Genomic DNA, 57,671 nt, shown 5'->3' with positions numbered 1-57,671 from the left:
CGCTGCAAAGGCTGGGACTATGGAAGAGTTTTTAGATGAGGTGTTTTGAAGGAAACACCTCTCTTGAAACTTTCGAAGACTAGCTTGCGAATGTAACTGGCAGTCTTTGAGTCAATATAAGCCTTTGATTCCTAACGTTATAGGTGATATGTTAAAGGGGACAGCAACTATAATTAAAAATAAAAGAGGGGCTTTTAGTAAGATAGGAATAGGCACGTTGGGGGACAACTTGTCATAAAGAAAAGGTTGGATAATGCTTCCTGAGTTTGCAAATAACAATGGGGGAGATGGCAAATAAGAATCTTTATGAGGGGAGAATGCCCTGCATTAGTAAGATGAAGCGGCTTATCTCTTCCCCACCGCTTTAACTTTTTTTTATTACCACATACTAGTTATATCATTAAAAAACACTAACTTTGTGCGAATTTAATCAGTAAGCTGTGACTAAAGACATAGTCAAAAAAAGAGTTCGAGATATTCTGGATGAGTACCTCGAAGCGAATAATCATCGCAAGACATCAGAGCGGTATGCTATTCTTGATGCCGTGTATGACATGAAAGGACACTTCTCTTTAGACGAATTGGGCGTAGAGCTTGAAACAAGGAACTTCCGTGTATCTCGTGCAACGCTGTATAATACAATGCGTCTATTCATAGAGTTGCGCCTTATCGTTAGGCATCGTTTCATCGGACAAACCATGTATGAGGCTTGTTACGATAATGAAGATCATATCCACCAGATATGCACTGTATGTGGAACAGTGACCGAGGTTGAGTCTCAGGAGATCACTGAAGCGATTAAAAACACTAAGTTTTATCGGTTCCGCAGAGATGGTTTCTCATTATATATATATGGTATATGCTCTCGCTGTCAGGCTGTTCTATCACGTCAGAAGAGCAAGTTCTTAACCCAAAAGCAAGGTAAAAACTCACATAAAAGCAAATGAACACAGGTAAAGTTGATGTCCTGTTGGGTCTCCAATGGGGTGATGAAGGTAAGGGAAAGGTCGTAGATGTACTCACACCACGTTATGATGTTGTGGCTCGATTTCAGGGTGGTCCTAATGCAGGACACACGCTTGAATTCGAGGGAGAGAAGTATGTTTTACGTTCCATCCCATCGGGTATCTTCCAGGGAGGAAAGGTCAATATCATAGGTAATGGAGTGGTCTTGGCACCTGATCTCTTTATGGGAGAAGCAAAGGTGTTAGAGAAGAGTGGGCACCCACTTAAGCAACGTTTGCGTATCTCAAAGAAGGCTCATCTCATCATGCCAACCCATCGCATCCTTGATAGAGCATACGAGGCTGCTAAGGGAAAGAATAGAGTTGGCACAACAGGTAAGGGCATTGGTCCTACCTACACAGATAAGATTAGCCGTAATGGATTGCGTGTAGGAGATATCTTATGTGACTTCGATCGTAAGTATGCAGAGCACAAGGAACGCCACATGAAGATGTTAGCTGCATTGGGGTGGACTGACTTTGAAGGTTTTGAAGATACTGAGAAACTATGGATGGAAGGCATTGAGTACATGAAAGAGTTTGAGTTTGTTGACTCTGAGCATGTCATCAATCATCTATTACGTGACGGCAAGAACATCCTCTGTGAAGGTGCTCAAGGAACAATGCTTGACGTCGACTTTGGTTCTTATCCATTTGTTACTTCATCCAATACTATATGTGCTGGAGCTTGTACAGGACTAGGTATTGGACCTAATAAAGTGGGCAATGTCTATGGTATCATGAAGGCATATTGCACACGAGTTGGTGCTGGTCCATTCCCAACCGAGTTGTTTGATGAGACTGGAAAGAGGATTCGTGACCTTGGTCATGAGTATGGTGCTGTAACAGGAAGAGAACGTCGTTGCGGTTGGATAGACCTTGTTCAACTTCGTTACTCAGTAATGGTTGATGGTGTTACAGAGCTCATTATGATGAAGAGTGACGTACTTGACACCTTCGAAACCATAAAGGCTTGCGTTGCATACGAGCTTCCTGATGGTACACAAACACAGGATTTCCCATACGAGATTGATGATGTGAAACCAATCTATAAGGAGTTCCGTGGTTGGAAGAAGGATATGACTCACTGTCGTTCTGCAGCAGAGTTCCCACAGGAGTTCTGCGAGTATGTTGCTTTCTTGGAGGAGTATCTTGAGACCAAGATTGGCATTATCTCTATCGGTCCTGACCGTGAGCAGACAATCGTTCTATAATCAATATAGGAACAAAAGAATTTTAAATAGTTAAGAGAATAAGGTTGTTAGGGAAGTAAAAGAACAAGGTTATAAGGTCATTAGATGGTTCTCTCCTCTATAACTGACAATATCGTTTCTTTCACTTCTCTATCTCCTTCGACGCTCTTAACTGCTTTTTTATATTAAGAAGAATAACTATAACAGACAATGGCAAATAAACCTTCCATCCCAAAGGGCACCCGTGACTTCGGACCAGAGGAGATGGCAAAACGTAACTACATATTTGATACAATCAAAAGTGTCTATGCTTTGTATGGATTTCAGCAGATTGAGACACCTGCCATGGAGACTTTACACACCTTAATGGGCAAGTATGGCGATGAAGGAGACAAACTCCTCTTCAAAGTGTTGAACTCTGGTGACTATCTGAAGTCGGTTAGTGACGATGAACTCAAGGAGCGTAACACGTTGAAGATGCAAACGAAACTATGCGAGAAGGGACTTCGTTACGATCTTACTGTCCCCTTCGCACGTTACGTAGTCATGCATCGTGAGGAACTGCAGTTGCCTTTCAAGCGTTATCAAATACAACCGGTATGGCGTGCCGACCGCCCTCAAAAGGGTCGTTATCGTGAGTTTTACCAGTGTGATGCCGATGTTGTAGGTTCTGACTCACTATTAAATGAGGTGGAACTAATGCAGATTGTGGACACAGTCTTCACCAAGTTAGGGGTGAGAGTACAGATAAAGATCAACAATAGAAAGATTCTCACGGGTATTGCCGAGGTGATTGGTGAGAAGGATAAGATTGTTGATATCACTGTTGCCATTGATAAGCTCGATAAGATAGGACTTGAGAATGTAAACGAGGAGTTGCGTGCTGATGGTATATCAGAGGATGCGATTGCTAAGTTGCAACCTATCATTAAGTTGGAAGGAACCAACGAAGAGAAGCTAGCAGTGATTGCGGAAGCCTTGAAGGAGAGTGAGACTGGACTAAAGGGAGTTGAGGAAACACGCTTTATCCTTGATATGTTGAAGACGTCCGGACTAAAGAATGAGATACAACTCGACCTTACCTTGGCACGAGGACTTAACTACTACACTGGCGCCATATTTGAGGTTAAGGCGTTAGATGTGCAGATTGGCTCTATTACTGGTGGTGGTCGATATGACAATCTCACGGGTATCTTCGGTATGCCAGGGCTCTCTGGCGTTGGTATCAGCTTTGGTGCTGACCGCATATATGACGTTTTGAACACCCTAGACCTTTATCCAAAAGAGAGCGTGCAAGGCACTCAATTACTCTTTATCAACTTCGGTGAGCAGGAGACAGCATACTGTCTTCCTATCGTAGCAGCCGCTCGTCGTGCGGGTATTCGCACCGAGATGTTCCCCGATAAGGCAAAGATGAAGAAGCAGATGAGCTATGCGAACGCAAAGAACATTGGTTTCGTGGCTCTTGCTGGAGAGTCGGAAATGGAAGAAGGAAAGGTTACTTTAAAGAATATGACTACTGGTGAACAAACGCTTGTAACGCCAGAAGAGTTGATAGCGAAGATAAAGTAATAAAGAGAAGATGCCTCACCCCCAACCCCTCTCCGAATGGAGAGGGGAGTGATGACTGCTATTAGCTTGCAAGTTAATGCTAAACAGGAATAGAGATAATAATATTCTAGAATTAACGAAACGCCCTTCTCCATTAGAGAAGGGCGTTTCCTTATGTCGAAAAGAGCCTCTCTTCACACCGAAGAAACGCCCCCTTTATTTGCAATCAGCAGTATTCACGCCCCTCTCCATTTGGAGAGGGGACGGGGGTGAGGCTTCTTCTTTTCCTTTCGGAGGGGTTGGGGGAGGCTTATGTCCTCGTCTTATACCTGATAATCCTTCGCTAATCCACCCTCACTCGTCTCTTTGTACAATGACGGAATATCGTGTCCTGTCTGCTTCATCACCTCTACAACCCTGTCAAAGGATACACGGTGACTGCCATCACTAAACGATGCGTAGAGTTGAGCATCTAGTGCTCTACAAGCTGCAAAGGCATTACGTTCAATACAAGGTATCTGTACCAAACCACAAACTGGGTCGCAGGTCATACCGAGATGGTGCTCAAGTCCCATCTCTGCAGCATATTCTATCTGTGACGGACTACCACCAAACAACTGGCAAGAGGCGGCTGATGCCATTGCACAAGCAACCCCCACCTCACCTTGACAACCAACTTCCGCACCTGATATAGACGCATTGTACTTCACAATGTTACCAAAGAGTCCTGCCGTTGCAAGGGCATGTAAGATCTTAGTCTCTGTAAAGTCATGACCCTTGGAGAGGTGATAAAGCACCGCAGGAACTACTCCACAAGCTCCACAAGTAGGGGCTGTTACAATCGTACCATTCGATGCGTTCTCTTCACTTACCGCTAGAGCGTAGGCATAAACCATACCTCTACTTTGCAAAGAAGGCTTATAACCGCGTGCTTTGATATAATAAGTTGGAGCCTTACGAGCCAAATTCAGTGGACCAGGTAATGCCCCTTCGCTATCCAATCCACGCTCAACAGCTGCCTGCATAGTATGCCAAACCTCACGTAGATAGTCCCAGAAATCATCATCCTCACACTGCTTTACATATTCCCAGTAGCCCCTTCCGTGATGTTCGCACCATCCTTGAATATCCTTCAAAGTATGCAAATCATACACTTCCTGGTGTTTGAAGTAATCGCCCGTAGCCTTTCCTTCCGATAGCGCACCCCCTCCGACACTGTAAACAATCCATTCCTCGAGTTGCTCACCAGCCTCGTTATAAGCTCGAAACTCCATTCCGTTAGGGTGATAAGGTAAGAAGATGCTAGGTTGCCAGATGATATCAACAGGTGCAATAGGCTTTAATACGTCGATAATAGCCTTATCCGTCATGTGTCCCTTGCCTGTTGCTGCCAAGCTACCATACAATGTTACCTCGAAACGTGACGCCTCCGAGTGACGTTCTGCAAAGATGATTGCAGCTCGTTGTGGGCCCATGGTATGACTACTAGAAGGCCCTTTTCCTATTCTAAAGATTTCTTTGAGTGACTCCATTAACTATTATCCTCAATCTTCCAAACTATGTTTTTAAAGCTACAAAGATACGAAAAAAAAGACAATGAGGTATCTCCTTGACTCCAAAAATATGATGACTTCGTGTCAACTCGTTTACTCGTCAACTTGAAGTAATCGCAACTTTGAATTACAAATTGTGCTTTTTGAAATCAAAAATGTGTATCTTTGCATTTAATGAAATACGCAATCATCGCCGCTGGAGACGGCTCCCGACTGGCACAAGAAGGTGTTACTGATTCCAAGCCATTGGTTAAGGTGAATGGAGAACGGCTTATTGACCGCTTGATAAGAGTGTTTGTTGCGAATGAAGCAACCGATATTCTTGTTATCTGCAATGAGCACATGACGGATGTTGCAAGGCACCTTGTGGAGGTGGAGGAACAGGGATTGAATGGGCATCATGTCCCTTTGCAGTTCCTGATTAAGTCAACTCCTAGTTCCATGCACAGCCTTTATGAACTGCGAAAATACCTGCTTGACGAACCCTTCATACTGACAACTGTTGATACAATCTTCGATGAGCAAGCATTTAGTTCGTATGTTTCTACCTTCCGAGAAAGGCTACATCAGGGGGTGGATGCACTGATGGGTGTGACCGACTATATCGATGATGAGAAACCGCTCTACGTGTCAACTGATCCGCAACTACACGTTACGGGTTATTATGATAATGCACAATCTGATACGCAATACGTATCTGCGGGCATTTATGGACTAGCCCCTTCAACGCTCTCCATATTGAATGATTGCATTGCAAAAGGGCTACATCGAATGCGTAACTTTCAGCGTGCTTTGGTGGCAGGAGGGCTTCGTGTTGAGGCTTATCCATTGTCGAAAGTCTTTGACATCGACCATGCTTCTGATATAAAAAAGGCTGAAGAATATCTGAATAAAAGGCTCTAACCATGTTACTCATACAACGGGCAAGGCGTTATTCGCCCCATTCTGAAGAGAAAGATTGGGCTATCTTGACAGAAGTCGGTAGACTATTGGGTGCGGAAGAGGTGGTGAGTGAAGATTCGTTTGATACTTCCCTACATTCAATCCAATTACTGAATACGAGTCTATCAAAGGGCAATCTTTCAATCGATAAACCCCTCATTCTCTCCATGGGGCGTGCTCCGCAGACCTTAGATTATCTATCCACATTGGAGGAAAAAGGCGTTTGTGTGCTCAATCCCACAGCTGGTGTGCGAGCCTGCCAACGTCGTAATATAGAACGAGTAATGCGTGAGAATCATCTTCCGTTGCCACCATCAGAAGGCGAAAAAGGCTATTGGCTGAAGCGTGGCGATCAAAGTGCAGAGACCCAAGAGGACGTTTGCTATTGTGCGAATCGGGCTGAACTGAATCTTGCCAAAGAGCGTTTCCAGCGGCGAGGAATCGTCGATTTCATAGTACAAGCGCATGTGGAAGGCGATTTAATCAAGTTTTATGGTGTCGAAGGAACGAATTTCTTTCGTTGTTTCTATCCTTGTGACGATGGTGAAACGAAGTTTGGTGCAGAGCTGCAGAATGGTATTTCTCATCATTTCAGCTACTCCAAAGAGCAGTTGCAACACGATGCAGAACAGTTGTCGAGGCTTTTGCAAACCCCCATCTATGGTGGCGATGCTATCATCCGAGCCGATGGAACTTATGTCATCATCGACTTCAATGATTGGCCGAGTTACTCCCGTTGTCGTCAAGAGGCAGCTCAAGCGATTGTTGAAAGAGTGCGTCAGTTGTGAAAGGCATACTCTTTTGACAATTAACAAACGATAATGAAAGTCTTGAAAGATACATGATAATAAGAGAGAAAATAGATAAATTCCGAACATTACTACGTGCTTCTATGAAGTCGGAAGACACCGAAGAGTGGCTAGATGTGCATTTCACACGTCCCATCGGACTTGCTTTTGCCTTGTTCTGGCACCGCTTTGGCGTCACTCCTAACAGCATTACAATCCTCTCCATATTCCTTGGTGTGGCGGCAGGAGTGATGTTCTCTTTCACAGACACATTATATAATGTAGTGGGCGTAGTGCTTTTGATGCTTGCAAACTTTTGTGATTCCACCGACGGACAACTAGCTCGTCTCACCAACCAGCGGTCTATGAAGGGGCGTTGTTTGGATGGTTTTGCTGGTGATACATGGTTTTTTACAATCTATCTAGCCCTTGTCTTGCGCCTTTGGAACGAACCTATACCCCTTACAACAGTGCCTTGGGGCATTGGAGGATTGGTCTTGGCAGCCGTTGCAGGTCTATTGTCTCACTCGCCACAAAGCTCCTTGAGCGACTATTATCGTCAGATACATCTTTATTTCCTGATGGGTAAGAAAGGGTCAGAATTAGGCTCTTATGCGCAGGAACATGCGATTGTTGAATCGCTGAAAGGCAAGCCGAATGTTTTTTGGGAGCGTGCCTTCCACGCTAATTATCAGTATTATTGCAGGAGTCAGGAGCGTCGCACACCTGCTTTTCAGCGTTTCCACAAAGCGTTGATGGCGCAGTATGGCAGTATAGAGCTGGTTCCGCAAGAACTGAAAGAGCGTTTTTTGAAAGGGAGTCGACCGCTCATGCCCTTCACAAACTTGCTTACTTTTAACAGTAGAGCCATCCTCCTTTACATCACCTGCTTACTGAATTGCCCTTGGATCTACCTCCTTTTTGAAGTCACGATATACAACCTCATGTACATATATATGCACAAGAAACACGAGAAATTGTGTGCGTCTTTGATGCAGTACATCGGTGAGGAGAGACAGATAAAGCCGTTGGTTATCCTCTTCGACTTCGGTGGAACGCTCGATACACAAGGCTGTCACTGGGGTAAAATGCTTTGGCATGGATATGAAGCGATGGGTGTTTCTGTGACAGAAGAGCAGTTTCGGGAAGCCTATGTGTATGCTGAACGTAAGTTAGGGAGCGAACCTTTGATTTCTGTCAGCGACACTTTCCGTAGGATGTTATCGGTGAAACTCAGCTTAGAGTTCGATTACCTCTTAGAGAAAGGATGGCTGACTATTGATGAGAAAAGTGCGAGGAAGATGCAAACCAGGCTCGAAGACCACTTATATAATAAGGTGGAAACGACAATCGGAAGCAGTAAGAACGTTCTTGAACAGCTTCGGAAGCGATACAGATTGGGCTTAGTAACCAACTTCTATGGCAATATGTCTGTTGTACTCAATGAGTTCCATCTGTCTAATCTCTTTGAAGTTGTGACCGAGAGTGCCGTTGTAGGCGTTCGTAAACCATCTTCAGAGATATTCAGAAAAGCCGTTGCCGCTATGCAGGTAGAGCCTCGCAAGGTGTTAGTAGTTGGTGATAGCTATACGAAGGACATCCTGCCTGCCCACGAGATAGGCTGTCGAACCTGTTGGCTCAAGGGTGAGGGATGGGACAAACAAGAGCCAGAAGCACCCGTTGCCGACCTTATCATTCATGAATTAAAGTCGCTTTTAGCGTACAAATGAGTGTAATTAAGTGCGTAAACAAGCTGAATAAGAGAGAGAAAAAAGCAATAAAAATAAAATAAGAACGTTTAGTTTATAATATATAAAACGTATGAAACAAATGGATGTAAAGCCTGCAGAAGGTAGACTCGGTGTGTTGGTCGTTGGATGTGGAGCTGTTGCAACAACATTCATGACGGGTGTGTTGATGGCACGTAAGGGACTAGCAAAGCCCATTGGGTCGATGACACAATATGACAAGATACGTGTTGGGCATGGAGCCGATAAGCAGTATCTACACTATAAGGACATCATTCCGATGGCAGACTTGCGTGATCTTGTCTTCGGAACATGGGATGTCTATCCTCAAAACGCATATCAAGCTGCTGTCTATGCAGAGGTCTTGAAGGCGAAAGACATTGAGCCTGTTCGGGATGAGCTGATGGCTATTAAGCCTATGAAAGCAGCCTTCGACAAGAATTACGCCAAGCGTCTTGATGGCGACAATGTTAAGGATTGCAAGACGAGATGGGACATGGTTGAGGCGTTAAGAGCTGATATCCGCGACTTTAAAGAGCGTGAGCAATGCGATAGAGTAGTGGTTATCTGGGCTGCATCTACTGAGATATATGTACCTTACGATGCGGCTTATCATAAGACACTCGACCAACTGCAAGCTGCGATGAAGGCTGACGACAGAGAGCACATAGCTCCTTCCATGTGTTATGCTTACGCTGCTTTGGAGGAGAGATGCCCGTTTATCATGGGTGCTCCTAACACTACTGTGGACATTCCCGCGATGTGGGAATTAGCAGAGAAGACGCACATGCCAATTGCAGGAAAGGACTTCAAAACAGGGCAAACACTGGTTAAATCAGGCTTTGCACCTATCATTAAGACCCGTAATTTGGGCTTGGCAGGATGGTTCTCAACCAATATCCTCGGTAATAGGGATGGGCTTGTTCTGGACGAGCCAGCCAATTTCCACACCAAAGAAGTTAGTAAGCTGTCCACCTTGGAGACCATTTGTAAACCAGAGGAGCAGCCCGATTTATATGGAAACATCTATCACAAGGTGCGTATCAACTACTATCCTCCACGCAACGATGACAAAGAAGGATGGGATAACATTGATATCTTTGGATGGATGGGATACCCAATGCAGATCAAGATAAACTTCCTTTGCCGTGATTCTATCCTTGCCGCACCCTTGTTACTAGACCTTGTTTTATTGTCAGATGTGGCTGCTAGGGCTGGAAGATATGGTATTCAACGCTTCTTGAGCTTCTTCCTAAAGAGCCCAATGCACGACTTCACGCAAGGTGAAGAGCCTGTCAATAACCTCTTCGAACAATACACAATACTCAAGAATGCTATTCGTGAGATGGGTGGATACGCTGCCGACGAAGAAATCGACTAGTGTTTCTGTATCCGATATAGTCGTTCGGAAGGGCTTAAAAGTGATTTAAAAAGATGGTATTAGATAGAGTAAGAAAACATCAAAAGTCAGTGTTCTCTGTGCTTCGAGACCGACTGAATATAATGCTGTTGATGTGCCTTTTCATTGTAGTGGGCACGTCAATAGCTCATGCGCAACAACCTCTTCCTTCAGTCTTAAAGGTAGACTCCCTACCAGTTAAGGCTGATTCATTGTTATTAGGCACTGATTCTATGGCACTTGCTACCGACTCGCTTATTCAGATGATGGACTCTCTTGCAAAGGAGGTAAGCAAGCCTGCCCCTATAGTCGATAGTACTTTGCTGCAATGTTATGTGGTTGACTCACAGACAGGAGACAGTATTCCTTATGCCAATGCCATCTATCGAACACTCAAGGTAGGGGCTTCGAGCGATGCAGACGGGCATTTCACCATAGAGAAGAAAGCTGGTGAACAACTCACCGTGACGGCAGTTGGCTATAAACCTCGTCGAATCAAAGTGACGGATGACACGCCTAATACGTTACATATAACGCTTATTGCCGATTCAAAGCAACTGCAAGGTGTGGTGGTAAAAGCCAAACGCAGGCATCGTTATTCACGCAAGGATAACCCTGCAGTAGAGCTTATGAAACGAGTAATAGCAGCCAAGAAGGAGTCGTTACTATCGAACCACAGCTACTATCAATATGATAAGTATCAGAAGGTAACGATGGCTATTAACAACCTAACTCCCGATGACATCGAGGGCAAGATGTTCAAGAAAGCACCTTGGTTACTCGATCAGGTGGAGGTGTGCCCATATAACAACAAGCTCATACTTCCTATCTCCGTCGATGAAACACTCACGCAACACATCTATCGTAAAGACCCTCGAGACGAGAAGGATATAGTGTTAGGTCAGACGACAAAGGGTATCTCTAAACTCATTCAAACAGGTGAGGCGTTGAACACAATAGTAAAGGATCTCTTCAAAGACATCAACCTCTATGATGATCAAATCGACCTTCTGCAAAAGAGATTCCCCTCTCCAATAGGCTCAACTGCCATCTCCTTCTATCATTTCTATATAGATGATACGGTCTATGTAAACCAAGATCAATGTATCAGACTGCAGTTTATGCCAGCTAACCAACAGGACTTTGGCTTCCGTGGGGAGCTCTATGTGCTGAACGATAGTACGTTGCATGTGAAGAAATGTGATATGCAGTTGCCTGCAAACACAGGTGTTAACTTTGTCGATGCGATGAAGTTTGAACAGGAGTTTACTAAGTTGGACAATGGCGAATGGGCGTTGACAACGGATAACATGGTGGCTGAGTTGAAACTTACTGACCTTCTTCAGCGTGCCATTGTGATACGAACAACGGGTATGAATAACTATGCTTTCACTCCTATTGACGACAAACTCTTTAAGGGGAAGGCAAAGGTTACGTATGATGCAAACGCTAAAATGCGTGATAATGACTTCTGGGCAGCACACAGAACGACCCAACTAACCAAGAGCGAAGCCAGTATGGACTCGTTCGTGAAGCGCATGTCTAAGACCAAGCACTTCAAGTGGCTGCTGTTTACAACGAAGGCTCTTGTGGAGAACTTCATCGAAACTGGCAATGAAGATAAGCCTAGTAAGGTTGATCTCGGACCGGTTAACACCTTCATTTCAAAGAACTTTGTCGATGGTATCCGATTGCGTGCTTCTGCTCGAACAACGGCTAAGTTTAATCCTCATTGGTTCTTCGAAGGCTATTACGCATATGGTACGAAGTCGCATCAAAACTACTATGATGCGAAGGTGACATACTCTTTCAACAAGCCAGAATATCAACCGATAGAGTTCCCGATACGCACCATCTCCATCGAATCAAATAGAGATGTTGAATCGCCATCAGATAAGTATTTGAAGCATAACAAGGATAACATCTTCATGACCTTCCGCCCTGTAAAGGTGGAGAAACTCTATTTCTACAATCGTCAGAGGATAAAGTTTGAGTGGGAAACAAACTATGGTTTGGCAACAAGCATTGGTCTTAGCACAGAGAGCAATCGCCCTACTGGTAAGTTGATATACGAGAAGATGGATGGCTCGTTGGTTGATCGTATTCGTTTGACGGAGCTTTCTTTGAGCTTAGACTATCGTCCTGGGCAGAGCTATGTGAACTCAAAACAGAGACGAATGGAGGTGAATCTCGATGCTCCAGAGTTCAAGTTGAAGCACACAATGGGCTTAAAAAACTTCTTAGGAGGTCACTTTAATACGAATCTCACCGAACTCGCAATCTATAAACGATTCTGGTTAGGGAGCTGGGGACACGTTGATACACGTGTAGAAGGAGGTGCACAATGGAATAAAGTACCATTCCCCTTCCTCATCACACCACCTGTCAACACCTCATACTTTGAACACCTAGGTACGTTCAACCTCATGCAACCACTTGAGTTCCTTAATGATAGGTATGCTAAATTCAACCTTGCTTGGGACTTGGAAGGCAAAGTTTTCAATCGAGTTCCATTGTTGAAGAAGTTGAAGTGGCGTGAGTATGTAGCCTTCAAGGGCATGTGGGGGCACCTAACAGATAAGAACAATCCCTTCTTACCACAGAACTCTAACGATACAGACTTATATAAGTTTCCTGATGGAACAGGCGTTATGACGAATGATCCTTATCTAGAGTTTGTGGTCGGAGTACACAATATCTTCAAGTGTCTGGAGGTCGATTATGTGCGCAGACTGACCTATACTCATGCGCCAGGAATCTCAAAGAATGGTATAAGATTTGGTTTTAATCTTGTGTTCTAGAGCCTCCCCAAGTCCCTCCGAAGGAGGGGATGTGCTTTAGGGGGGTGTTAGGATGTGAGTAGGAAACGCCTTCTTCATATTAAAGGAGGCGTTTCTTCATAATGAAGAGACGCTCTCTTTGTATGAACGGAAGCGTCCCTTAACTAACTACTATTAGATACTCCTCCCCCTTGGGGGAGGTTGAGTGGGGTTTTACTTATGGTTTTAGCGATTAGATATAAGTATCGATTATGTGGAAAGATATTATTTTAGTAGGTATTGGAAGTTTCGTTGGTGGTAGTCTTCGAATGGTTATCTCGAAGTATGTTCAGCTTGCTATCGCCGGTTCCTTCCCCTTAGGAACACTCGTTGTGAACGTTTTGGGATGTTTTCTAATTGGTATATTCTCCTCATTACCGGGTGAGAATGGAGGTATTAGTACGTCCACTCGCCTTTTACTAACTACTGGTTTCTGTGGTGGATTCACGACTTTCTCCACCTTTATGAATGAGAATGTCGGCTTAATGAAAGGTGGTGATGGATTCGTCGTATCCGTTCTTTACATCCTAGCCTCCCTCGCTTTGGGCTTTATTGCAGTGCTGGCTGGTAGGGTAGTGGTGGTGCATTAAGGAGTACCAAAGGCTCTTCTTCAAGACAAGAGACGCCCTTTTGCATTGCAAAAGGGCGTCTCTTTGTACCTTACTAAGGCTCTTCTTCAATCGAACTTGTATCTACTTGATAATCAGAAGGGCTACAAGAAGAATTTAAAAGTAGGTCGGAAGAGCCATAAAGCGGCTCTTCCTTTGGGTTAACCTTCGCGTCTCATCTGTTCGATAAGCTCCTTTTGATGATCCGTTAGATGGTCAGGAAGTTTCACGTTATAGGTGATGATGAGGTCACCAAAGGTACCATCCCCCCTATCGTAACCCTTTCCACGTAGACGAACCTTCGTTCCGCCTTGTGTTAAAGGCTTTACTTTCAGTTTTACCTTGTTGCCTCCAGAGAGTTGGATAACCACTTCGCCACCCAATAGGGCAGTGTAGAGATCAATGCCAACAGTGGCTTCCATCTGTCCAGGATTAGGCTGTCCGTAAGCTCTTCCAGTACTTCCTGCCGATGAGCGACGCCTTCCTGCACCTCCAAATAGGTCTTGGAAGAAGCTGCTGAAGCCGCCTCCGCCATTGCCAAAGCTGCTGAAATCGAATCCTCCAAACGAGTTTGCATCCCCTTGACTACCATTAAAACCACCGAAGCCACCCGCTTGCTCGTAGGCATCAGCATTCCTCCATTGCTCGCCATACTTGTCATATTTAGCGCGTTTATCAGGGTCTCCAATGACTTCAAACGCCTCGCTCAAAGCTTGGAACTTAGCTTTTGCCTTCGGATCGTTAGGATGTAAGTCTGGATGAAACTGCTTTGCACGTTTCCTATAGGCTGCCCGCACATCCTTCTGAGGGATGTTTCGATCCACACCTAGAATCTTATAATAATCTATAAATGCCATATCTTTGCCTCCTTATAATAGTTAATTTCATACTTAAAGATAGTAGCAAAGAGCGTGCCATCAGTCCATTCGATCCCGATAATCTTCATAGGTAAACTCTCGCAAGACCTCTAGTTCGTTGTCAGGATGGAGTAGGGCGATAGCCGGATGACTGATTCCATTGAACATATTAGTCTTCACTGTCGTGTAATGAAGCATATCTTCAAAGATGATATTCTCGCCTATCTGCAACGGATGGTCAAACCTCCATGACCCCATCCAGTCGCCACTCAAGCAGCTGTTAGCACCTAGTCGGTACGTATTTTCGCCCTCGGCAGATCCGTCCTCATCAACTAATTCCGCATTGCGAACGGCAGGATGGTAAGGCATCTCTAGACAGTCAGGCATGTGACAGGTGAAACTTACGTTCAAGATAGCCGTTTTTATGCCATGATCCTCCACCACATCGAGCACTTGAGCGACTAGTGATCCCGTTTGCCAAGCGAAGGCACTACCAGGTTCGAGTATCACCTTCAACCAAGGATAGCGTTTCTTAAACTCTTTCAAGGCGTGAATAAGACGTGAAACATCGTAGTCTTTGCGGGTCATTAGGTGTCCGCCGCCAAAGTTAATCCACTTTAGTTGTGGGAACCAGTTGGCGAACTTCGCCTCAATATGCTCCAATGTGCGTTCGAAAACATCGCTGCCACTCTCGCAATGGCAATGAATATGGAAGCCATCAACGCCCTCTGGCAGTGTAGCAGGGAGTTTTGAAGATGCGATACCGAACCTAGTTCCAGGTGCGCAAGGGTTATATATGAGTGTTTCTACCTCTGAATACTCTGGATTCACACGTAGTCCACAACTCAAGCGAGCGTTTGCTAGCTTTGCCCTAACGTGGTATCGCTCAAATTGAGACAATGAGTTGAATACGAGATGAGACGAGCATCGTGCAATATCATCAATCTCATAATCCGTATAACCAGGTGAGAACGTGTGCGTGGGAGCACCAAACTCTTCAAAGCCTAGGCGTGCCTCATACAGAGAGGACGCCGTTGTGGCATGGATATACTCACGGAAAATGGGGAAGGTACGCCATAAAGCGTATGCTTTAAAGGCTAGAATAATCTCAACATCAGCCTCCTTAGCAACACTGGCGATCAATTGGAGGTTCTTTCGTAAACGCTCTTCTTCCAATATGTACATCGGTCGGGAGAGTTCGTTGTAAGTCTTTGGATTTACTTTCATGGTGCAAATATAAGGAAAAATTTGCGGTTTTCAGAAATAATATCTACCTTTGCAATACAAATAAAGTATGAGCATGAAGCTGGTTATTATGACTAAGTCCACCTTCTTTGCAGAGGAGGATAAGATAATAAGTATGCTCTTCGAGGAAGGACTTGACTGCCTACACATCTCGAAGGTTGACCCGTCTCCACTTTATTTAGAGCGCCTTTTGGCTCTTATCCCATCTCATTATCATAGCAAAATAGTTGTACATCAGCACTTTCAGATGAAGAGTGAGTATGGTCTAGGTGGTATCCACTTGGATAACCCCAACCTTGCTGCACCTCACGGATATAGAGGGCACATCAGTCGGAGCTGTGACGATGTGATGAAACTAAAGGCAATTAAGAAACAATCAGACTATGTCTTTCTGAAAAACATCCATCAGCCTCGTGAGAATACGGCTGCTACTGAACATATCTTGTCGGATATTGAATTGGAAGAAGCACGTAAACAAGGGCTCTTAGGAAAGCATGTTTATGCAATGGGAGGCATTACGATAGATGATTTCCCACGTTTGCACGACCTCGACTTTGGTGGAGTTGTGGTTCGAAACGACCTTTGGGATCAGTTTTGTATCCATAGTGAGCAGAACTTCAACCCTATTATTAAATACTTCCGTAAGCTTCGCACGATTTGTTAGGGGCTTTCGGTAGATAACAGTTGATTTATACCTTATAAATATAAACAATATAAAGAAATGAGTGAAAACAACTCTTTTTTGGTCTTCTCAGGTACTAAGACAAGATATCTTGCTGAGAAAATCTGTGCTAGTTTAGGCTGTCCTCTTGGCAACTTAGTGATGACTCGCTTTTCTGATGGTGAGTTTGTTGTTTCTTATGAGCAGAGTATTCGTGGCAAGGATGTCTATCTTGTACAGAGCACCTTCCCTAATTCTGATAACCTCATGGAGCTTCTCTTGATGATTGATGCAGCCAAGCGTGCTTCTGCACGACAGATTATTGCTGTTATGCCTTACTTTGGTTGGGCTCGTCAAGACCGTAAGGATAAACCTCGTGTCAGCATTGGTGCAAAGTTAATAGCTGACTTGTTGAGTGTAGCAGGTATCGATCGTTTGATGACCATGGACCTTCATGCAGATCAGATTCAAGGTTTCTTCAATGTTCCTGTTGACCACCTCTATGCTAGCGGTGTTCTTCTTCCTTATGTGCAGAGCCTTCACTTGAAGGATTTAGTTATAGCTAGTCCTGATGTTGGTGGCTCTAAACGTGCCAACACATACGCTAAGTATCTTGGTTGTCCACTCGTTCTTTGCAATAAGACACGTGCTCGTGCAAATGTTGTAGATACAATGCAGATCATTGGTGATGTAAAGGATAAGAACGTAATCATCGTTGATGATATGGTTGATACAGCTGGTACCATTACGAAAGCAGCAGACATTATGAAGGAGGCAGGGGCAAAGAGTGTTCGTGCAATTGCTTCTCATTGCGTCATGAGTGGTCCTGCAACAGAGCGTGTAGAGGCTTCTGCGTTGGAAGAGATGGTCTTCACAGATTCTATTCCATACACTGCTCGCTGTTCAAAGGTTAAGCAGATCTCTGTTGCTGATATGTTTGCTGAGACGATTAAGCGTGTTTTGAATAATGAAAGTATCTCAAGTCAATACCTTATCTAATTGATTAATTAAATAGGTAAAAACTTGTGATTAAACATATAAAAAGGGGTAGAACGAAGAGTTCTACCCCTTTTTTAGACTTTTAGAGTCGTTTCCTTTGATATAAGTCAATAAATGATGTGTGATGCAAAAAATAGTCTGCTAAAGTTTTGATGTGTGCGAAAACAGTCTTACCTTTGCATTGTCAAAAGACAAATAGATTGTTTAGGTTAGTAGTAATAGATTTAGGTTTTTAGTTATTTAGTTTAAGGTAGAACAAAAGAGATTGTTCAGGTTTCAATAAAATAGGTTTAGTTTAGGTAATAAATAAGATTGATTAAGGGATAACAATGACGCAAGATGATTGGGTATACGCCGTGAGGCGGTAACCCAAAAGTCAAGCTCAATCGTTCACAGAGATGTGAATTGACAAAGGGTACAGCACTTGATGCTGTACCCTTTGTCATTTCTATAGTCTTAATTAATTGTTATCAGATAGAGAGAGGTAAGCTCAAACTCTTCGTGATGATGATGAATATTGGTGGAGTTAATGCTCCGCACCACTGCTAATACATTCTCTGACTGAGGTTGAAAGGCAAGAGGCTATACAAACGATATCTAGAGGTGGATCGGAGGGAGAATAGTTTTGCAGTCATTGCTATCATTATTTGGTAGGTTCTAAGTTGTTTTTAATTAGCGAGTTAATCAAATTGTTCAAAATGACAGCAACTTGTTCTTTAAATGAACTATGGTTTAAGAGACTTTTTAGTAAGCCAAAGTAGTGTTTGTTAAGGTAATAAGTAAAAACTTTCCTTATGCGTTTTTTCTATCGAGTTAATCGTCTAATCATGAAGTTTTATAGCTCTAAATTTGCTAATGTGGGATATAATATATACTTTTGCACATAAGATTTGCAACGTGCAAATCAGTGATTAGAGGAATAACGAACGAATGTCAATATCAAAAACTAGGCAGAAGCTTGTTGATGTAGCACGCCAACTCTTTGCAAAGAATGGCATTGCTAATACAACGATGAACGACATTGCGAAATCATCTGGTAAAGGAAGACGGACGCTCTACACCTATTTTAAGAGTAAAGATGATGTATATTATGCAGTGATAGAGTCAGAGTTGGAACGTCTATCGGATAAGTTAGATGAGGTGGCAGCAAAGCGTATTAAACCTCAAGATAAGATTATCGAACTGATTTACACCCACCTAAGTATGATAAAGGAAACGGTTATGCGTAATGGAAACTTGCGTGCAGAGTTCTTTAGAAATATATGGATGGTTGAGAAAGTACGCAAGAACTTTGATGAAGACGAGATTGAACTCTTTCGCAAGGTATACGCTGAAGCGAAAGAAGATGGCGAGTTTGATATTGACAATGTAGAGCTAGTTGCAGACATCACACATTATTGTATTAAAGGGTTAGAGGTACCATTTATCTATGGTCGATTAGGTCATGGATTAACTGAAGAGTCATCTCGTCCGTTAGTAGCAAAGGTGGTTTATGGTGCACTGGGTAAGGGTATTATAAAGTAATAACTAACAATATAAACTAAAACAATATGAAATTATTGGAAGGTAAGACAGCCCTCATCACAGGAGCTGCACGTGGTATTGGTAAAGCTATAGCATTGAAATTTGCAGAGGAAGGCGCTAACATCGCATTCACTGACCTTGTTATTGATGAAAATGGTAAGGCTACTGAAGCAGAGATAGCTGCTAAGGGCGTTAAAGCTAAGGGTTACGCTAGTAACGCAGCAGACTTTGCACAAACTGCAGAGGTCGTTGCTAAGGTTAAAGAAGAGTTTGGTTCTATTGATATCCTAGTTAACAATGCAGGTATAACAAAGGATGGTCTTATGCTCCGAATGACCGAACAGCAGTGGGATGCTGTTATAGCTGTTAACTTGAAGAGTGCCTTCAACTTCATCCATGCGTGCGTACCTGTCATGATGCGTCAGCGTGGTGGTAGCATTATCAACATGGCTAGTGTTGTTGGTGTACATGGTAACGCAGGTCAGTCTAACTATGCTGCTTCAAAGGCAGGACTTATTGCTTTAGCAAAGAGTGTGGCTCAGGAAATGGGTCCAAAGGGTATCCGTGCTAATGCAATTGCACCTGGTTTCATTGATACAGCGATGACTCAAGCCCTTTCACCAGAGATTCGCAAGGAGTGGACAGATAAGATTCCTCTTCGTCGTGGTGGTACAGTTGAGGATATTGCAAACACTGCAGTTTATCTTGGTTCAGACCTTTCTAGCTATGTATCTGGTCAGGTTATCCAGGTAGATGGTGGTATGAATATGTAATTAAAAGCCTCCCTATTCCCCAACAAGGGGAAGGGAGGCATTCTTGCTAAGGCTTCAAACTTGCGTTAGCAATACTCTTGAAAATCATAAATCACTAAAAGGAAATATACACCGAACCACAAGCTCTCTTTTAAATGAGGCTTGGAAAAACTATATACTATGCAAGTACTTTATGAAGATAACCATGTCATAATTGTCTATAAAGAGGCTGGTGAGATTGTGCAAGGCGATAAGTCGGGCGATATACCATTGTCAGAGATTGTCAAACAATGGTTAAAAGAAAAATATCAAAAGCCTGGTAATGTCTTTCTAGGGGTTGTTCACAGACTTGACAGACCTGTTTCTGGTTTAGTTATCTTTGCTAAGACATCCAAAGCACTTACTCGATTGAATAACATGTTCCGCAATGGTGAGGTGCATAAGACCTATTGGGCAATCGTTACTCGACCTCCTTTTGAATCTGAAGCGACGTTAACTGATTGGCTTGTGCGTAATGAGAAGCAGAATAAGAGTTACGCTTATAATCATCAAGTACCTACTTCCAAGAAGTCAATCTTACATTATAAGGTTATCAATCAGACAGACCATTACACGCTTTTAGAGGTTAATTTGATGACAGGAAGGCATCATCAAATACGTTGCCAGTTGTCTAATATGGATTGTCCTATTAAGGGTGACTTAAAGTATGGGGCTCCTCGTTCTAATCCAGATGGCGGTATCTGTTTGTTAAGCCATCGTGTGGAATTTATCCACCCAGTATCTAAGGAACTCATAAAAGTAGAGTCTCCTCTACCTAATGATAACCTTTGGCAAGCGATTGGAAGGTTCTAGTATTGTTTAACCCTCCAATCACCTTATTTATTATTAGCGTCCTTCATCAACAATAGGGTAGAGTTCGATGAACTCACCTTGATGTCTCTTACCATCGTTAATGACTGCTGCTATCTTCTCACTAACAACATCCACAGAGTGAGAACCAGGTCCTGTATAATGGTTATTCAGGTCAGTTGTGGTTGCACCAGGGTGTATGTCGAAGATATCAATAGGTAGATTGTTCTTATCAAACTCCATTGCTATGATACTAGTCATCGCATTTTGTGCCGCTTTACTAGCCACATAAGCCATCGGATGCCAGTAGGGACTCACCTCAGAAGGCACAGTTATATTGACAATTCGCCCCTTATTCACTTCCAACAAAGGGATAAGTGCCTTCGTCAAAGCAAATGTTCCAACATAATTTACCTGTATTGTTTCCAGTACGTCACGCATCTCTGACTTGTAACTAGGCACCTCCATGTCACCAGGTATCCCCGCATTGTTTACAAGCAAAGCCAAATCAGGATACTTCTCCTTAATCTCTTTTGCAGTAACCAGCAGTGAGTCGTTATTGCAAAGGTCAACGTGTTGCCAACCAATAACGTCTACTCCCTCCTGTCTTAATGCTTTGATAGCAGCTTCGGCGCGCTCTTTATTTCTTGCACCGACAATCACTTGCCATCCACTCAAGCCCAAATATTTGCAAATGCCATAGCCTATACCCTTATTTGCACCTGTTACTAATACTTTTGCCATATCCTTGTTTTGATTAATCAGTAAGTTATTTCTTATCCACAAAGGTACGGTTTTTTACCAAATGAGCAATCTCTATCTTTGTAATATACATCTTTTTCCCTACCTTTGTCATATCATTAAGTTATTAAGTACACATTATTAATAGTTAAAGATGAGATTGATAAGACCTTTACTCCTCACCATGACGGCAGGAGTTGTGCTCTCTTCTTGTATTAAAGAAGAGGCTTTAAATGCAGAAGCAGATATTACCAATATCACAGTCAAGGGTACGGAACTAATCCGTAAACCGGTTATAACGAATAATACTATCCAACTCTATGTCAATGGATGGGCTGATGTTACGCATCTTGCACCCGTATTTAACTTGACAGAAGGTGCAACGATTGAACCAAAGGATAGCACTGTTCGTGACTTCACTCAGCCCCAGCAATATGTTGTCACATCGCAGGATGGACAGTGGAAGAAGGCTTACACCGTCTCTTTCATTGCTAACAATGACATCGCAACAGCCTATCATTTCGAAACATTAAAGGTTGATAACACTGTTAGTTACGACACCTTCGTTGATAAAACACCTGATGGTGGCACCTTTGAGTGGGCGAGTGGCAATAGTGGAGTATCGTTTATTCTATCGGGAAAAGGGGCTAAGGACTATCCAACAAGCCAAGCAGACGATGGCTATAAGGGCAAGTGTCTGAAGTTGACAACCATCAGTACGGGAGCTGTGGGGGCTTTATTCGGTTCTCCAATAGCTGCTGGTAACCTGTTTACAGGCTCCTTTGAACTTGATTTTGGCGATACTGGCAAGTCAACTCACTTTGGTGTTCCCTTCCGACAGACGCCTTTAGCACTCGTTGGATACTATAAGTATAAAGTTGGTGATAAGTTTACTGATAAGAATCAAACGGAGATTAAGGATAGAAAAGACGACTTCGCACTCTATGCCGTATTGTTTGAAACAGGTGATGGAGTAGAGTATCTCGATGGTCATAATTCGCTGACTAGTGATCGGATAGTGCTTAAAGCAATGCTAGAAGATCGTAAGGAAACAAACGAATGGACACGTTTCAGCATTCCTTTCAAGGCTATTGACGGAAGGACAATAGATGCTGAAAAGTTGAAAGAAGGCAAATATAGTCTGGCTATCATTATGTCATCTAGTAAGGACGGAGCCAATTTTGAAGGCGCAGTGGGGAGTACACTCTATGTTGATGAACTAGAGTTATTCACTAAATAAGCTGTCATTTAAATACTTACAAAGTAATACTAAAGAATAAACTTAATAGTGTTTTGCATTAAAATGAATATACGAGTTATAGTACTTGCAGTCGTTAGCTTGAGTTGTTCCATGAGTCTCTTCGCACAAACCGACCGCACAGAAGCATTAGAATCAGCCGATCAGAACGGGTGGGAATATGAGTTGAAAGCAGGTGTAAACATCGGTGGTTCGTCTCCACTTCCTATCCCTGTTGAGATAAGAAAGATAACTAGTTATAACCCACGATTCAATGGAACGATTGAAGGAACAGCCACGAAGTGGTTGGGAGAAGACCGCCAATGGGGTGTCTCGGTAGGTTTGAAGTTGGAAGAAAAGGGCATGATTACTGGTGCAAGAGTAAAGAATTACAGGACAGAGATTGTTGATGAGGGTAGTCATATAGCCGGTTATTGGACAGGCGATGTGCAGACTGACTATCATTCAACGCTCCTCACCATCCCAGTTATGGGCAATTACCGCATCAATGACAGGTGGAAAGTGCGTGCCGGGGTCTATTCTTCTATCAAACTAGATGGTAATTTCTCTGGACATGTTAGTAACGGATACCTCAGAGAAGGTACTCCAGTGGGGCAGAAACTGACCTTTAATGATGGACAAACAGCCTTTTACGATTTCTCTTCATCACTTCGCTCCCTTCATTGGGGTGCTCAAGCAGGCGCAACGTGGCGTGCCTTTAACCATTTTACCATCAATGCCGATATGACATGGGCAGCAAATGGTATCTTCAAGAAAGACTTTAAGACGATTAGTTTCAAGCTATATCCAATCTATCTAAACATCGGTTTTGGCTATCGTTTCTAGGTGTGCTTAGGAGAGAACAACATAAGACATAATATTCAATGAGGGCGTTTCTTCCTATCGAAGAAACGCCCTCTTCATAGCAAGGAAACGCCCTTCTCAAATGGAGAAAGGCGTTTCCTTGTTTTCGTTCCTGCTGCTCCTACTAATGAAGCATAGCCTCGTTACACTCCGCCCCTCCCTCTCTTCCACTTATCCTAACTAGCTTCCGTTAGGTTCTCCTCCCTTTTCAGGGAGGCAGGGTGGGGCTATCTTTTCCCTAAAGTGGCTTTGCCAATGTTAGCATTAACAGCCAATCGGTCTCTTGGATGTTGTATAGATTCAGAATCTCTGCGTCACTCTTAAACTCATCCAATAGTTGGTCGCGATTCTTATTACCCTTAGTTATCCAATTACTAAACAATTCGGCAGCACGTTGAGCGTCCCCTTTAGCCCATTGACAATAGCCTGCATTGAGGTAATCCTCCGTCGTTGGTAATGTATTCAGGAGTGTCTCATAAAGCTGAGTGGCCTTGTCAAGACTCTTTTCCATGAGCATTGCCCATGCAAACACACGCTTCACATTCATGTCGTCAGGGTTCTGATAATCTAAGCGGAATAACTCTTCACGTACTTCAGATGATTTCCCTAATTTCAATAGAGCGATACAACGATTCAAAGCATAGTCCTTATTCTCTGCATCCAGTTGTAATAACTGTTCATAGGTGTGCTCTGCTGTCTCGTAATCTTCGCAATCTAGCGCAGCACGAGCTTGTCCTTTTAGTGCCCACTCATTGTTGGGTTCCTTCTCTAAAGCCTTTAAGAAGAAGTCATACGCACTATCAGGTCTACCGATATGGATGTTTGTGTAACCCATAAGAATGCAGTATCTCGGGTCGTCACTATAGAATGTACTGAGCAGTTCTATCAGTTTCTTGTATTGGTGTCGCTTATATAAATGCAGTGCTAAACGCAACTTCATGTCATCAAGTCCAGTGTTCATAAACGACTTATAGATAAAGAAGAAGATGTCTGCAACGAAGTCTCCTTTGCCATTATCTTCGAATGGGTTAATGAAATCCTGTGCTGTTCTATAGAGTCGGAAGAAGCGATATAAATCCTGAATGTACGCTCGACGGATATTTGCAACACCTTCTTTCTCATCGAAAGAACCGAGTGGGCCGAAGGCAGAGTCAGTCCCTATCATCTCTTTAATGTTACTTGGCAACTGGTTGATTACTTGCTCCATAGCAATCGCAAGGGAGTACTTATCCGAGTCACAAAGTGCCCCTCTCTCTACGAGAACATTGAGAAACTTCGAATCTCCTAGCGCCTTTAAGGTGGGTCGAAGAGCAGGGTTTTCGATATAGAATGGTGTGAACCAATTCACTACATCACTAAAGAATGGGAAGCGTTTCATCTGTCGGAACCCACCGAAATAGATGTCCGAACCTTGCTTCTGCATATCCATCATCTTCTTAACCTGTTCCTCCATCTGCTCCATGCGTTTGTCTTCTGCATCTTGATGGAGTATGTTTTCAAGTTGATCCTCCTCCTTTTCAACAATGCCGATACGCCCAACAGTGAGGTTGGAATTGCGCATGATGTCTGGCATAATATCCCTTTGAATCTTGTCGTTGTCCTTTTCTGTGTCTAAACTATAGAAGAGTTGGATTTGTAAAGAGAGCAATTCACGTGTCACACTAGCATCAGCACAAAGTTCTTTGATGATAGAATCTTGTTCAGGAAATATATCCATTCCCTCAAAGACAGATAGCACCCAACCCACGAGAGCACGCTGGCGAACATGGATGTCGGTTGTTTTCTGATAGATAGAAGTGAGTGTTTTGAACTTATAAATATCGAATTGGTTCATTGCACTCAACGTGATTGCACTGACGAGAATCTGCTGGTCATTGGATATGACAGTAGGTGATGTCAATAGTTGGGAATAGAATTGATAATCCTCTTCTGTCCATTGGCAAGATGTAAACAAGGCGTTGAACAGACGATTAATGAACAACTGATGACGATCGTAGAGTTCGCTTTCTTTCTCCTTTTGGGCGGTCTCTTGTTGTAGAGATAACATAGCTAAATCAGTGACAAAAGACTCTAAGACGGTGCGAACAAAGTCATGGCTGGTGTTGAGATGGTCGCTTATTTTAAAGGCATCAATGTATGCTGGTACATGTTTGCAACGCCAACTAATCTCTAAGTTGGCGGTTACACGATAAAGACGTTGTAGCAATGAGGCATAAAGAGAGGCGCGTTGCTGATCGATAAGCCCCCTCCCCATGTAGTCAACCATCAGTTGATAATCACGCTTGACAGCCTCAAATTCATCGTTACCCATCAGTGAAGGACGTTGTAAGAAGAGCTGATTTAATACTTCAATAGCATTGTCCAATCGCTTATCCATCAGTTCGCTTATAGTCTTACTAAGTATGTCTTCTACGTTCACTGTGCTATTCTTTAAAGTTACTAATTATGTATCTATCTCACTTATTGTGGTTAAGAAAATCCCTAGCCATTATTAGGTCGGCCTTACGAGGTGCCCCCACCTTTGTGTATTTGATGTCAGGTAAAGCTCGAACTGTGGCATCATCTGCCTGCATATACTTCTTTATCAAAGCCGCGTAATACTTAACACCATGTTTATTAATCAAGTCGACAGCCTTGTCGTAAGCCTTTGCAAACTCCTCATCTTCCGATGGTCTGCGGTGCTTATCCATAATTGCTACGACCCCTAGATGTACACCTGCATCCACCGAATTAAATAGAGAGTTGTTGTCACCTTGCAGTGCCTTCGTGGTCTGTGGCTCGGTAAACCAATAGGCATCTATCTCATGGTTCTGTAGCATCTTGAGCCTAACTAATACGTCATTGACCTGCACTTGGAACACTTGATACTTCGGTTTTGCCTTCTTAACGACCATGTTACTTAATAAGTCAGTGCCTGAGAAGCGTGTTTTGGCTATAATCTTATCACTTAAATCGGATAGTTTCTTTAGTTTAGAGGACCTATCGGCTATGAGCTGCCAGTTGAGGTTTGTGTCCGTTAGATAGTGCATTAACACTTTCTGTCTGTGCTTTAAACGCTCAGTCCGAACCAAATCGCTGAAGGCTGCCTGTACGCTTCCTCCAGCCATAGCAGTGTCACAATCCATCTGAGCATTGTATTGTTTTAGTCGGATATCTACTTTAGTTGTATCGTATAATACGCTATCTTTCAATAGATAAGCAGGTAGACAATCAAGCGTTGGCATTACTGCAACCTTGTAAGCTCGCTGATATCTCTCTTTCTCCGCCTGCTCTTGTGCCTTCTTTTCGACCTGTAGTTCCTTCGCAGACTTCCCACAACCAACGATCAAGAATATCGATAGGATGAATATGTAATAAGTACGTTTCATGTTGTGCAAAATTAATAATTAATTTTGTAACTAGGCAAATTCTTAGTACTTTTGTCCCACTATGTCAAAGGATAAAATAGCTTATGTCTGCAGTAACTGTGGGCAGGAAAGTGCAAAGTGGATAGGTAAGTGTCCTAATTGCGGGCAGTGGAATACATTCAAGGAGATACGTATTGCCGCTGATACTGGTACACATGCTGCACGCCAAGCAGCAACTTCTTTGCGTCATACGAATGCTGGTGAAGCTGTCTCGGGATTGGCTAACAAGCCTCAAAGACTGCGTGATGTCTCTGCGAAGGATGAGCCTCGTATGGATATGCACGACGGTGAGTTGAATCGTGTGTTGGGTGGTGGTCTGGTGCCAGGGAGCATTGTTTTGTTAGGAGGAGAGCCTGGTATCGGTAAGAGTACATTGACCTTGCAGACTATTCTACACCTATCTCAACGCATCTTATATGTTAGTGGTGAAGAGAGTCCACATCAGATTCGTATGCGTGCGGAACGCATTACTAAGGATATACCAGAGAATATCATCATCTTATCGGAGACCTCTCTTGAACACATATTTGAGCACATCAAGGATGTAAAACCCGAACTCGTTGTGGTCGATTCGATACAGACTATATCCACAGAGGACGTTGACAGCAGTCCTGGAAGCGTCAGTCAAGTGCGTGAATGCGCCTCTGCTCTATTGCGATTTGCGAAGACTAGCGGTGTACCAGTGGTTCTTATCGGTCATATAAACAAGGAGGGAAGCATCGCCGGACCGAAGATTCTAGAGCACATAGTCGATACTGTGATTCAATTTGAGGGTGATCAACATTATATGTATCGCATTCTTCGAAGCATAAAGAACCGCTTTGGCTCCACATCAGAGCTGGGTATCTATGAGATGGAACAGCAAGGTCTGCGGCAGGTAAGCAATCCTTCGGAGTTACTACTTACTGAAGACCATGACGGACTATCAGGAGTTGCGATCTCAAGTACCATCGAAGGCGTTCGACCCTTCCTCGTTGAGACACAAGCACTGGTATCTTCTGCAGCCTACGGAACGCCTCAACGTTCAGCAACAGGCTTTGATCAGCGTCGTTTAAACATGTTACTTGCAGTGTTGGAGAAGCGTGTTGGCTTTAAACTCATGCAGAAGGACGTGTTCTTGAACATAGCTGGTGGACTGCGAGTAACCGATATGGCGATGGACTTGAGTGTGATTGCTGCAGTGTTATCATCCAATGTTGACACCCCAATCGAGGCTGGTTGGTGCATGTGTGGAGAGGTTGGCTTGAGCGGTGAAGTGCGTCCCGTCAGTCGTATCGAACAACGTATTGCAGAAGCAGAGAAGCTCGGCTTCAGTCATATTATCATCCCGAAGTATAATATGTCAGGGCTTACTGGCAAGTATGCAATACAACTTCATCCTGTAAGGAAGGTTGAAGAGGCTTTGAGGATATTGTTTGGATAACCCATCCTTATATATGAATATTGGCAGAAACAAGCGTTCTTATTGTTTCTGCCAATATTCTTTTTATATACAAAATGCAGTATATTAGGTAATTATAAAATATCTCTAAAGTTAAAGATAATGCCTAATTAGCTTTCAATTAAAGCTTTACTTATAGATATAAGGGCGTATAATCTTTGCCCAAACATCATACCCTTTCTCGGTTAAGTGCAATCCGTCACGACAATATTCAGCCTTCATTGTTTGCGGTTTAGCACCAAGAAGCGGCGTGTAAAGGTCGATGTAAGTGAGAGCGTGGCTCGCACAATACTGCTTCAGTTTATTGTTTAGTTGGATAATCAGGTCATCCTTCCCTTTAAGATACTTCCACGTACCCACTTCCTCATTAAGTGGTAGAAGGCTCTGAACGTATAGTTCCGTCTTAGGACACTGCTTTCTTATTGTTGTCAACACGTTAGTAATTCCTTGGAAGACCCGTTCAACACTCCAGCCATGGCTCAGATCATTCGCACCACACTCGAAGAAGATCTTTTTGGGATGGTAAGGAAGCACCAAGTCAAGCCTGTTGTACATCCCCTTGCTATCGTCTCCAATGATTCCCCGATTGATAATCTTGCCTGCACCAGGGAAGTGTCTGTTCCAATCGCCACCATATTCTGAATGGCTATCACCATACATTACGATGACATTGGAGGGCAGTTTGCCCTCTTCTTTGAACTGTTTCACCTTTATACTATAGTGTTTTGACCCATGATAAACAGGGTGTTGAGTTTGCGCAGAGAGGCTCCCTAGCGAAAGAAGAAATAGTGAAGTAAGGAAGGATCTCCTTATGTTTAATAGTCTATTATGTACCATTTTGATGTGTTAAACCACCTACAAAAGTAAGGAAAAAGATGGAGAATAAAGAGAAAAAGTCTGGTTATCTGTCCTAGAGGGAGTAGATAACCAGACTTTTTAAAAAGGGATTTCTTAAATCTTCTGTATGCCTGTTAGCGCATGAGTTTCAATACTCTTGTAAGGTACTTTTGGGTCTTTGCCACATCATACTTTATACCACCACTCCATAAGCGGATGGCTTTCTCGATGTTATTAAGCGGATTGTGGAAGGATTGGATGATAACAAACATCTCCTTAGACTTCGTTGCGTTAAATCGATCAGATAGTGTGTAACGCTTTGAACTGCCTCTACTTTTAAGGATGTTATTACATTCCTTGACTAGAATAGGGGATATTTGAAGAACTCCAACATACGACCCATTAACCGCTAAAGCATTCCCCTTGCTTTCAAGTTGGATGATTGCGGCCATTACAGGACCCCAGTTAAACTTGCTACTTTGAGCATTTGCTTCAACAGATGAAGCCAAAATCATTAAGAAACTAACAATTACTACTTTAAAAAATCTCATCATTTAAAACTTTCCGGAACCTTAGATAAGTTGCTCAAGAGAGTTACCTTCTATGGTGCGTTCCTATGTGAGAATGAGTTACCACCGCACCTTAGTTCCATATTAACGCTTGCAAAGATACAAAAAATATTGCTGATAACCAAATAATTAGCATTTATTTCAAATAGAGTTACTCGAATGGGAGGGGGCGAGATAAAGCCTCACTCTGCCCTTCCGAAGGGGGAGGAGTACCTCACGGGATGGGTATTTGTTTGGCTGTTGGAGGTTGGTTGGTGCGTTGTGAGGCTGTGCCTCATTAGCTGGAGTAGCAGGACTAAAAACAAGGGAACGCCTTTCTCCATTTAAAGAGGGTGTTTCCTTGCTATGAAGAAGGCGTTTCCTTGTATCAAGGAAGTGCCTTCGTCAATTAGAAAGGATTATCTCAAAGTAGTGTCAGACAAGGGGGCTATCCCTACTTTGAGGCACTCTAATCAATGGAGCAAATAACTTGTCCACTTGTAACTCGTATACTCGTCAACTCTACCTAACCACAATTTGTGACATTCAAAAAGATTAATTACCTTTGTGCATATATTCTTTTTGAATTGTTATAGGGCATTTAATCTAATTATATTCTTGGTTTATTCTTAGCATGGTAAGACGTAGAAGGAGGCGCAGTAAGCGTAAAAACAATAATAGGAAACTATGGATATGGGGCTGTGTGGCTCTGTTTACACTTGCTGTTATCCTTGTGGTCGACCTTAAACCATGGCGTCGCAAGCATGCAACTGTTAGTGATGAATGGCCTTACCATGACCTAACAAAGGGAGAATATACCAAAGATTTCGATGGTTTAGACCTATCTCGTCATCAAGGAAAGATACACTGGGACGTGCTAGTTGATGAGAACCCGCAACTCAAGTTCGTGTATCTTAAGGCTACGGAAGGCAGTTCTGTGGTTGATCCCTATTATCAGAAGAACCTCAAAGAGGCTAAGAAACGAAACCTACTAGTAGGTTCGTATCATTTTCTCACACGTCGTACTTCAATGGAAAGGCAGGTTGAGAACTTCCTTTCTAACATCGACCTACAGCAACAGGACTTGCTTCTTCTGGTCGATATAGAGGATGATGGAACAAGAGGATGGGATAGTCAGTTAATAAAGAAGAACTTATCACGGTTCATTCAATTAGTTAAAGAGCGCACAGGACACGCCCCAATGATCTATACCAATGAGTCTTATTACCATTTACATCTCTATCCGGACTTCAATCATTATCGCTTGTTTATCGCTAATTATAACCTCCCTCCAGTCTTAGGAACAGCCAAGTATGATATTTGGCAATCGAGTAAAAAGGGCAGAGTAAAGGGTATTTGGACCCATGTGGACATAGATCAATTACGTGAAGGAGTCAGTGTTGACGACTTTAAAATGCCGAAGTAAAGCTAACAGAACGGCCTTTATTGGCAGTCACCAGCAATCTTATTCATAATGCGAATAGACTCATCTGCCTTATAAACATCCTTTCCCAGTTGGCTAAAGTCTATGATGCTTCGATAGACACTAGTAAAGGCTACGAGCTTCTTACCCCTTACGAACAAGAGAGTACACATGTTATCATACATGGTGTTATCGATGATAACATCTCTATCTCCACCATATCCCATGTCGATACTCTCGTTAGTTGCAGTGATACTATTGTATGGTTTGACCACAACCATCATGTCCCAGTCTTTGTCCTTATAGAGTGAATGAACCGAGATACAGGTATTTTGCTTTTGTATCGTTTGTAGGTTATCAGTGATATTGACCTCTTTGTAAGGGATTCTAATACACAGAATGATAGCCACGAAGAGGATGATTGTTGAAATAGTTAGTAGTATAGTCTTCCGTTTCATATTGTTTTTTCATTGTAAAGGTTAGTGTTGTAAACGTATAATTGGTGTTGCTTGCAAGTGCTGTTAACACTTACCTCGGTAAGAGCCTTTCGATAGATCACCTATCTAATAAGTCTCTTGCAAGCAACACACAATAATCAAGTGGGACAGAGCTTAGGCTAGTCCTTCTATCTGCCCACGCACAATATCAATCTTCTCTGCCTGTGGAACCTTTGGTAAACCAGGCATTCTCATCATGTCACCAGCGATAGCAACAATCATTTCAGAGCCACCATTGATAACAAAGTCACGAATAGTAATATCGAAGTTCTTCGCTACTCCCACCTGTTTAGGGTCTTCGCTGAATGAGAATTGGGTCTTAGCAATACAGATAGGGAAGTGTCCCATGCCCCATGCTTGTACACGTTGCATCTTCTTCAAAGCGATTGGTTTGAAGATAACAGATCGTGCACCATAAACATTCTTAGCCACCTTTTCAACCTTTACTTCTATACTATCTTCATCAGAGTAGGTCATGTTGATAGCCTTTGCACCTTGCTTATCTATCGTCTCAACAACGAGCTTTGCCAAGTCTTCTGCACCTTCTCCGCCTTTCATAAACACGTTATTTTCAGCGAAGCCAACACCTACTTGCTTACAATGATCAGCCAACAACGCTACTTCCTCATCGCTATCATCACCATATCTATTTAGTGTTACGATGACTGGTTGACCAAAGTTTTGCATGTTCTGAACGTGCTTGTCAAGATTAGCAAAACCTTCGATAAGTGCTTGTCTACCCTGTTCTTGAGTACTGCCATCCGTGAGTCCGCCATGTAACTTCAAGCCTCGTAAGGTTGCAACAAGCACAGTGACGCGTGGATGAATCTCTCCCTTGCGGCATTTGATATTGAGGAACTTCTCTGCACCAAGGTCTGCTCCGAACCCTGCCTCGGTAACTGCATAATCACTCAAGGACATTGCCATCTTCGTTGCTAACAAACTATTGCAACCATGAGCGATGTTTGCAAAGGGTCCACCATGCACCAATGCAGGTGTAGCCTCAAGTGTTTGGACAAGGTTCGGTTTGATTGCATCCATCAACAAAACGGTTATTGCACCTGCAATACCTAGGTCTTTCACTTTGAAAGGTTTGTCATCAAAGGTGATACCAAGCACCATGTTCTCAATACGACGGCGTAGATCGCTTTCATTAGAGGCTAAACATAGAGCCGCCATGATCTCACTTGCAGGTGTAATATCAAACCCCGATTGGGTCGGGAGACCATCAGTTGTTGCTCCCAAACCCGTTACGATGTTGCGAAGACTGCGGTCGTTCACATCAAGAACACGCCTCCATAGAATCTGCTTGAGCGTGAATCCCTGGTTACGGTGCTGATAGATGTAGTTATCCAATAGTGCTGCAATCATGTTGTGTGCGCTTGTTATGGCATGAAAGTCGCCTGTGAAGTGCAGATTTATCTTCTCCATCGGTACCACTTGGGCGTATCCACCACCGGCAGCACCACCTTTCATTCCGAAACAAGGGCCTAAACTCGGCTCTCGCAAAGCCAATACAGAACGTTTCCCCATGCGATTAAGAGCCATTGAAAGCCCTATGCTCACGGTCGTTTTACCAATACCTGCACGGGTAGGGGATATCGAACTAACAAGGATTAAACGGTTTTTAGCAACGCGTTCTTCGTCTATTAAGGTGAGAGGAACCTTAGCCATATACTTCCCATAGTGCTCTAACTCGTCTGCAGGAATACCTATTGTAGCTGCAACTTCTTCTATTCGCTTCATCTTACATGAGCGTGCGATCTCAATATCCGATTTCATAGTTTCAATATTTAAAATTTAGTTATGTAGGCAAAGATAGGAATATTTTCTGAATCTACTAGCCTATTCGTAATAAAGTTTTAACCTATCGTTACGTTTTTACGAATAGATGTCTTATCAGCTAAAAAACATGATTTACTATTCAAGGTTATGGTCGCTTTGAGTGCTGTAAAGTTCCACTTTTGAAACAAAGGATAATCTCCTAATTCGCTTCTGTTAGGCACTCTTCTCCTAAGGAAATGTTGAGTTGGTTTTAAAGAGAGCCTTTCTTCGATTTGAGAAGAGCCTCTCTTTACAATGAAGAAACGCCTTCTTCGATGTGAAGAAGGCGTTTCCTTTTATGCGTTTGCTTGTTGGTTGCTAATGAGGCTATGCTACATAAGACTAAACCTCACCCTTTTCTGTGCGACTAGCTAGCCTTTATTGGTTATTTTCAGAGGCTTTACATGAACAGATTTGCCCCCCAGATGAGCAAGGCGTAACGTATCACTTTACCCAAGGTAATGCTGAATACTGACAAAGGAAGGTTCGCACGTGTAAGTCCAAGAACCACAGTTATGGCACTACCCAGTATCGGGAGGAAGGCAAAAAAGCCCATCCATGCCCCATGCCCACCCATGAATTTATAGGCACGATCTATGGAGCTCTGTTTGAGATGGAAGTATTTTTTAAGCCATTCGAGCTTTCCCAATCGTCCTAACCCATAGTTGACCATACCGCCCATGACGTTTCCTATGCTGCCATAGATGAGTAGTGGCACAGGGTCAACGCCTGCTGCAAGAAGTCCAAGCATAACAGCTTCGCTACTAAAAGGCAACACACTACCAGCAAGGAAGGCAGAGAGAAACATGCCCCAATAGCCGTAGTCGATTAGAAAGTGGGTGATAGCGTCCATAAGTTGATGATAGTTATGATGAGTGCAGCAGCCGACAAGAGGATAAACACCCAGTTAGTTATACGTGTGTGAGTTAATGCAAAGAAGTGAGCAATGAGTGGTGATGTGGTCACAATGAGCACACTTAGCAATGCTTCGAAGTGTTGCGGCTGTAAGAAGAGGAATACGATTGTTGCAATATCAATGGTGATAAAGACTTGAAAGAACAATCGTATGCGTATGCTGTCATTGCGTTTTTGATTTGAAAAGTGTATGATTCCAATGATAGCACATAGTAGAACATAAGCCAAGACGGCTATGTTACTTGTGGTTAAGGACGTGAAATCGAGTGGTTTCTCAAATACACCTAATTGTAAGAAATGCTTAGCTAGCAAAGAGATCTCGCCCTTTGCTGCAAGATAAGGCGCATAGAACCAATAGGGGAGAGTGATACCAAGCAGAGACGCAACGAAACTTTTTCCGCTTAAAGAGAGTAGGTTGGTGCGTGAGATAACCCAAAGTATGGGCAAGAAGTAGAGTACCTGCACCCATACCACGCTTACCATACCAATACAGAAGTACGCATAAAAGGTCCATCCAGGCGCATTTGTGTCTTGATAACAGCGGAAAGACAGGCTGTAAAAGCCCACCATTCCTAGCATGACAATCGATGAACGGATAGATGGAAACATAAAGACTGCCATCGTCGCAAGCACGATGAATGAGCAAGACACCATTCTGCTATAGATGCGAATGAGTGCATTTGCATTGTTAAGTTCCATCATTAAATAGGTAGCTAGTAGCAAACAAACACCTGGCGCAACCACTGTTAAGCTATGTAAACCAGCCACTATCCATACAAGCATAGCCGCTGAAACCACCCACGCTTGGGTCCAGCGGCTCTCTGCTATTCGGTTTTGAATACGCTTCTTCTGCATAGGTTACAAGTCCTGTCCTATATCTCTTCTAAAGTATTTATCCTTAAATTCAATCTTATTAGCCTCTTCGAAGCTCTTTTGTAACGCCTCTTCCTTGTTCTTACCATACGATGAAACAGCAATCACACGTCCTCCGTTCGTTACAATCTGTCCGTCTTTGAGGGCTGTTCCACTATGGAATACAACGGAATCAGCCACTTTGTCGAGTCCAGTAATTGGATAACCCTTCACGTACTCTTCGGGGTATCCACCGCTAACAAGCATTACGCAAACAGCAGAACGGCTGTCGAACTCCACCTTGTATTGGTCAAGATTCCCTTCGGCAACGCCTTTGAAGAGGTCGACAATATCCGTCTTCAATCGTAGCATGACGCTTTCAGTCTCTGGATCACCCATTCGGCAGTTGTATTCAATTACCATTGGTTCACCATCAACATTGATAAGTCCGAAGAAGATAAAGCCCTTGTAATCTATATTTTCAGCCTTCAAGCCTTCAACAGTGGGGCGAATAATACGCTTCTCAACCTTTTCCATCCACTCTTTCGTTGCGAAAGGAACAGGCGTAACACTGCCCATACCACCCGTATTGAGCCCTGTGTCATGTTCACCAATACGTTTGTAGTCCTTCGCTTCAGGTAGTATTTGATAGTGAGAACCATCTGTTAAGACAAATACAGAGCATTCGATACCAGAGAGGAACTCCTCAATAACAACCTTAGCAGAGGCATTTCCGAACATACCATCAAGCATTTTGCGCAGTTCCTCCTTTGCTTCTGCAAGCGTAGGAACGATCAGTACGCCTTTACCAGCAGCCAATCCGTCAGCTTTCAGTACGTAGGGTGGCTTGAGCGTATCGAGGAATTGCAATCCTTCCTCAATGCTTGTACCATCGAAGGTGGCGTAAGCTGCAGTTGGAATGTTGTGCCTCTTCATGAAAGCCTTTGCAAAGTCTTTAGAGCCTTCAAGCACTGCACCAGCCTTTGAAGGACCGATGACAGGGATGTGAGCAGTACGTTTATCATCTTTGAAAGCGTCATATATGCCATTAACCAGTGGGTCTTCTGGTCCTACAACGACCATATCAACCTTCTGTTCGATGGTAAACTCCTTGAGACGTTCAAAGTCGTTTACACCGATAGAGACGTTTTCTCCAACTGCGCCAGTGCCTGCGTTGCCTGGAGCAATAAATAGTTTGCTACATTGTTTGCTTTGTGCAATCTTCCAAGCTAAGGCGTGTTCACGCCCTCCACTGCCTAATAGTAATATTCTCATAAAGCCTTGTTACTTTTGCTTGAGGTTATCCTCAAAGTATTGTGTAATACGTTCGTGTAAGTGTACACTTTGATGTCCACGCATATTGTGAGGCTCTCCTGGATAGACAAAGAAGTCTGGTTGAGTGCCTGCAGCGATACATGCTTTCAAGAAAGAATATGCGTGTTGAGGGACTACGACAGGGTCATTTAGTCCAATGATAATCTGTAGTTTGCCCTTGAGATCCTTAGCTTTCTGCAGGAGAGAAGTTTGTGCGTAACCCTCTGGATTGGTCTGTGGTGTGTCCATATAACGCTCTCCGTACATCACTTCATACCATTTCCAATCAATGACAGGACCACCAGCAACACCCACTTTAAACACCTCTGGATAGTTAGTAATTAGTGATATCGTCATGAAACCACCGAATGACCAACCATGAACTCCTATGCGGTTCTTATCGACATAAGGCAATGATTGAAGATACTTAACGCCCTCCATTTGGTCTTTCATCTCTTCTTGACCAAGGTGACGGAATGTTGCTTGCTCGAAGTCTTTGCCTCGGTGCTCACTACCACGATTGTCTAATATAAAGAGGAGATAGCCTTTTTGAGCCATGTAAGTCTCCCATCCACGTGAACCCCAGTTCCATGAAGCATCCACGTTGTGTGCATGTGGACCTCCATAGACGTATATCACGGTTGGATACTGCTTATTAGGATCAAAGTTAACAGGCTTTACCATGCGCCAATAAAGGTCTGTCTTGCCATCCGCTGCTTTGATAGTTCCATTGGAGTATTCCGGTACATTGTATCCCTTCCAAGGGTTAGGTGCGGTGAAATAATTGGTTCGCTGTGGGTTAGCACCTACTGCGATAATGTCATACTTACGTGGGACTGTTGGCTCACTATAGTTATCCAGCAACATACCACCATCTTTGCTTAATGTTGCGAAGTGGTAACCACGACCATTGTCAAGCAGTGTTCGTTTGCCAGTAGATACGTTCACAAGCCACGTATTACGCTGAATTGGGTTGCACTCGTTGGATACATAGACGATACTCTTTTGTTTCGTATTAAAGCCGAGCACGTCTATTACAACCCACTTACCGCTTGTGAGCTGCTTAATCTGCTGTCCCTCCTTATTAAATAGGTATATGTGGTTGTATCCATCCTTTTGACTTTGAAGGATGAACTCATTGTCGTTCCAAGGCAAGAAGACGATAGGGTGCGTTGGTTCTACGTACTTCGCATCTGTCTCGCGATACAATTCTTTGAGCTTCTTACCCGTTGTTGCGTCATAAGAAACAAGTCGGCAATCGTTCTGATCACGATTGACTTCAAACATATAGATGGTTTTCTCGTCAGGACTCCATGCTATATTCGTAAAGTAACGATCGGTCGGATCACCTGCTTGAAGGTACTGAACCTTGCCAGTAGAGGCGTCATAGACACCGACAGTCACCTTATGTGAGGTCTCACCAGCCATAGGGTATCTAATAGGTGCAGCCTTTGCAGCACGTGACTCACCCTTTTCTGGTGTCCAATCAAGCTCTGGAATGTCAACAAGAGGATATGCACTAACCATGCTCTGATCCATGCGATAGAAGGCTAGACGATTACCTTTTGGACTCCAGAAGAGTCCCCCGTTGATTCCAAACTCATCTCTGTGAACACTCTGACCATATACTATATCGCTCGAACCATCAGTCGTTAACTGATGCTCCTTACCATCCTTCTCGGTAACAAACAACTGATGGTTGCGCACGAAAGCGGTCATACCTTGTTCGTTCCGATCGCTTGCCTGTGTGTTAGAAGGACGTGTGATTCGCTTTTCAAGTTTATGAGTCTTGAAGTTAACAAATAGGTCTTCTGTGCCATTCTTAACCATCACCACGGGGCGATCAGCATATGGGAAAACGGCAGAATAGAGGTGTCGTACAACCTCATTCGACTTCTCCAAGCCTGCCCAATGATTGATGTCATCGAGGCTGAAAAGGCTTGTCTCCTTACCAGTCTTACTATCAACAAGAGAGCAAGAGTTGAGGTCTTGTCTTACTAACTTGCCTCCCCACCACGTTAGATAACGTGCTTCTGGGCGCATGTTACGATAATTGGTACCACCGAAGTTAAGGTCTTCTAAGGTGAACTGACGCTGTGCCATACTTGGAGTAGGACGTAAAAGTCCCGTGAGAGCAACGAGCCCCACGAGACTAAGTAATGATTTAATCTTCATGTTTATACGTGTTTTTGCCACGGTAACCACCGCGCTTGTTAGATTTATCAAAGCGTTTCCCGCCAAACTTCCGATCGTCGTTCTGCTTGAAAGGACGTTTCCTATTGCGGTCTTCACCATCGAACTTAGGACGACGACTTGGGCGTTCGTCGCGGAACTTGCCACCACCGAATCTACCCTTGTCAAGGCTGTGGAATGTGAAAGAACGTATGTCCGCCTCAGCGTTCTCATCGTTCTCTTCAAGTCTCTTCTTAAACTCTCGCTCCTTTTTAAAGCGGTGTTTCTGTGCCATCTCACGCTTTTCTTCTTCGGTTTTGATGATTCCTCCGTCATGACGGAAGGTGCTCATCTTACCATCAAAGAGCTGATAACGACGGAACTCACACTCCAACGAGCCATTATAAACAGGTATCTTAATACTTGGTTTGAGCCCTATTTGACGGAAGCACTCCTCTCTGTAAGACAATATCCACGCCTCATTACCCATAAACTGGTGCTTGAGTCGCTCGCCAATCATCTTATATGTGCCTAAAAGATTAGGTGTTGATATGCGTTCGCCATACGGGGGATTCATCACAATAATGCTCTTCTCCTTTGGTTGAGAGAAGTCCTTGAAGTCTTGCTGTTCGATAGTTATATCACGAGAGAAGCCTGCTGCAGCTACATTCATGCGTGCCGTATTGACCGCCTTCATGTCTGTATCATATCCAAAGATGTGATGTTTGAACTCACGTTCTTGTGAGTCATCGTTGTAAATCATATCGAATAGCTCCTGATCAAAGTCTGGCCACTTCTCAAAGGCGAACTCTTTTCGGAACACACCAGGCGATATGTTGCGTGCAATTAACGCTGCCTCGATAGGCAAAGTGCCTGATCCACACATTGGATCAATAAAGTCTGTCTCGCCTTGCCAACCAGTCATTAGAATCATACCAGCGGCTAACACCTCATTTAAAGGGGCCTCCACGCTCTCTTGACGATAGCCTCGGCGGTGTAGAGACTCACCACTAGAATCGAGCGAAAGAGTGGCATTGTCTTCTGCAACATGTATATTCAATCGAATGTCCGGATTGCTTACTGATATGTTAGGACGTGTACCCGTTCGCTCTCTAAACTGGTCTACGATGGCATCTTTCACCTTATAAGTAACAAAGCGAGAATTGGTGAACTCTTCGGAATAAACTACTGAATCGACAGAGAAAGTCTTACCTTCTTGGATGTATTGACTCCAATCGATCTTACGCACCTCATCGTACATGTCCTCTGCACTACGCGCCTTGAAATGTGCGATAGGCTTAAGTATTCGGATGGCAGTGTGCAACTGGAAGTTGGCACGATACATAGTTTCTTTATTGCCCGTAAACGCTACCATGCGTCGACCAATTTGTACATTGTTAGCCCCGAGATTGGTTAACTCCTTTGCTAATACTTGTTCCAAGCCCATGAAGGTCTTAGCGATAAGTTCAAATTCTTGCATTATGTGTGATATAAATTATATACAATTAAAGTGCTGATAAGGGTTCTCTCTTATATTCCTCCACCATTATCAAAGTCGGTGTTAAGGATATCTACTTTTGTTTGTTTATACTTCTTCGACTTCGGACGCATATCTCTAGTCACCCAAACGTTGGCTCCTATGACGCAATCTCGACCTATCGTAATGCGACCAAGGACGGTTGCATTGGCATAGACAACCACATTATCTCCGAGTATTGGATGTCTTGGAATCCCTTTTATAGGCTTTCCTTCTTTGTCAAGAGGGAAACTTTTGGCTCCAAGTGTCACTCCCTGATACAGTTTAACATGGTTTCCGATGATACAAGTAGCCCCTATCACTACACCAGTTCCATGATCTATTGTGAAGTGAGAACCAATGCTTGCAGCAGGATGGATGTCTATTCCCGTCTCAGAATGCGCCATTTCCGTAATCATACGTGGGATGAGTGGAACGTTCTCAAGTACTAGCTCGTGTGCTAAACGATAGTTGATGATAGCCTTAACGGCTGGATAACACGAAATCACCTCGCCTTGGTTGCTTGCAGCAGGGTCTCCATCGAAAGCCGCCTGAATGTCAGTTGAAAGCGTCTTACGTAGTGTTGGGAACTTCTCAATGATTCTTTCTGCTATCTTGTCAGCCTCCTCCTTCATACATACTCGCTTATCGGCGGCATTGGGGCAATGGCAATCTTCATTAAAGCAAAGCCCTGCCATGACCTGACGACTTAGTAGTTTATGCAGTTTCTCAACGCTCACCCCAATTTGATACTGTATAGTCTCTGTGTTCACCGAAGACCTCCCGAAGAATCCTGGAAAGAGTATGGAACGAGCCAAACTGATAATTTCTTCCAGTTCAGAAGCCGATGGCAAGGGGTCACCATCACGATGTTCGTGGAAGAGACCTTGCAGGGCTTGAGGTTTCGAGAGCTCATTTATGGTGAGAATGAGCTGTTGGGTGATGTCCTGACTACTCATTTAACTGATGTATCAATATGTATTTACGTTGCAAAGATAGTCATTATTCTCGGATTTTTATGTGTTTGTTCGGGAAAAATATGGTAATTTTGTAGTTAGTATTAGTTGTTATTTAGGATAAAACTAACGTATTTTTAGAGCAAGGATAATTCTTTTTTAGATTACATTCAATGGCTAAGTTATCTTATATTAGACCTTTCGGTATCGTCTGCTTATTGTTTTCTTTGTTGCTGGTGAGTGTTCAGACTGCTACAGCTAAGTCTTCCAAAGAGCCGAAACGTCACTTCGATGGCATCGACGTATCGCACCATCAGGGTAAAATCAACTGGTCGGAAGTGGCAAAAAACCGCCAGATTCAATTCGTATATATCAAGGCAACGCAAGGAACTACTATAACAGATGAATATTACAAACGCAATATTTGCGAGGCTCGTAAGCATGATTTGCGGTGCGGCTCCTATCATTATCTATCCTCAAAGACGCCCATTCGTGCGCAATTCCGCCATTTCTATCGAACGATTAAACGCTATTCTCAGGATCTCATACCGATGATTGACGTTGAAAGAGAGGGTGTTCGAGGGTGGACACGCAAGCAAGTTCAAGACAGTGTAGCCGTCTTTGCGTGGTTAATAAAGAAGCATTACGGGAAGAGACCATTGATTTACTCGCAAGCAAACTTCTATAATTCGCACCTTGCGCCACGCTTTAATCAGAACTTCCTGTTCCTTGGTAAGTATAGTGCGGAGCGTCCTTCGATTAAGGGAGTAGGCCGACATAACATCTGGCAGTTTAGTGAACGGGGTAGAGTAAACGGCATCCGAGGCTTCGTCGACCTAGATCGTTTCATGTCAGGAACGTCACTTAGCAATATTCGCCTTTAGTTTGATTGACATTTAATGAGCTCTTTCTAAATAAATTATAAACTATCCGAAGGTTGCTAATGGGCTTCATTTTTATTTGTAATTTTGCCCTCCAATATGATAGCTAAGTATAAGAATAATAGTTTAAGATAAAATTTAATAGTAGATGTATAAGTCATTTAGTAACAAGATAATTGCTTCTTTCAAGATAGCAATACTATCATTACCATTTCTAAGTATCGGTAGCTTGCATGCACAAGAGTTTCATGAGCAAGCTCCCCTCACATTCCGTCCATTGCTGCAAGAGCTTGGAACGAATCTGATGAAGGGTAAGAAAGGGAGTATCGTGGCACTTGATCCAGCCACGGGAGAGGTTCTTTGCATGGTAACCAATTCTCCCGATGGTCCTAATGACGGCTTAGCTATAGCCACAGCTTACCCTCCTGGCTCCACAATTAAGCCTGCTCAAGCCTTGATTTACTTGTCGGAAGGATTGGTAAAAGCCGATACGAAGATTGCTTGTCACGATGGTTTTCGTGACGGAAACATAAGGGTGAAGTGTCATCACCATTACTCCCCAGAGCCTTTAATAGGTGCTTTGGCGGTATCATGTAACACTTGGTTCCTCAAGTCCTACCTCTCCATGATAGGCAACACACAGAAGTATGGCACTAAAGATGAGGCTGTCACGGTGTGGCGCGATTACTTAGTTAGTATGGGATTAGGCGGTCCTTTGGGTATAGATATGCCTGGCGAACGAGGCGGACTGGTAGCGAATGTGAACTACTTAACACGTCGTTACAAGACAGGTTGGACTCCCAAGACCATCATGTGGGCTGGTATGGGGCAAGGAGACATCACTGTTACGCCTCTTCAACTGTGTAACCTCGCAGCCACAATAGCCAATCGTGGGTTCTTCTTCACCCCTCATATTCACAAAAACACTGATTATGCGCCCCTTCCTTCACGCTTCCTTACACCGCATTCAACCAAAGTTTCGGCTGCTGCTTACGGTCCTGTGATAGAAGGAATGCGTCAAGCAGTGACGAAGGGAACGGCTACAATACTAAATGGAACAACCTATCCTGTCTGTGGAAAGACAGGTACTGCAGAGAACGCAGGCAAAGATCACTCTGCATTCATTGGTTTTGCACCGATGAATCATCCGAAGATTGCCATCGCCGTGTACGTTGAGCATGGTGGTTTCGGTGCTGATGTGGCTGCTCCGATAGCTGGTCTTATCATGGAGAAGTACCTTAAAGGGAAACTTAGTCCTAAGTCATTAGCACTCGCAAAGAGGGTAGAGAAGATACAAACCATCACCCAGTAAGAGGCAGAGGAATAGGGGGTTATGTTCCTATTCATCCTCCCTTCAAAACAAAGAGGGCGTTCCGTCATAATAAGGAAAGGCTCTCTTCATGGCAAAGAAACGCCCTTCTCACATGGAGAAGGGCGTTTCCTTATTCGCTAAAGAAAGCTTTTATTTCTTCTAAATGCTTTGTTGCAACCTTTCTGCCATGCTCGTATGTGGCTTGCATATCGTCTGGGTTGTGTGAAAGATGCCCTATGGTTAGGACTGCCTCGGGGCGTAAAACGAGTGTGTTGGACTTCTTTTCCTCTTGACGAACATACTCTAACTGGTTGTTATACATGATATGTCGCTGTTCTAAAGCACGTATGATGCGAGGGTGGCGACGCAACCAAAGACGCATAAGAGGCATGAGTTTGTTAGGTTCCTTCACGTAGTTAGCTGGTTGAGTGAGCACAACTAGGTTGCGATCGTAGCCCTGCTCTTGGAAAAAACGCAATGGGATGGAGTCGGCAATACCACCATCTAAGAGTTTCTTACCCTCTACTGTAACGATACGAGCGGCTATCGGCATTGAAGCAGACGCCCGAATGTATTCGAGACAGTTGTTATCCACTTCCATCAAACGCTTATATACCGCCTTGCCAGTGCCTACGTTCGTGCAAACTGCCCAAAACTCCATAGGGTTATTATTGAATGTCTCAACATCAAAATAGTCTAGATGACGAGGCATATAATGGTAAGCATACTCACCACCAAAGTAGTCTCCGGTGGTTAGAAGCGAACGGAAGGAGGCGTAACGCCAGTCATGTGCTAACTTCTTATTATACCTTATGACGCGTCCAGGCTGTTTCGACTTGATGTTACAACCAAAGGCTGCACCAGCAGAAACACCTATAACGCCATCTGGTAATAGGTTGTTTTCCATGAGAATATCTATTACACCAGCGGAGAAAAGCCCACGCATGGCTCCTCCTTCAAGTACTAGTCCCTTCTTCATTGCCATGATCTTTAGTTGATCTTATAACTTATAAGGTTGCTCCTCAACGATACCTTATAAAGGTAGAGAGCCTTGCAAAGGTATATAAAAATAGACTAATAACAGGCATGGGAAACCTTAATAATGCTTTTTTAGTTGGTTTTAAAGGACAAAGAGAAAGGTGAGAGAAGAACCTACAGATAGGTTGCAACTCTCACCTTTGATGGTTTTCTATGTTTGAAATATGCGCTTACAAATTAATAAGCATGGTCATCCTCTGTTATTTCTTGTCTATCGATAGCCTTCTTATCAATGGCTCTCCAAGCATAAACAATGTATGCCAAGACGAATGGAACGAGGAAACTTACGTAGAACATAGCCTTGAGTGTGAACTCACTTGATGAGCTGTTTTGAATGGTCAAAGAGCTCTGTAAGTCGGCAGTAGAGGGATAGTAAGCTGTGTTGTTCCATCCTGCAATGAGGAAGAGAACCAATACCACACATACAACTCCTATACCTGCAGGCCATATACCACGCACATAATTGGGTTTAAGGATGGTCTTGATGATTCCAAAAAGAAGTAGGACAACACCCACAAGTAGAATAATTGCCAATGGCCACATCGTTAGTAGGTTGTTAAAATACTTCATTGGTTCCATGACGATAGTACCTGCTTCATTTACCGCATAGCCCTCGCTGAACAAAGTAACAATGAGGAAAGGTAAGAAGAAGAGCAAGAATAGGATGGTATTAACCAATAACTGCTTGCGAACACGGGTACGGATTGTATCGTCGTTCACATTATTATTAATGTAGAGCGTACCCAGGATGCGTGCTAAGAACACCACCGCAATACCAAAGATGACTACCCAAGGATTGAGCAAGACGTCAAGTCCACGTGAACCATTAGCCCAATGAGAGATAACGGGTTGCATACTATTGGTGATGTTAGCCTTTTCAACGATGAAGTTAGAGCCTGTGAAGAAGGTAGCAACAGCTCCGCCTAAGAGCAATGGACCAAGAATACCATTGATGATAAGGCATGTTTGGAACGTACGAACACCAAAGATGTTACCCGCCTTGTTCTGAAATTCATAGCTAATAGCCTGTATGATGAATGTAAACAGGATTAGTAACCATATCCAATAAGCACTTCCAAAGCTCGTACTATAGAACAATGGGAATGAAGCAAAGAATGCCCCGCCGAATGTAACAAGTGTTGTAAAGGTGAACTCCCACTTACGTCCAGTGGAGTTAATCAACATTCTGCGGTCGTCAGGAGTCTTTCCTAACTGGAAGATCATCGAGTTAGCGCCTTGTACGAATAGTAAGAAAACGAGCAACGCACCCAATAGTGAGATGATAAACCACCAATAGTTTTGTAGGAAATAATATGTCATAGAGCTGGTCCTTTCTTTATTTGCTTACACATAATACTAATCTCTACGGTTAACATAGCCGTAAATAACACAAGAAAGAGGAAGAAGGTGAAGGCGATACCACCGCTTGACAGGTCACTAACAGCAGCCCAAGTAGGTAGCATATCTTGTATTGTCCAAGGTTGACGACCAAACTCGGCAACAAGCCAACCACTCTCACTTGCAATGTAAGCGAGCGGTATCAACGCTAGTCCCAGATATTGTAACCAACGTGGACGAGTAATGTCTTTCCTATAAAGAATGAATAACATTAGAGCAAAGACAAGGATGAATAAACAGCCAAGACCTACCATTGTGCGGAATGCCCAGAAGTTAATTGGAATGTAAGGTACCAGTTGGTTAGCATCTTTGATATAGCCATAACCAAAGTATTTCATATCACTATCAAGGATCTTCTTATTGGTCTCCTTGTTCTTTCCTGCACGATAGTCTTTGAGTGCTTGAATGGCTCTCTTACCTCTTTCTTGCTTCTCTTTCAAGGATGGTTCTTTGGTTCCATCTGCCTTAGTATAGCCCTTGATAATGTCTCGAACACCAGGAACATAGCCAGTAGTAGACTTTGTTGCGAGGATTGATAACATATTGGGAACTGCCACACGCATAGGTGGTTCAGACTCATTCATATAGTCTGGTTGACTAAAAGGATTGACCATTGCAATACCAGTAAGGCTCTGGCTATTGCCTCCCTCATACAATGCTTCCATTGCAGCGAGCTTCATTGGCTGTGTTTGAGCTACCATGTAAGCAGACTCATGACCTGTAGATGCTGCTAAGAGAGAGGCTACTAAACCAACAATAGAACCTATCTTGATACTTTGCTTAGCGAGTTCCACGTGGCGTTTACGCAATAGATACCAGCAACTTACACCGACGGTGAAGGCTGCACCAAGTACCCAAGCAGAGGTGACTGTATGGGTGAACTTATCTATAGCAAACGGACTCAAGGCTACGTCAAAGAATGAGGTCATCTCGTTACGCATCGTCTCTGGGTTGAAAGTACAGCCTATTGGATATTGCATCCAAGCGTTGGCAACAAGAATCCACCACGCTGATAACGTTGCACCTAAGCCTGTTAACCATGTCGAAGCGAGGTGAAAACCAGCAGAGACCTTCGACCATCCGAAGAACATAATAGCAACGAATGTGGACTCCATAAAGAACGCTAAGATTCCTTCTATTGCTAGTGGAGCACCGAAGATGTCGCCAACAAACCAAGAGTAATTACTCCAGTTAGTACCAAACTCGAACTCTAGTATGATACCAGTAGCCACTCCCATGGCAAAGTTAATACCAAAGAGTCGCTGCCAAAACTGGGCTGCTGAGCGCCAAAACTCCTTACGCGTACGGTAATAACAGGTCTCCATAATACCCATAATGACAGCTAATCCTAGTGTCAAAGGGACGAATAACCAGTGATAGATGGCTGTCAGTGCGAACTGCGCACGCGACCAGTCAACTGTTCCTGGGTCAATGGTTAAGAGTAGGTTTTCCATTGTTTCTCTGTTAATTATTAATTGTTTTGAATTGAAATAAATGTCATTTGGGTTAAAAACAAGCTACTTGAATAGTCGTTGTGACTAACGTTTCAAAAGCTGTTGCTCAACAAAGTCACCTTCTTTACCAGGCTTTGTTCTTTGTTTTAAGTAGTTTGGAAAGAAGAAAACTTTAAGCACTAAGAAGATAATGACTAGCTTAACTATAATCACCATCCATAATGTCTTGCCTAAAGTCATGTGCTTGAAGCCATCATAATAGAGGTCGTATGCACGATAAAAAAAGCTCTTCTTTGTCACGATGAAATGTTTTCTTACTTTGTATTTAATACAGATAATGGTTGCAAAGATAGTTATTTATTTCTAAAGTTGTCCTATACTTCCTTAAAAATAGGTGTTTTTTTTTAATTTAAGGATTAACATACTCTATTTGACAAGTAAGTCATTTAAAAAGGTTATATTTGCATTCTCCAATTTAAAAGTGTAACAATTATAAATGAGAAGACTATTTACTTGTGTACTAGTACTCTGTACTTTCCACAGCACCTATGCGCAGAATGTGTTGTCATTAGCCCAATGTAGAGAGTTAGCTTTGCAGAACAATCGACAGTTGAAGATATCTAAGATGACTGCAGATGTTGCTGAGAACACACATAAAGCGGCTAAAACTAAATATCTTCCAAGAGTAGATGGGCTTGCAGGATATCAACATTTCTCACGCGAAGTGTCGATTTTGAATGGTAAACAGAAGTCTGCTCTTACCAACATCGGGACTAATTCTGTAGGGCAGTTGGGTAATCAATTAGGTCAGAGTTTAAGTTCTCTTGCACAGCAGGGGATGATTAGTCAACAGACAGCACAGCAGTTAGGTCAGGTATTGAATAGCATTGCTTCTCCATTGACACAGGCTGCCAATAATATTGGAACGACCATCACTGACGCTTTCCGAACCAACACTAGGAATGTTTATGCTGGTGGTGTCATCGTCAGTCAACCTATTTATATGGGTGGAGCCATTAAAGCCGCTAATGACATGGCAGCCCTTGGTGAGCAGGTAGCACAGAACAATATCGAATTGAAAAGACAGCTTGTTCTATATGGTGTGGATAATGCTTACTGGCTGGCAGTATCGCTCAAGAAGAAGCAAACACTTGCCCTTCAATATCGCAACTTGGCACAGAAACTGGATGATGATGTCAAGAAGATGATCAACGAGGGAGTAGCTACAAGGGCCGACGGATTGAAGGTTGACGTTGCAGTTAACACTGCCGACTTACAGTTAGCACGTATTCAAAGCGGTGTATCACTTGCTAAGATGGCATTGTGTGAACTATGTGGTATTGGTCTAGATGGGGATATTCTATTAGCTGATGAAGGAGATGCTGATATTCTAGCAACGCCTTCCCCTCAACTTGACAACCGCTTAAAGGCAGCCTCAGATAGTGCCACAATCACAGCAAAACGCCCCGAACTGCGTTTATTACAGAATGCTGTTGACATCAGTAAGCAGAACACCAAACTTGTTACAGCACTCTATCTCCCTCACATCTTACTAACAGGTGGATACTCAGTGATGAATCCTAACGTCTTTAATGGGTTTCAGAATCGTTTTTCGGGAGTATGGAATATTGGTGTAACAGTGCAGATGCCGCTATGGACATGGGGTGCGAATCGATATAAGATACGTGCTAGTAAGACGGCAACGAGTATAGCACAAATGGATTTAAATGACGCTCATAAGAAGATAGAACTTGATATTGAACAGAGTCGTCTACGGCTCAGAGATGCCAATAAGGAGCTTGCCACAGCACGAAAGAATATGTCTGCAGCAGATGAGAATCTACGTTGTGCGAATGTTGGTTTTCGAGAAGGTGTGATGACAGTAACCGATGTCATGACAGCTCAAACTGCCTGGCAGACAGCTCGCACAGCGATAATTGATGCAGAGATAGCTGTTAAGTTGGCACAAACGAGTGTTCAGAAAGCTATCGGAGAGCTATAATATATAAAGGTGAAAATAGGTTCTTTAAAATTAAAACAACAATATTTATGTCAGCAAAATCACAACATAATAATATCCTTCTAGCTGTTTTAGGCTTTGTTAGTGTGGTTATCATCGTTGCAGTGATTGGTTATTTCACGATTGATCGCAGCCCCGAAATTATCCAGGGAGAGGTTGAAGTGAGTGAATATCGTGTAGCTTGTAAGCTACCAGGGCGTGTTACAGAGCTCATGGTAAAGGAAGGTGACTATGTTCATAAGGGTGATATCCTAGCAAAACTGGCTATTCCTGAAGCCAATGCACAGGAGAAAGTGGCTGAAGCAACCGCTGGTGCGACCGATGCCTTGAGTGCTTTAGCCGAGGCTCCAACACGTCGTGAGGCTGTTGAAAGTGCTTATCAGGTTTATCAACAGGCTATTGCTGCGAACGGAATAGCCGAAAAGACCTATGGACGTATGCAACGACTCTTCGACGAGGGAGTAATGAGTGCACAGAAGCGTGACGAGGCGAAGGCTGCCTTTGAAGCAACTCAAGCAGGTGTACAAGTCGCTAAGTCGCAATGGGAACTAGCCAAGAGTGGGGTGCGAGAGGAGGCAAAGTTGGCTGCAAAGAAGCAGGCTCAGGCAGCACGCTCGGCTGTTGATGTGGTTCGTTCAGTACTCAAAGAGACTGTTCAACGTGCAACAGCTGATGGCGAAGTAGAGACCATCTATCCTAAAGTGGGCGAACTCGTTGGATTTGGCAGTCCTATCATGAGCATCTCAATGGTCAATGATATATGGGGCACATTCAATGTTCGTGAGGATCAACTAAAGGACATGAAGATTGGAGCGAAGCTCAAGGTCTATGCCCCAGCACTTGACAAACAGATTGAAATGCGGGTTACCTCACTCAAAGACCAAGGTTCATACGCTGTTTGGAAAGCAACGAAGAGTAACGGACAATACGACTTAAAGACCTTCCAAGTAAAGGCTCGTCCAGTGCAGAAGGTAGATGGTCTAAAGCCCGGTATGTCATTGATTATTAAATAAAGAAGGCGGTTTTTCTTTTTATAATGAAGTTATCATTCAACATAAAATCGTTTTTCAATTCTCTTGGTAAGGGTGTGCAAAGACTTCTCGCACTCTCTTCTCGGGAAGTGGGATTGATGGTTCATAACCCAATCTACATCTGTTGTATGGTTGTTTTCCCATTAGTTACCATCATCTTCTTCACTTCCTTGATGCATGAAGGGCAACCCGAAAAGCTCCCATGTGGCGTTGTTGACAATGATAACACCTCTACCACACGTGCTTTAATACGACAGTTAGATGCCTTCCAAAGTACACATGTAGTTGCTCATTACAATAGCATTGCCGAGGCAAGACAAGCTATTCAACGCAATGAGATATATGGATTCTTGTATATCCCAGCAGGAACTACAGCCGAACTCATCGCTCAACGCCAGCCACATGTATCTCTTTATTATAGTAATGTGACGCTTGTTGCAGGTGGAATGTTATACAAGGATATGAAGACAGTGACCGCTCTTGGGTCGGCAGCAATGGGTGCGGCAAAGCTCCAAATGCTTGGTAAAACACCTAAAGAGATTAAGGAGTTCATACAGCCGATAGCCTTAGATGTTCACATGATAGGCAACCCGTGGATGAGTTATAACATATATTTAACGAGTATCATGGTACCTGGTATCCTCGTGTTATTTATGTTACTCATCACCGTCTATTCGATAGGAACAGAGTTAAAGTTTGGTAGGGCGCACCAATGGATGCAGCTAGCTAATAACAACATCATGCTTGCTGTCACAGGAAAACTTCTCCCTCAAACGTTGATATTCTTAACTATCTTCCTCGGATATGAGTGGTATGTCTATGGCTACCTGGACTTCCCTCACCCTGGAGGATTGCACATGATCATCCTAATGGCAGTGCTTACTGTCCTCTCATCGCAGGGCTTTGGCGTCTTTGTCTTTGGTCTTATCCCTTCCTTACGCATGTCTATGAGCGTTTGTTCATTGTGGGCTGTCGTTGGTTTCTCAGCCTGTGGAGCTACCTTCCCACTCTTTGCTATGGATGGAATGATAGAGTCTCTGGCACAGATAATACCGCTTCGTCATTACTATATGGTTTATCAGCTTTGCGTCTTCAATGGTTTCCCTCTTGTTGAGGCGTGGGTCAATGTGATGGCTCTAGTAGCCTTTGCAGTCTCTCCCATACTAGTTCTATGGAACTTGAAACGTGCTATGCTGGAATATGTTTATATACCATAACTGATTGAACATATCCTTTGCTTGAAAGGAATAAATGCTGATAATTATCTATGTCGAATAATAATAAAACAAGATTCACACTGAGAGAAGTACTCAAGAAACCGCTTGACTTTCTTTCATCTATCTGTTATATCTGGTGGTTAGAATTGAAGAGTACGGTGAAAGATGAGGGTGTGTTAATATTCTTCTTACTAGTTCCTCTTGCTTATCCGCTGCTTTATTCGTGGATTTATAACAATGAGGTGGTGCGTGATGTGCCTGTAGCTGTTGTCGACTTATCGCATACTGTTTCTTCAAGGGAGTTCATTCGTGACTTCGATGCAGCCCCTGATGTGAAGGCTGCATACTATTGTAATAGTCTAGATGAGGCTAAGAACCTTGTTGGAAAGCAGGCAGTTCACGGGGTATTATACTTTCCTTCTAACTTTGATGAGAGCTTGAATAGGGGGGAACAAGCACATGTTGGGGTCTATTGTGATATGAGTTTGATGTTAACCTATAAGGCTATCTATCAAACAGCACAAGCAGTTGCACTCGAGATGGGGGCTGACAAAGTGAAAACTCACTCTTTTTCATTCACAAAAAGGGATGAGGAGCTGACCACGGAACCCATGATTGTTGACGCAGAACCCATCTTTAACACTACAGGTGGCTATGGTAATGCTATCTTACCAGGCGTTTTAATCCTCATCTTACAGCAGACTTTGCTCTTAGGAATAGGCTTATCGGCTGGTACAGCACGTGAGAACAATCGCTTCCAGGACCTTGTTCCAATCGGAAAGCACTATGATGGAATCCTAAAAATAGTCTTCGGCAAGTCGTTCTGTTACTTTATGGTCTATTGCGTGATGGCTGCTTACGTCACAATGGCAGTCCCGCACTTCTTCAGCTTTACGATGTTAGCACGCCCAACTGACCTCTTTTGGCTCTTAATACCCTACTTGCTTGCTGTGATCTTCTTTGGTATGACCCTCTCATGTCTCGTTCGCTATCGTGAAAACGTCATGCTCCTTGTGGTCTTTACGTCCATTCCTTTCCTATTCTTAACAGGTGCTTCTTGGCCTCAAAGTAGTATTCCAGGGATATGGCAGGGCTTCAGTTGGATCATTCCGTCCACCTTTGGCGTTCGTGGCTATCTACGAATAGCATCAATGGGAGGCACTATTAATGACATTCTCCCTGAAGTGAGAGCGTTATGGATACAGGCTACTATCTATTTCTTTACTACTTGTTTCGTTTATAGATATCAGATTATCAGTGCTCGTAAGCACGCTATTTCGCATTATCAGATGATACAAGATAAGATCAAGAAAGAGCGTCAGAAGAAGGGTCAGAATTAATCTTCTGTATAGGAGTAAACAATGGTTTGTTTCCTATACTATCATTCTTTAAAAGACAGGAGATTGCTTCCTGCTATCAAGAAGAGCCTTTCCTTGCTAGAAGGAAAGGCTCTTTTCATTACGAAGAAACGCCTTCTTTCATTTGAAGAAGGCGTTTCCTTTATTCCAAAGTCACGGTTACTTGCTCTTCTGAAGAGCGTGTGGAGGCTTTCAACTTATAATTTCGTCATGTGATAGCCCATGGTCTTTAATTGCATAGCTGCCCCCATGGTGTAAAGCTGATGGAGTGCTGCTACATAAGAGTGGAAAGCCTCTGGACTACCAGGAGCTAATCCTAAATGATGAAGGAGACTATTTGTTCGTGCGGCACATTCGCCTACAACACTTGCTAACCGTTGATGATCTTCGGCTGAGAGAAGTAGGACTTTCTCACAAATATAGTCGTCCATGTGGTCATAATCAATGCGATCACGAAGATAAGTATAGAGGTTTTCCACCTTATTATATAGTTCCCAATCTTCATCCCAATACTTGGCAACAGCCATACCAACATACATCATCCAGCCTAAGGAGACTGTGGGATAAGCTGAAAACTCCCTTGTTCCGTCTGGTAAATACGCCTGGGCAATCTCTAGCCATTTCCCTTCAATATCAATAGCATCTGGTAACATCTCATCCACAAGACCATGTTCTTGCAGATAGCTTACCAGGTTATTCTTAAACTTCTCTTCGTTAGGATATTGTAATTCTGTCGTTTCCATTATGCTTATTGTTTGATATGCAAAGTTACTAAATAGCTTTGAGACATTGGTTGGGAATCATTAATTAATGGCAAATTAACTTCTTCGTGAAACTTCCTTTATCGGTAGTCACCTTTATAATATAGGCTGATGGAGCTAGTGGAATGGCAACTCTATCTCCCTCATTAATCGCTTGATGGCGAACGAGTTGCCCATTAATCGTATAGATATCAACGTGTTTTAAACCACTATGTGTTACCTCTAATAGTCCATTGAGATAGCTGATTTGTTCTTTAGAATGTAATTCGTCAATGCCATCAGGCGTTGGAATGTAAGATCCATTAACGATAGAGACGAGTAGGGGAGAAGCCTTTCTTGGCCATAAATCTAGCTCCTTACCATCTATATTAGCGATGAGGGCTAATCGATATTGCCGATTATTGATGAGCTTTAAGTCCTTGTCTTTCAGCCATCCACTCATGATGGTAACACCATCCGAGGCGTTCGCTAGATTGATACTATTCGGGTAAGTCGATAGCGGAATATGCTCTTTAGTTTCGTTATCTATAAGAGTTAATATGACAGAACCATTGTAATTCGCATCCTCCTTGGCGTAAATAAGGCATCCAACTTTGATGAGTCCTTCTCGACGAACATCTATATTAGAACTCTCGATGGACTCTTGTGCATTGTTCTGAACAAATCCAAACGCATTAGAAAGGAGTTCCTGAGGGCGGTCAACCTTTATGACATCAATGTAACAAGGCTCTATCTGATTCACATCACCTACTATACAAGTCTCATCACTATAGTCGCTTGTTATGGTTGCACGCAGTCGGTAATGCCCTGGGAGGAGGTTATCTGGAAGTGAAAGAAGTAGGTTTAAACGGGTTGTTGCAAAGTCATCAAAGTCGACACTCTTAGTAGTATGCGTATAAACTGATTGGTCTTTATCGTTTAAGAAATCTAGTTGTATCTTACCATCGAAAGGCTTAGCACATAGCTTACGAATGGCAAGATGAAGTCTAAAGTCGCTGCCCGCTTGCACCTCCCCATCGGTAGTTGGCAATGAAGCAAACTGGAAGGAAGTATCTAAAGAAGGCTTTTCACGATAAGTGATATTAGCCCCTTTAACCTCGAAAACATAGCGTGGAGCCTTCTTTATCATCACCCATTCGCCCCATTCTCCATTGTCTTTTCGAGCACAGACAATAGGTGAGAGAGAGTAGACACCATCGTGAAGTCTACTTAAATCAATCGTGAAGGTAACATCTTGAAAGACGAGTCCTCCAGACACAATCTTACCTTCATTCATCTTAAAATACTCCTGAGTATAACCACCTTTGCTATGACTATCTGATGGAAAAACAGCTATTGTCTGTCCTTGTTCATCATAGATACCAACTCCAAAATCGCCTTGGAAAGTTATAGAACTTTGATTTGTAAAGTTCTTATAGGCTATCTTCTTCTGTACTAAAGTGGTTGGTTCACCGCCTATAAAGTGCAGGTCAGCTTCGTTATTAAAGGCTATGTTAGGTGCTTCCTCACGCAATTTGTAGTCAATCTTAGCCACTCCTGCTTTATTCGGATGGGCTAGGATGATGATTAATTGCTTCCCGAAACTCAACGCATTACCATTAAATTCCTTGCCAGAAGAGCTTATGTTTAAGGCTCTTAACGAATAATAGCCATCCGCCTGACCACCCCAACCAAAGTTCATGTGTATCAAGTCATTACGATCAAAGCCGTCGGCTACCCATGCATGACCGCTTCTGCCACCTCCAGGATTGCCTGATATATAAAGAGGAAAACCATTGCGTAACTCATTCTTGATTATCTCGGTGAATTGCGTAATGCCCTCATCTCCCTTGGCAATCATTGTTGCGTCATAATTAAAATACGTACGAAGTGCATTCAAAGCACTACCATTTTGAGCACTACTTCCACTATTGGAATATTGCATATTAACCGATACACCAACATCACTCATTAGGTGGGCAACAGCATTGGCTTGCGCTTCGTTGTAGTGTCCATAACGATAGTCATTGTCCATTAAGTCCCACTGATAGACTGATTTAGAGAAGTCCGCAGAATGTTGCTGTTGGTCAACTGTTGTTGTATAGGTATGTTGTCCGCTGCCAGCAACAGGCCACTGATGATAGAACATCAGCTGTGCCATGGCGGTTGCAACGCATCCCGTGTAATAGCCAGTGTACTTATTATAAGGTGATTCTTGGCTCCAATGAGAGTGGAGGAGAGGCTTGACTTCATCTTTTGAACTGGTTGTCTGGGATGAAGATGCAGCTGTAGAAAGTTTTGAATTATTATTAAGTTCTTTGTAAACCTGGCGGTATTCATGGAGAAGATAGGCTACTTCTGGATTCAACCGAGTTGTATCCATGGTTCCTTCATGGCTATATGCTAACACTTGCCCCATGGCATCGTTGCCTGCAACAATTACGAATCCTTTGCCCTTGGAGTCGTTATATATATAATAAGGTGTACTTGCTTGTTTATATGGTAGACTTGAGGTGACGCCTGAAGAACTTCGTGTAAGAATCTTACGTTGGGTCTTTTTGTCTACATTGACATAACGCCTTGCGATGTTAAGAGCCTCTGCAGGGGTAATGTTATCAGCATACAAGTTTGTAGAAAACGATAACATCATGCAAAGACAAGTAGCAATCATTCTCATTGCTAAGCATCTTTTCTTATTTGTCGAACTGTTAACCTGTATCCAGGATACCAATTTCTTCGTTTCTAAAAGCCTAATTATTTCCTTTTGAAAATTAATCTTCTTGATTTGTGAAAACGTTTTCGTCATATTTTTAAATATATCATCTTTCTTCAATAAATGCCTTTTTAATACTTTTTGAAGGTCTCATCTTTCTTCGATAAGTACTTTCTTAATACTTTGGGTAAGTATTATCTTCTTCAGAGAAAAATATCATTTTAAACTGATAGTATCATTAAGTTATCTACAAAGATACACTTTCTTTTTCACATAACAGCCTTTTCTCATCAACAATGACAACCTTAAAGCACAAAAGGAGAGCCTCTCTTTAATTTATTTATCATAATTCCTATTACTATTAAAAGGCGTCTTCTTGAATAATGAGAGGTGTTACTTCTTGTTACGGTATTCGTTTGGTGTAAGTCCAGTTCTACGTTTAAAGAACTTACAAAAGGCACTGCTTGAAGAGAAATTGAATGAGGATGCAAGTTGTTTAAGCGTTTTATTTGAATTTCTAAGGGCTACTTGCATAGAGACAGTGAGTGAATTTTCTATCCATTCACGGGCTGTTTCTCCTGTTTCCGATTTGATAATAACACCGAGATAATGCGGAGTTACACATAAGTTATCCGCATAGAACATAATCTCATGTTCCTTCTTTGAATACTTACTAATAAGGTGTACGAATGCTTCTGTAAGTCGCTTTGTTCGCGGCTTATACTTCATTTCAGCCTCTTGATAGGACTTATAGAAATGATAAACAAATTGCATTAACGATAAAAAGAGTGCATCTATTACCTTTGTATCCAATGCTTCACAAGAAGACAACTCGTGTAACAATACAAAATAACTATGCCAAATATTGAAGTTGAGCTTTGTTAATTGCCAAATAAAGATCTCTGCAGGTGATAAGAATAACTTAGGTAGAGATGCAGAGAAGACAGCTTTAAGGTAATCCTTACGTATGGCGATTCTTTCCAAGACAATATCTTCAGAGGAAGAAACATTGACCATGACAGCTCCCCAGTTCACAAACAAGAGATCGCCAGCATTACAAACGTATTCATTGTTGTTTAATTGTATTGTAAATGATCCTTGCCTCACAACGTCAATATGTGTAAACTGAGATGGAAGTGGCGGCGTTCTACCTTCCATTGAAAGGAATGGTGATTTGTGCAAAACTGATATTGAGAACTTTGCACCAGCCTTATCAAGACCAATCCTCGTCACTGTGTCACATTCTAAAGGGTCTTTAAAATTATTGTTAGCGTGTATATTTATCATGCTTTTAGTTTCAGTTTAAAGCTTATAAAAGTTTTGTTTTAAAGATACAAATAAGTATTCCTCAAATCCGCAACTAAGCCCTTGAAGGTTCTTATTGCGTTTACACGTCCTCTCATTACTGAATTTGCAGATAATTTGAACTTGAAGCACCCACTTCTGCCTACAATATCCCCTTACCCCACAATG

The 57,671-nt window shown here is 43.0% G+C and carries 49 protein-coding genes and 1 pseudogene (1 of these 50 running past the window's edge); 27 read left to right on the top strand and 23 right to left on the bottom strand.

Annotated features, from left to right (window positions below; all coding sequences use genetic code 11):
* From F0475_RS05015 to hisS, 4 genes are all read left to right on the top strand, one after another.
* Nucleotides 1–49 carry the 3' portion of a hypothetical protein gene (locus F0475_RS05015; protein WP_234422962.1) on the top strand. Its footprint begins 2,372 nt before the window's first position, so the window shows 49 of its 2,421 coding nt (coding positions 2,373–2,421); the start codon falls outside the window, past its left edge; it ends in the stop codon at nucleotides 47–49.
* Between the two features lie 391 nt (nucleotides 50–440).
* Nucleotides 441–947, top strand: a complete 507-nt coding sequence (locus F0475_RS05010) for a Fur family transcriptional regulator (RefSeq protein WP_314518175.1) — start codon at nucleotides 441–443, stop codon at nucleotides 945–947.
* Nucleotides 944–2,218 (top strand): adenylosuccinate synthase, encoded by a 1,275-nt coding sequence (locus F0475_RS05005; RefSeq protein WP_155715752.1) that lies wholly within the window; start codon nucleotides 944–946, stop codon nucleotides 2,216–2,218. The genes F0475_RS05010 and F0475_RS05005 overlap by 4 nt, the downstream gene beginning before the upstream one ends.
* A gap of 189 nt (nucleotides 2,219–2,407) precedes the next feature.
* The gene (hisS, locus tag F0475_RS05000; RefSeq protein ID WP_155715751.1) at nucleotides 2,408–3,769 is read left to right on the top strand and encodes a histidine--tRNA ligase; all 1,362 of its coding nucleotides are present in this window, start codon (nucleotides 2,408–2,410) and stop codon (nucleotides 3,767–3,769) included.
* Nucleotides 3,770–4,071: 302 nt separating this feature from the next.
* Here hisS and F0475_RS04995 read toward each other — a convergent pair whose 3' ends face one another.
* A complete protein-coding gene (locus F0475_RS04995; protein WP_155715750.1) occupies nucleotides 4,072–5,280 on the bottom strand; it encodes an L-serine ammonia-lyase in 1,209 nt (402 codons plus the stop codon).
* Nucleotides 5,281–5,475: 195 nt separating this feature from the next.
* Between F0475_RS04995 and F0475_RS04990 the strand changes: the two genes are divergently transcribed.
* The 7 genes and pseudogenes from F0475_RS04990 (at nucleotide 5,476) to crcB (ending at nucleotide 13,587) form a co-directional block, all read left to right on the top strand.
* A complete protein-coding gene (locus tag F0475_RS04990) occupies nucleotides 5,476–6,204 on the top strand; it encodes a sugar phosphate nucleotidyltransferase (protein WP_155715749.1) in 729 nt (242 codons plus the stop codon).
* Between the two features lie 2 nt (nucleotides 6,205–6,206).
* Entirely contained in the window at nucleotides 6,207–7,031 is an 825-nt protein-coding gene (locus F0475_RS04985) for a hypothetical protein (protein WP_155715748.1), read from the top strand.
* Nucleotides 7,032–7,084: 53 nt separating this feature from the next.
* A pseudogene (locus F0475_RS11975) lies at nucleotides 7,085–8,023 on the top strand (CDP-alcohol phosphatidyltransferase family protein); the annotation flags it as partial.
* The gene (locus F0475_RS11970) at nucleotides 8,024–8,761 is read left to right on the top strand and encodes an HAD family hydrolase (RefSeq protein WP_317163193.1); all 738 of its coding nucleotides are present in this window, start codon (nucleotides 8,024–8,026) and stop codon (nucleotides 8,759–8,761) included. It begins immediately after the preceding pseudogene.
* Between the two features lie 91 nt (nucleotides 8,762–8,852).
* On the top strand, nucleotides 8,853–10,160 hold the full coding sequence (locus tag F0475_RS04975) for an inositol-3-phosphate synthase (protein WP_155715746.1): 1,308 nt from the start codon (nucleotides 8,853–8,855) through the stop codon (nucleotides 10,158–10,160).
* A gap of 122 nt (nucleotides 10,161–10,282) precedes the next feature.
* Nucleotides 10,283–12,979 carry a DUF5686 and carboxypeptidase-like regulatory domain-containing protein gene (locus F0475_RS04970; RefSeq protein ID WP_155715869.1) on the top strand — a complete coding sequence of 899 codons (2,697 nt, stop codon included), beginning with the start codon at nucleotides 10,283–10,285 and terminating at the stop codon, nucleotides 12,977–12,979.
* A 230-nt stretch (nucleotides 12,980–13,209) separates the two neighbouring features.
* Entirely contained in the window at nucleotides 13,210–13,587 is a 378-nt protein-coding gene (gene crcB, locus F0475_RS04965; RefSeq protein WP_155715745.1) for a fluoride efflux transporter CrcB, read from the top strand.
* Nucleotides 13,588–13,766: 179 nt separating this feature from the next.
* On the opposite strand, the gene F0475_RS04960 is transcribed toward crcB, so the two are convergent.
* Together F0475_RS04960 and nspC are read right to left on the bottom strand one after the other, a co-directional pair.
* The gene (locus F0475_RS04960; protein WP_155715744.1) at nucleotides 13,767–14,462 is read right to left on the bottom strand and encodes a DnaJ domain-containing protein; all 696 of its coding nucleotides are present in this window, start codon (nucleotides 14,460–14,462) and stop codon (nucleotides 13,767–13,769) included.
* A gap of 60 nt (nucleotides 14,463–14,522) precedes the next feature.
* Nucleotides 14,523–15,689: a carboxynorspermidine decarboxylase gene (nspC, locus tag F0475_RS04955; protein ID WP_155715743.1), complete on the bottom strand. Its 1,167-nt coding sequence runs from the start codon at nucleotides 15,687–15,689 to the stop codon at nucleotides 14,523–14,525.
* A gap of 73 nt (nucleotides 15,690–15,762) precedes the next feature.
* On the opposite strand from nspC, the gene F0475_RS04950 reads away from it, so the two are divergent.
* The 6 genes from F0475_RS04950 to F0475_RS04925 all read left to right on the top strand — a co-directional run bounded on the left by F0475_RS04950 (nucleotide 15,763) and on the right by F0475_RS04925 (nucleotide 20,495).
* Entirely contained in the window at nucleotides 15,763–16,371 is a 609-nt protein-coding gene (locus F0475_RS04950) for a thiamine phosphate synthase (protein WP_199879791.1), read from the top strand.
* A 57-nt stretch (nucleotides 16,372–16,428) separates the two neighbouring features.
* Nucleotides 16,429–17,367, top strand: a complete 939-nt coding sequence (locus F0475_RS04945) for a ribose-phosphate pyrophosphokinase (RefSeq protein WP_009435968.1) — start codon at nucleotides 16,429–16,431, stop codon at nucleotides 17,365–17,367.
* 405 nt (nucleotides 17,368–17,772) lie between these two features.
* The gene (locus F0475_RS04940) at nucleotides 17,773–17,916 is read left to right on the top strand and encodes a hypothetical protein (RefSeq protein ID WP_155715741.1); all 144 of its coding nucleotides are present in this window, start codon (nucleotides 17,773–17,775) and stop codon (nucleotides 17,914–17,916) included.
* A gap of 381 nt (nucleotides 17,917–18,297) precedes the next feature.
* Nucleotides 18,298–18,891 carry a TetR/AcrR family transcriptional regulator gene (locus tag F0475_RS04935; protein WP_155715740.1) on the top strand — a complete coding sequence of 198 codons (594 nt, stop codon included), beginning with the start codon at nucleotides 18,298–18,300 and terminating at the stop codon, nucleotides 18,889–18,891.
* Nucleotides 18,892–18,917: 26 nt separating this feature from the next.
* The gene (fabG, locus tag F0475_RS04930; RefSeq protein ID WP_155715739.1) at nucleotides 18,918–19,664 is read left to right on the top strand and encodes a 3-oxoacyl-[acyl-carrier-protein] reductase; all 747 of its coding nucleotides are present in this window, start codon (nucleotides 18,918–18,920) and stop codon (nucleotides 19,662–19,664) included.
* 159 nt (nucleotides 19,665–19,823) lie between these two features.
* Nucleotides 19,824–20,495, top strand: a complete 672-nt coding sequence (locus F0475_RS04925; protein ID WP_009435993.1) for an RluA family pseudouridine synthase — start codon at nucleotides 19,824–19,826, stop codon at nucleotides 20,493–20,495.
* 33 nt (nucleotides 20,496–20,528) lie between these two features.
* Here F0475_RS04925 and F0475_RS04920 read toward each other — a convergent pair whose 3' ends face one another.
* Nucleotides 20,529–21,236, bottom strand: coding sequence for an SDR family NAD(P)-dependent oxidoreductase (locus tag F0475_RS04920; protein ID WP_155715738.1), 708 nt, complete (start codon nucleotides 21,234–21,236; stop codon nucleotides 20,529–20,531).
* A 151-nt stretch (nucleotides 21,237–21,387) separates the two neighbouring features.
* On the opposite strand from F0475_RS04920, the gene F0475_RS04915 reads away from it, so the two are divergent.
* Nucleotides 21,388–22,473 carry a PCMD domain-containing protein gene (locus tag F0475_RS04915; protein WP_155715737.1) on the top strand — a complete coding sequence of 362 codons (1,086 nt, stop codon included), beginning with the start codon at nucleotides 21,388–21,390 and terminating at the stop codon, nucleotides 22,471–22,473.
* A gap of 63 nt (nucleotides 22,474–22,536) precedes the next feature.
* Entirely contained in the window at nucleotides 22,537–23,316 is a 780-nt protein-coding gene (locus F0475_RS04910; RefSeq protein ID WP_155715736.1) for a porin family protein, read from the top strand.
* Nucleotides 23,317–23,572: 256 nt separating this feature from the next.
* Here F0475_RS04910 and F0475_RS04905 read toward each other — a convergent pair whose 3' ends face one another.
* Both F0475_RS04905 and F0475_RS04900 read right to left on the bottom strand, forming a co-directional pair.
* Nucleotides 23,573–25,753, bottom strand: coding sequence for a tetratricopeptide repeat protein (locus F0475_RS04905; RefSeq protein WP_317163185.1), 2,181 nt, complete (start codon nucleotides 25,751–25,753; stop codon nucleotides 23,573–23,575).
* A 37-nt stretch (nucleotides 25,754–25,790) separates the two neighbouring features.
* On the bottom strand, nucleotides 25,791–26,702 hold the full coding sequence (locus tag F0475_RS04900) for an ABC transporter substrate-binding protein (RefSeq protein ID WP_155715735.1): 912 nt from the start codon (nucleotides 26,700–26,702) through the stop codon (nucleotides 25,791–25,793).
* A gap of 61 nt (nucleotides 26,703–26,763) precedes the next feature.
* Here F0475_RS04900 and radA point away from each other — a divergent pair, with 61 nt between their 5' ends.
* Nucleotides 26,764–28,164, top strand: a complete 1,401-nt coding sequence (gene radA, locus F0475_RS04895; protein WP_155715734.1) for a DNA repair protein RadA — start codon at nucleotides 26,764–26,766, stop codon at nucleotides 28,162–28,164.
* 147 nt (nucleotides 28,165–28,311) lie between these two features.
* On the opposite strand, the gene F0475_RS04890 is transcribed toward radA, so the two are convergent.
* Both F0475_RS04890 and F0475_RS04885 read right to left on the bottom strand, forming a co-directional pair.
* Complete coding sequence (locus F0475_RS04890; RefSeq protein WP_155715733.1) at nucleotides 28,312–29,019, bottom strand: GDSL-type esterase/lipase family protein; 708 nt, start codon at nucleotides 29,017–29,019, stop codon at nucleotides 28,312–28,314.
* Nucleotides 29,020–29,153: 134 nt separating this feature from the next.
* Complete coding sequence (locus F0475_RS04885; RefSeq protein ID WP_155715732.1) at nucleotides 29,154–29,573, bottom strand: hypothetical protein; 420 nt, start codon at nucleotides 29,571–29,573, stop codon at nucleotides 29,154–29,156.
* A gap of 628 nt (nucleotides 29,574–30,201) precedes the next feature.
* Here F0475_RS04885 and F0475_RS04880 point away from each other — a divergent pair.
* The gene (locus tag F0475_RS04880; RefSeq protein ID WP_155715731.1) at nucleotides 30,202–30,993 is read left to right on the top strand and encodes a glycoside hydrolase family 25 protein; all 792 of its coding nucleotides are present in this window, start codon (nucleotides 30,202–30,204) and stop codon (nucleotides 30,991–30,993) included.
* Nucleotides 30,994–31,010: 17 nt separating this feature from the next.
* On the opposite strand, the gene F0475_RS04875 is transcribed toward F0475_RS04880, so the two are convergent.
* The 8 genes from F0475_RS04875 to F0475_RS04840 all read right to left on the bottom strand — a co-directional run bounded on the left by F0475_RS04875 (nucleotide 31,011) and on the right by F0475_RS04840 (nucleotide 41,039).
* The gene (locus F0475_RS04875; protein ID WP_009435813.1) at nucleotides 31,011–31,448 is read right to left on the bottom strand and encodes a hypothetical protein; all 438 of its coding nucleotides are present in this window, start codon (nucleotides 31,446–31,448) and stop codon (nucleotides 31,011–31,013) included.
* A 153-nt stretch (nucleotides 31,449–31,601) separates the two neighbouring features.
* A complete protein-coding gene (locus F0475_RS04870) occupies nucleotides 31,602–33,269 on the bottom strand; it encodes a formate--tetrahydrofolate ligase (RefSeq protein WP_155715730.1) in 1,668 nt (555 codons plus the stop codon).
* A gap of 442 nt (nucleotides 33,270–33,711) precedes the next feature.
* Nucleotides 33,712–34,164, bottom strand: coding sequence for a YqaA family protein (locus F0475_RS04865; RefSeq protein ID WP_009435804.1), 453 nt, complete (start codon nucleotides 34,162–34,164; stop codon nucleotides 33,712–33,714).
* Nucleotides 34,140–35,081, bottom strand: coding sequence for a hypothetical protein (locus F0475_RS04860; RefSeq protein WP_155715729.1), 942 nt, complete (start codon nucleotides 35,079–35,081; stop codon nucleotides 34,140–34,142). The genes F0475_RS04865 and F0475_RS04860 overlap by 25 nt, the downstream gene beginning before the upstream one ends.
* 3 nt (nucleotides 35,082–35,084) lie before the next feature.
* Complete coding sequence (gene purD / locus F0475_RS04855; protein WP_155715728.1) at nucleotides 35,085–36,353, bottom strand: phosphoribosylamine--glycine ligase; 1,269 nt, start codon at nucleotides 36,351–36,353, stop codon at nucleotides 35,085–35,087.
* A 9-nt stretch (nucleotides 36,354–36,362) separates the two neighbouring features.
* On the bottom strand, nucleotides 36,363–38,567 hold the full coding sequence (locus tag F0475_RS04850) for a S9 family peptidase (protein WP_155715727.1): 2,205 nt from the start codon (nucleotides 38,565–38,567) through the stop codon (nucleotides 36,363–36,365).
* Complete coding sequence (locus tag F0475_RS04845; RefSeq protein WP_155715726.1) at nucleotides 38,557–40,044, bottom strand: THUMP domain-containing class I SAM-dependent RNA methyltransferase; 1,488 nt, start codon at nucleotides 40,042–40,044, stop codon at nucleotides 38,557–38,559. Before F0475_RS04845 ends, F0475_RS04850 begins: the two co-directional genes overlap by 11 nt.
* A 50-nt stretch (nucleotides 40,045–40,094) precedes the next feature.
* Nucleotides 40,095–41,039 carry a serine O-acetyltransferase gene (locus F0475_RS04840; protein ID WP_009435856.1) on the bottom strand — a complete coding sequence of 315 codons (945 nt, stop codon included), beginning with the start codon at nucleotides 41,037–41,039 and terminating at the stop codon, nucleotides 40,095–40,097.
* Nucleotides 41,040–41,209: 170 nt separating this feature from the next.
* Between F0475_RS04840 and F0475_RS04835 the strand changes: the two genes are divergently transcribed.
* Nucleotides 41,210–41,920 carry a glycoside hydrolase family 25 protein gene (locus F0475_RS04835; RefSeq protein WP_155715725.1) on the top strand — a complete coding sequence of 237 codons (711 nt, stop codon included), beginning with the start codon at nucleotides 41,210–41,212 and terminating at the stop codon, nucleotides 41,918–41,920.
* Between the two features lie 145 nt (nucleotides 41,921–42,065).
* On the top strand, nucleotides 42,066–43,229 hold the full coding sequence (locus F0475_RS04830) for a penicillin-binding transpeptidase domain-containing protein (RefSeq protein ID WP_155715724.1): 1,164 nt from the start codon (nucleotides 42,066–42,068) through the stop codon (nucleotides 43,227–43,229).
* A gap of 130 nt (nucleotides 43,230–43,359) precedes the next feature.
* On the opposite strand, the gene F0475_RS04825 is transcribed toward F0475_RS04830, so the two are convergent.
* The 4 genes from F0475_RS04825 to F0475_RS04810 form a co-directional block, all read right to left on the bottom strand.
* On the bottom strand, nucleotides 43,360–44,208 hold the full coding sequence (locus F0475_RS04825; RefSeq protein ID WP_155715867.1) for a patatin-like phospholipase family protein: 849 nt from the start codon (nucleotides 44,206–44,208) through the stop codon (nucleotides 43,360–43,362).
* 236 nt (nucleotides 44,209–44,444) lie between these two features.
* Nucleotides 44,445–45,587, bottom strand: coding sequence for a cytochrome d ubiquinol oxidase subunit II (locus F0475_RS04820; RefSeq protein WP_009435798.1), 1,143 nt, complete (start codon nucleotides 45,585–45,587; stop codon nucleotides 44,445–44,447).
* On the bottom strand, nucleotides 45,584–47,119 hold the full coding sequence (locus tag F0475_RS04815; protein ID WP_155715723.1) for a cytochrome ubiquinol oxidase subunit I: 1,536 nt from the start codon (nucleotides 47,117–47,119) through the stop codon (nucleotides 45,584–45,586). Before F0475_RS04815 ends, F0475_RS04820 begins: the two co-directional genes overlap by 4 nt.
* 84 nt (nucleotides 47,120–47,203) lie before the next feature.
* Nucleotides 47,204–47,419, bottom strand: a complete 216-nt coding sequence (locus F0475_RS04810; RefSeq protein ID WP_009435948.1) for a DUF4492 domain-containing protein — start codon at nucleotides 47,417–47,419, stop codon at nucleotides 47,204–47,206.
* A 196-nt stretch (nucleotides 47,420–47,615) separates the two neighbouring features.
* Between F0475_RS04810 and F0475_RS04805 the strand changes: the two genes are divergently transcribed.
* The 4 genes from F0475_RS04805 to F0475_RS04790 are packed head-to-tail and all read left to right on the top strand — an operon-like array spanning nucleotide 47,616 to nucleotide 52,727.
* The gene (locus F0475_RS04805) at nucleotides 47,616–49,121 is read left to right on the top strand and encodes a TolC family protein (protein WP_155715722.1); all 1,506 of its coding nucleotides are present in this window, start codon (nucleotides 47,616–47,618) and stop codon (nucleotides 49,119–49,121) included.
* A 47-nt stretch (nucleotides 49,122–49,168) separates the two neighbouring features.
* Nucleotides 49,169–50,152, top strand: coding sequence for an HlyD family secretion protein (locus F0475_RS04800; protein ID WP_155715721.1), 984 nt, complete (start codon nucleotides 49,169–49,171; stop codon nucleotides 50,150–50,152).
* Nucleotides 50,153–50,175: 23 nt separating this feature from the next.
* Complete coding sequence (locus F0475_RS04795) at nucleotides 50,176–51,387, top strand: ABC transporter permease (protein ID WP_155715720.1); 1,212 nt, start codon at nucleotides 50,176–50,178, stop codon at nucleotides 51,385–51,387.
* Between the two features lie 50 nt (nucleotides 51,388–51,437).
* A complete protein-coding gene (locus F0475_RS04790; protein WP_155715719.1) occupies nucleotides 51,438–52,727 on the top strand; it encodes an ABC transporter permease in 1,290 nt (429 codons plus the stop codon).
* A 215-nt stretch (nucleotides 52,728–52,942) separates the two neighbouring features.
* Here F0475_RS04790 and F0475_RS04785 read toward each other — a convergent pair whose 3' ends face one another.
* The 3 genes from F0475_RS04785 to F0475_RS04775 form a co-directional block, all read right to left on the bottom strand.
* The gene (locus F0475_RS04785) at nucleotides 52,943–53,488 is read right to left on the bottom strand and encodes a hypothetical protein (protein ID WP_155715718.1); all 546 of its coding nucleotides are present in this window, start codon (nucleotides 53,486–53,488) and stop codon (nucleotides 52,943–52,945) included.
* A gap of 64 nt (nucleotides 53,489–53,552) precedes the next feature.
* A complete protein-coding gene (locus F0475_RS04780; RefSeq protein WP_234422961.1) occupies nucleotides 53,553–56,162 on the bottom strand; it encodes a thiol protease/hemagglutinin PrtT in 2,610 nt (869 codons plus the stop codon).
* A gap of 429 nt (nucleotides 56,163–56,591) precedes the next feature.
* Nucleotides 56,592–57,485 carry a helix-turn-helix domain-containing protein gene (locus F0475_RS04775; protein ID WP_155715716.1) on the bottom strand — a complete coding sequence of 298 codons (894 nt, stop codon included), beginning with the start codon at nucleotides 57,483–57,485 and terminating at the stop codon, nucleotides 56,592–56,594.
* Nucleotides 57,486–57,671: the final 186 nt, after the last annotated feature.

Origin of the sequence: Prevotella vespertina, from assembly GCF_009728485.1 — a bacterium.
In the GTDB taxonomy this organism is placed as follows: domain Bacteria; phylum Bacteroidota; class Bacteroidia; order Bacteroidales; family Bacteroidaceae; genus Prevotella; species Prevotella vespertina.
The sequence above is the reverse complement of the archived record's forward strand: the minus strand, read 5'-3'. Positions and strand labels throughout refer to the sequence as shown.

Excerpts from the sequence above, each read along its gene's own strand:
- F0475_RS05005 (WP_155715752.1), top strand. The coding sequence starts at position 944 with ATGAACACAGGTAAAGTTGATGTCCTGTTGGGTCTCCAATGGGGTGAT.
- hisS (WP_155715751.1), top strand. The coding sequence starts at position 2,408 with ATGGCAAATAAACCTTCCATCCCAAAGGGCACCCGTGACTTCGGACCA.
- F0475_RS04995 (WP_155715750.1), bottom strand. The coding sequence starts at position 5,280 with ATGGAGTCACTCAAAGAAATCTTTAGAATAGGAAAAGGGCCTTCTAGT.
- F0475_RS04990 (WP_155715749.1), top strand. The coding sequence starts at position 5,476 with ATGAAATACGCAATCATCGCCGCTGGAGACGGCTCCCGACTGGCACAA.
- F0475_RS04985 (WP_155715748.1), top strand. The coding sequence starts at position 6,207 with ATGTTACTCATACAACGGGCAAGGCGTTATTCGCCCCATTCTGAAGAG.
- F0475_RS11970 (WP_317163193.1), top strand. The coding sequence starts at position 8,024 with ATGCAGTACATCGGTGAGGAGAGACAGATAAAGCCGTTGGTTATCCTC.
- F0475_RS04975 (WP_155715746.1), top strand. The coding sequence starts at position 8,853 with ATGAAACAAATGGATGTAAAGCCTGCAGAAGGTAGACTCGGTGTGTTG.
- F0475_RS04970 (WP_155715869.1), top strand. The coding sequence starts at position 10,283 with ATGCTGTTGATGTGCCTTTTCATTGTAGTGGGCACGTCAATAGCTCAT.
- crcB (WP_155715745.1), top strand. The coding sequence starts at position 13,210 with ATGTGGAAAGATATTATTTTAGTAGGTATTGGAAGTTTCGTTGGTGGT.
- F0475_RS04960 (WP_155715744.1), bottom strand. The coding sequence starts at position 14,462 with ATGGCATTTATAGATTATTATAAGATTCTAGGTGTGGATCGAAACATC.
- nspC (WP_155715743.1), bottom strand. The coding sequence starts at position 15,689 with ATGAAAGTAAATCCAAAGACTTACAACGAACTCTCCCGACCGATGTAC.
- F0475_RS04950 (WP_199879791.1), top strand. The coding sequence starts at position 15,763 with ATGAAGCTGGTTATTATGACTAAGTCCACCTTCTTTGCAGAGGAGGAT.
- F0475_RS04945 (WP_009435968.1), top strand. The coding sequence starts at position 16,429 with ATGAGTGAAAACAACTCTTTTTTGGTCTTCTCAGGTACTAAGACAAGA.
- F0475_RS04935 (WP_155715740.1), top strand. The coding sequence starts at position 18,298 with ATGTCAATATCAAAAACTAGGCAGAAGCTTGTTGATGTAGCACGCCAA.
- fabG (WP_155715739.1), top strand. The coding sequence starts at position 18,918 with ATGAAATTATTGGAAGGTAAGACAGCCCTCATCACAGGAGCTGCACGT.
- F0475_RS04925 (WP_009435993.1), top strand. The coding sequence starts at position 19,824 with ATGCAAGTACTTTATGAAGATAACCATGTCATAATTGTCTATAAAGAG.
- F0475_RS04920 (WP_155715738.1), bottom strand. The coding sequence starts at position 21,236 with ATGGCAAAAGTATTAGTAACAGGTGCAAATAAGGGTATAGGCTATGGC.
- F0475_RS04915 (WP_155715737.1), top strand. The coding sequence starts at position 21,388 with ATGAGATTGATAAGACCTTTACTCCTCACCATGACGGCAGGAGTTGTG.
- F0475_RS04910 (WP_155715736.1), top strand. The coding sequence starts at position 22,537 with ATGAATATACGAGTTATAGTACTTGCAGTCGTTAGCTTGAGTTGTTCC.
- F0475_RS04900 (WP_155715735.1), bottom strand. The coding sequence starts at position 26,702 with ATGAAACGTACTTATTACATATTCATCCTATCGATATTCTTGATCGTT.
- radA (WP_155715734.1), top strand. The coding sequence starts at position 26,764 with ATGTCAAAGGATAAAATAGCTTATGTCTGCAGTAACTGTGGGCAGGAA.
- F0475_RS04890 (WP_155715733.1), bottom strand. The coding sequence starts at position 29,019 with ATGGTACATAATAGACTATTAAACATAAGGAGATCCTTCCTTACTTCA.
- F0475_RS04885 (WP_155715732.1), bottom strand. The coding sequence starts at position 29,573 with ATGATGAGATTTTTTAAAGTAGTAATTGTTAGTTTCTTAATGATTTTG.
- F0475_RS04880 (WP_155715731.1), top strand. The coding sequence starts at position 30,202 with ATGGTAAGACGTAGAAGGAGGCGCAGTAAGCGTAAAAACAATAATAGG.
- F0475_RS04875 (WP_009435813.1), bottom strand. The coding sequence starts at position 31,448 with ATGAAACGGAAGACTATACTACTAACTATTTCAACAATCATCCTCTTC.
- F0475_RS04870 (WP_155715730.1), bottom strand. The coding sequence starts at position 33,269 with ATGAAATCGGATATTGAGATCGCACGCTCATGTAAGATGAAGCGAATA.
- F0475_RS04865 (WP_009435804.1), bottom strand. The coding sequence starts at position 34,164 with ATGGACGCTATCACCCACTTTCTAATCGACTACGGCTATTGGGGCATG.
- F0475_RS04860 (WP_155715729.1), bottom strand. The coding sequence starts at position 35,081 with ATGCAGAAGAAGCGTATTCAAAACCGAATAGCAGAGAGCCGCTGGACC.
- purD (WP_155715728.1), bottom strand. The coding sequence starts at position 36,353 with ATGAGAATATTACTATTAGGCAGTGGAGGGCGTGAACACGCCTTAGCT.
- F0475_RS04850 (WP_155715727.1), bottom strand. The coding sequence starts at position 38,567 with ATGAAGATTAAATCATTACTTAGTCTCGTGGGGCTCGTTGCTCTCACG.
- F0475_RS04845 (WP_155715726.1), bottom strand. The coding sequence starts at position 40,044 with ATGCAAGAATTTGAACTTATCGCTAAGACCTTCATGGGCTTGGAACAA.
- F0475_RS04840 (WP_009435856.1), bottom strand. The coding sequence starts at position 41,039 with ATGAGTAGTCAGGACATCACCCAACAGCTCATTCTCACCATAAATGAG.
- F0475_RS04835 (WP_155715725.1), top strand. The coding sequence starts at position 41,210 with ATGGCTAAGTTATCTTATATTAGACCTTTCGGTATCGTCTGCTTATTG.
- F0475_RS04830 (WP_155715724.1), top strand. The coding sequence starts at position 42,066 with ATGTATAAGTCATTTAGTAACAAGATAATTGCTTCTTTCAAGATAGCA.
- F0475_RS04825 (WP_155715867.1), bottom strand. The coding sequence starts at position 44,208 with ATGAAGAAGGGACTAGTACTTGAAGGAGGAGCCATGCGTGGGCTTTTC.
- F0475_RS04820 (WP_009435798.1), bottom strand. The coding sequence starts at position 45,587 with ATGACATATTATTTCCTACAAAACTATTGGTGGTTTATCATCTCACTA.
- F0475_RS04815 (WP_155715723.1), bottom strand. The coding sequence starts at position 47,119 with ATGGAAAACCTACTCTTAACCATTGACCCAGGAACAGTTGACTGGTCG.
- F0475_RS04805 (WP_155715722.1), top strand. The coding sequence starts at position 47,616 with ATGAGAAGACTATTTACTTGTGTACTAGTACTCTGTACTTTCCACAGC.
- F0475_RS04800 (WP_155715721.1), top strand. The coding sequence starts at position 49,169 with ATGTCAGCAAAATCACAACATAATAATATCCTTCTAGCTGTTTTAGGC.
- F0475_RS04795 (WP_155715720.1), top strand. The coding sequence starts at position 50,176 with ATGAAGTTATCATTCAACATAAAATCGTTTTTCAATTCTCTTGGTAAG.
- F0475_RS04790 (WP_155715719.1), top strand. The coding sequence starts at position 51,438 with ATGTCGAATAATAATAAAACAAGATTCACACTGAGAGAAGTACTCAAG.
- F0475_RS04785 (WP_155715718.1), bottom strand. The coding sequence starts at position 53,488 with ATGGAAACGACAGAATTACAATATCCTAACGAAGAGAAGTTTAAGAAT.
- F0475_RS04780 (WP_234422961.1), bottom strand. The coding sequence starts at position 56,162 with ATGAGAATGATTGCTACTTGTCTTTGCATGATGTTATCGTTTTCTACA.
- F0475_RS04775 (WP_155715716.1), bottom strand. The coding sequence starts at position 57,485 with ATGATAAATATACACGCTAACAATAATTTTAAAGACCCTTTAGAATGT.